Annotated in this window: 55 protein-coding genes and 2 pseudogenes (2 of these 57 running past the window's edge); 17 read left to right on the top strand and 40 right to left on the bottom strand. The window is 60.0% G+C overall.

The window, feature by feature from the left end:
- Positions 1-358: the end of an SDR family oxidoreductase gene (locus IVB46_RS42405; protein WP_247345822.1), read on the top strand. The gene continues 395 nt to the left of window position 1, outside the view; 358 of the gene's 753 nt are visible here — the last part of the coding sequence; its start codon lies beyond the left edge, outside the window; its stop codon occupies positions 356-358.
- Positions 359-458: 100 nt separating this feature from the next.
- Here the strand turns inward: IVB46_RS42405 and IVB46_RS42400 are convergent, their stop codons facing one another.
- The 15 genes and pseudogenes from IVB46_RS42400 to IVB46_RS42325 all read right to left on the bottom strand — a co-directional run bounded on the left by IVB46_RS42400 (position 459) and on the right by IVB46_RS42325 (position 14221).
- The gene (locus IVB46_RS42400) at positions 459-1595 is read right to left on the bottom strand and encodes a CaiB/BaiF CoA-transferase family protein (protein WP_247345819.1); all 1137 of its coding nucleotides are present in this window, start codon (positions 1593-1595) and stop codon (positions 459-461) included.
- A gap of 34 nt (positions 1596-1629) precedes the next feature.
- Positions 1630-2778 (bottom strand): thiolase, encoded by a 1149-nt coding sequence (locus IVB46_RS42395; protein ID WP_247345815.1) that lies wholly within the window; start codon positions 2776-2778, stop codon positions 1630-1632.
- A complete protein-coding gene (locus IVB46_RS42390; protein WP_247345811.1) occupies positions 2775-3191 on the bottom strand; it encodes a Zn-ribbon domain-containing OB-fold protein in 417 nt (138 codons plus the stop codon). Before IVB46_RS42390 ends, IVB46_RS42395 begins: the two co-directional genes overlap by 4 nt.
- 9 nt (positions 3192-3200) lie before the next feature.
- Positions 3201-4106: a MaoC/PaaZ C-terminal domain-containing protein gene (locus IVB46_RS42385; RefSeq protein WP_247345808.1), complete on the bottom strand. Its 906-nt coding sequence runs from the start codon at positions 4104-4106 to the stop codon at positions 3201-3203.
- 9 nt (positions 4107-4115) lie between these two features.
- A complete protein-coding gene (locus IVB46_RS42380) occupies positions 4116-5036 on the bottom strand; it encodes an SDR family NAD(P)-dependent oxidoreductase (RefSeq protein WP_247345805.1) in 921 nt (306 codons plus the stop codon).
- A gap of 94 nt (positions 5037-5130) precedes the next feature.
- On the bottom strand, positions 5131-5838 hold the full coding sequence (locus tag IVB46_RS42375; protein ID WP_247345802.1) for a TetR/AcrR family transcriptional regulator: 708 nt from the start codon (positions 5836-5838) through the stop codon (positions 5131-5133).
- 246 nt (positions 5839-6084) lie between these two features.
- Positions 6085-6543, bottom strand: a complete 459-nt coding sequence (locus IVB46_RS42370) for a DUF3237 domain-containing protein (protein ID WP_247345799.1) — start codon at positions 6541-6543, stop codon at positions 6085-6087.
- A gap of 181 nt (positions 6544-6724) precedes the next feature.
- Positions 6725-7915, bottom strand: a complete 1191-nt coding sequence (locus tag IVB46_RS42365; RefSeq protein ID WP_247345794.1) for an ABC transporter substrate-binding protein — start codon at positions 7913-7915, stop codon at positions 6725-6727.
- A 285-nt stretch (positions 7916-8200) separates the two neighbouring features.
- Complete coding sequence (locus IVB46_RS42360) at positions 8201-9205, bottom strand: branched-chain amino acid ABC transporter permease (RefSeq protein WP_247345789.1); 1005 nt, start codon at positions 9203-9205, stop codon at positions 8201-8203.
- Between the two features lie 2 nt (positions 9206-9207).
- Complete coding sequence (locus IVB46_RS42355; RefSeq protein ID WP_247345974.1) at positions 9208-10086, bottom strand: branched-chain amino acid ABC transporter permease; 879 nt, start codon at positions 10084-10086, stop codon at positions 9208-9210.
- Positions 10087-10098: 12 nt separating this feature from the next.
- The gene (locus IVB46_RS42350) at positions 10099-10812 is read right to left on the bottom strand and encodes an ABC transporter ATP-binding protein (RefSeq protein WP_129268280.1); all 714 of its coding nucleotides are present in this window, start codon (positions 10810-10812) and stop codon (positions 10099-10101) included.
- Complete coding sequence (locus tag IVB46_RS42345) at positions 10809-11597, bottom strand: ABC transporter ATP-binding protein (RefSeq protein ID WP_247345786.1); 789 nt, start codon at positions 11595-11597, stop codon at positions 10809-10811. Before IVB46_RS42345 ends, IVB46_RS42350 begins: the two co-directional genes overlap by 4 nt.
- Positions 11598-11817: 220 nt before the next feature.
- The gene (locus IVB46_RS42340) at positions 11818-12483 is read right to left on the bottom strand and encodes a nitroreductase (protein WP_247345971.1); all 666 of its coding nucleotides are present in this window, start codon (positions 12481-12483) and stop codon (positions 11818-11820) included.
- Positions 12484-12882: 399 nt separating this feature from the next.
- Positions 12883-13041, bottom strand: a pseudogene (locus IVB46_RS45175) (flavin reductase family protein); the annotation flags it as partial.
- A gap of 295 nt (positions 13042-13336) precedes the next feature.
- Entirely contained in the window at positions 13337-14221 is an 885-nt protein-coding gene (locus IVB46_RS42325) for an SDR family oxidoreductase (protein WP_247345783.1), read from the bottom strand.
- Positions 14222-14239: 18 nt separating this feature from the next.
- On the opposite strand from IVB46_RS42325, the gene IVB46_RS42320 reads away from it, so the two are divergent.
- Positions 14240-14953: a helix-turn-helix domain-containing protein gene (locus IVB46_RS42320; protein ID WP_247345780.1), complete on the top strand. Its 714-nt coding sequence runs from the start codon at positions 14240-14242 to the stop codon at positions 14951-14953.
- 76 nt (positions 14954-15029) lie between these two features.
- Here IVB46_RS42320 and IVB46_RS42315 read toward each other — a convergent pair whose 3' ends face one another.
- Positions 15030-16457, bottom strand: coding sequence for a PLP-dependent aminotransferase family protein (locus IVB46_RS42315; RefSeq protein ID WP_247345777.1), 1428 nt, complete (start codon positions 16455-16457; stop codon positions 15030-15032).
- Positions 16458-16544: 87 nt separating this feature from the next.
- Here IVB46_RS42315 and IVB46_RS42310 point away from each other — a divergent pair, with 87 nt between their 5' ends.
- Complete coding sequence (locus IVB46_RS42310) at positions 16545-17825, top strand: hydroxymethylglutaryl-CoA reductase, degradative (protein WP_247345774.1); 1281 nt, start codon at positions 16545-16547, stop codon at positions 17823-17825.
- 49 nt (positions 17826-17874) lie between these two features.
- Positions 17875-19092: an ABC transporter substrate-binding protein gene (locus tag IVB46_RS42305; protein ID WP_247345771.1), complete on the top strand. Its 1218-nt coding sequence runs from the start codon at positions 17875-17877 to the stop codon at positions 19090-19092.
- A gap of 477 nt (positions 19093-19569) precedes the next feature.
- Here the strand turns inward: IVB46_RS42305 and IVB46_RS42300 are convergent, their stop codons facing one another.
- Genes IVB46_RS42300 through IVB46_RS42255 form a run of 10 tightly spaced genes read right to left on the bottom strand, consistent with a single transcriptional unit; the run spans position 19570 to position 28421 of the window.
- Positions 19570-21102, bottom strand: a complete 1533-nt coding sequence (locus tag IVB46_RS42300; protein WP_247345768.1) for an altronate dehydratase family protein — start codon at positions 21100-21102, stop codon at positions 19570-19572.
- Complete coding sequence (gene ugpC / locus IVB46_RS42295) at positions 21102-22157, bottom strand: sn-glycerol-3-phosphate ABC transporter ATP-binding protein UgpC (RefSeq protein ID WP_247345765.1); 1056 nt, start codon at positions 22155-22157, stop codon at positions 21102-21104. Before ugpC ends, IVB46_RS42300 begins: the two co-directional genes overlap by 1 nt.
- Before the next feature lie 41 nt (positions 22158-22198).
- Positions 22199-23047 (bottom strand): fumarylacetoacetate hydrolase family protein, encoded by an 849-nt coding sequence (locus IVB46_RS42290; protein WP_247345762.1) that lies wholly within the window; start codon positions 23045-23047, stop codon positions 22199-22201.
- Positions 23048-23073: 26 nt separating this feature from the next.
- Entirely contained in the window at positions 23074-23745 is a 672-nt protein-coding gene (locus IVB46_RS42285; RefSeq protein WP_247345759.1) for a DUF4286 family protein, read from the bottom strand.
- A gap of 5 nt (positions 23746-23750) precedes the next feature.
- On the bottom strand, positions 23751-24515 hold the full coding sequence (locus IVB46_RS42280; RefSeq protein WP_247345756.1) for a hypothetical protein: 765 nt from the start codon (positions 24513-24515) through the stop codon (positions 23751-23753).
- Positions 24512-25519 (bottom strand): Gfo/Idh/MocA family oxidoreductase, encoded by a 1008-nt coding sequence (locus IVB46_RS42275; RefSeq protein WP_247345753.1) that lies wholly within the window; start codon positions 25517-25519, stop codon positions 24512-24514. The genes IVB46_RS42280 and IVB46_RS42275 overlap by 4 nt, the downstream gene beginning before the upstream one ends.
- On the bottom strand, positions 25519-26592 hold the full coding sequence (locus tag IVB46_RS42270) for a Gfo/Idh/MocA family oxidoreductase (protein WP_247345750.1): 1074 nt from the start codon (positions 26590-26592) through the stop codon (positions 25519-25521). Before IVB46_RS42270 ends, IVB46_RS42275 begins: the two co-directional genes overlap by 1 nt.
- Positions 26585-26794, bottom strand: coding sequence for an SDR family oxidoreductase (locus tag IVB46_RS42265; RefSeq protein WP_247345747.1), 210 nt, complete (start codon positions 26792-26794; stop codon positions 26585-26587). The genes IVB46_RS42270 and IVB46_RS42265 overlap by 8 nt, the downstream gene beginning before the upstream one ends.
- Positions 26795-26833: 39 nt before the next feature.
- Positions 26834-27610, bottom strand: coding sequence for an SDR family NAD(P)-dependent oxidoreductase (locus IVB46_RS42260; RefSeq protein WP_247345744.1), 777 nt, complete (start codon positions 27608-27610; stop codon positions 26834-26836).
- On the bottom strand, positions 27603-28421 hold the full coding sequence (locus IVB46_RS42255) for an IclR family transcriptional regulator (protein WP_247345741.1): 819 nt from the start codon (positions 28419-28421) through the stop codon (positions 27603-27605). Before IVB46_RS42255 ends, IVB46_RS42260 begins: the two co-directional genes overlap by 8 nt.
- A 159-nt stretch (positions 28422-28580) precedes the next feature.
- Between IVB46_RS42255 and IVB46_RS42250 the strand changes: the two genes are divergently transcribed.
- From IVB46_RS42250 to IVB46_RS42225, 6 genes are all read left to right on the top strand, one after another.
- Positions 28581-29474 (top strand): sugar ABC transporter permease, encoded by an 894-nt coding sequence (locus IVB46_RS42250; RefSeq protein ID WP_247345739.1) that lies wholly within the window; start codon positions 28581-28583, stop codon positions 29472-29474.
- A gap of 82 nt (positions 29475-29556) precedes the next feature.
- Complete coding sequence (locus IVB46_RS42245) at positions 29557-30315, top strand: carbohydrate ABC transporter permease (RefSeq protein WP_247345736.1); 759 nt, start codon at positions 29557-29559, stop codon at positions 30313-30315.
- Between the two features lie 30 nt (positions 30316-30345).
- Positions 30346-31656 carry a sugar ABC transporter substrate-binding protein gene (locus tag IVB46_RS42240; RefSeq protein WP_247457529.1) on the top strand — a complete coding sequence of 437 codons (1311 nt, stop codon included), beginning with the start codon at positions 30346-30348 and terminating at the stop codon, positions 31654-31656.
- A gap of 149 nt (positions 31657-31805) precedes the next feature.
- A complete protein-coding gene (locus IVB46_RS42235) occupies positions 31806-32525 on the top strand; it encodes an SGNH/GDSL hydrolase family protein (RefSeq protein WP_247345729.1) in 720 nt (239 codons plus the stop codon).
- Between the two features lie 255 nt (positions 32526-32780).
- Complete coding sequence (locus tag IVB46_RS42230) at positions 32781-33581, top strand: SDR family oxidoreductase (RefSeq protein WP_247345727.1); 801 nt, start codon at positions 32781-32783, stop codon at positions 33579-33581.
- Between the two features lie 126 nt (positions 33582-33707).
- Positions 33708-34529, top strand: a complete 822-nt coding sequence (locus IVB46_RS42225; RefSeq protein WP_247345724.1) for a sugar phosphate isomerase/epimerase family protein — start codon at positions 33708-33710, stop codon at positions 34527-34529.
- A gap of 965 nt (positions 34530-35494) precedes the next feature.
- On the opposite strand, the gene IVB46_RS42220 is transcribed toward IVB46_RS42225, so the two are convergent.
- The 6 genes from IVB46_RS42220 to IVB46_RS42195 form a co-directional block, all read right to left on the bottom strand.
- Positions 35495-35743: a hypothetical protein gene (locus tag IVB46_RS42220; RefSeq protein ID WP_247345721.1), complete on the bottom strand. Its 249-nt coding sequence runs from the start codon at positions 35741-35743 to the stop codon at positions 35495-35497.
- A 17-nt stretch (positions 35744-35760) separates the two neighbouring features.
- Positions 35761-38898 carry an efflux RND transporter permease subunit gene (locus IVB46_RS42215; RefSeq protein WP_247345718.1) on the bottom strand — a complete coding sequence of 1046 codons (3138 nt, stop codon included), beginning with the start codon at positions 38896-38898 and terminating at the stop codon, positions 35761-35763.
- 180 nt (positions 38899-39078) lie between these two features.
- A complete protein-coding gene (locus IVB46_RS42210) occupies positions 39079-40122 on the bottom strand; it encodes an efflux RND transporter periplasmic adaptor subunit (protein ID WP_247345968.1) in 1044 nt (347 codons plus the stop codon).
- A gap of 72 nt (positions 40123-40194) precedes the next feature.
- Positions 40195-41058 carry a class I SAM-dependent methyltransferase gene (locus IVB46_RS42205; RefSeq protein ID WP_247345714.1) on the bottom strand — a complete coding sequence of 288 codons (864 nt, stop codon included), beginning with the start codon at positions 41056-41058 and terminating at the stop codon, positions 40195-40197.
- 298 nt (positions 41059-41356) lie between these two features.
- Positions 41357-42253 (bottom strand): NAD(P)/FAD-dependent oxidoreductase, encoded by an 897-nt coding sequence (locus IVB46_RS42200; protein ID WP_247345709.1) that lies wholly within the window; start codon positions 42251-42253, stop codon positions 41357-41359.
- On the bottom strand, positions 42246-42491 hold the full coding sequence (locus tag IVB46_RS42195) for a hypothetical protein (protein ID WP_247345707.1): 246 nt from the start codon (positions 42489-42491) through the stop codon (positions 42246-42248). Before IVB46_RS42195 ends, IVB46_RS42200 begins: the two co-directional genes overlap by 8 nt.
- 47 nt (positions 42492-42538) lie before the next feature.
- Between IVB46_RS42195 and IVB46_RS42190 the strand changes: the two genes are divergently transcribed.
- A complete protein-coding gene (locus IVB46_RS42190; RefSeq protein ID WP_247345704.1) occupies positions 42539-43210 on the top strand; it encodes a TetR/AcrR family transcriptional regulator in 672 nt (223 codons plus the stop codon).
- 20 nt (positions 43211-43230) lie between these two features.
- Here the strand turns inward: IVB46_RS42190 and IVB46_RS42185 are convergent, their stop codons facing one another.
- From IVB46_RS42185 to IVB46_RS42150, 8 genes and pseudogenes are all read right to left on the bottom strand, one after another.
- Positions 43231-43470, bottom strand: coding sequence for a hypothetical protein (locus IVB46_RS42185; protein WP_247345702.1), 240 nt, complete (start codon positions 43468-43470; stop codon positions 43231-43233).
- Positions 43471-43786: 316 nt separating this feature from the next.
- Entirely contained in the window at positions 43787-44905 is a 1119-nt protein-coding gene (locus IVB46_RS42180) for an FAD-binding protein (protein ID WP_247345699.1), read from the bottom strand.
- Between the two features lie 37 nt (positions 44906-44942).
- Positions 44943-45599, bottom strand: a complete 657-nt coding sequence (locus IVB46_RS42175) for a cation:proton antiporter (RefSeq protein WP_247345697.1) — start codon at positions 45597-45599, stop codon at positions 44943-44945.
- A 14-nt stretch (positions 45600-45613) separates the two neighbouring features.
- Positions 45614-46213, bottom strand: a pseudogene (locus IVB46_RS42170) (alpha/beta hydrolase); the annotation flags it as partial.
- A 54-nt stretch (positions 46214-46267) separates the two neighbouring features.
- On the bottom strand, positions 46268-47113 hold the full coding sequence (locus IVB46_RS42165; protein ID WP_247345693.1) for an SDR family NAD(P)-dependent oxidoreductase: 846 nt from the start codon (positions 47111-47113) through the stop codon (positions 46268-46270).
- 31 nt (positions 47114-47144) lie between these two features.
- Positions 47145-48188 (bottom strand): LLM class flavin-dependent oxidoreductase, encoded by a 1044-nt coding sequence (locus IVB46_RS42160; RefSeq protein ID WP_247345690.1) that lies wholly within the window; start codon positions 48186-48188, stop codon positions 47145-47147.
- 18 nt (positions 48189-48206) lie between these two features.
- Complete coding sequence (locus tag IVB46_RS42155; RefSeq protein WP_247345686.1) at positions 48207-48935, bottom strand: nuclear transport factor 2 family protein; 729 nt, start codon at positions 48933-48935, stop codon at positions 48207-48209.
- A 250-nt stretch (positions 48936-49185) separates the two neighbouring features.
- Positions 49186-49839, bottom strand: coding sequence for a hydrolase (locus IVB46_RS42150; RefSeq protein ID WP_247345683.1), 654 nt, complete (start codon positions 49837-49839; stop codon positions 49186-49188).
- 148 nt (positions 49840-49987) lie between these two features.
- Between IVB46_RS42150 and IVB46_RS42145 the strand changes: the two genes are divergently transcribed.
- The 6 genes from IVB46_RS42145 to IVB46_RS44755 form a co-directional block, all read left to right on the top strand.
- Entirely contained in the window at positions 49988-50884 is an 897-nt protein-coding gene (locus IVB46_RS42145; protein ID WP_247345681.1) for a LysR family transcriptional regulator, read from the top strand.
- 1486 nt (positions 50885-52370) lie between these two features.
- On the top strand, positions 52371-53615 hold the full coding sequence (locus IVB46_RS42140; RefSeq protein ID WP_247345678.1) for a hypothetical protein: 1245 nt from the start codon (positions 52371-52373) through the stop codon (positions 53613-53615).
- Between the two features lie 425 nt (positions 53616-54040).
- The gene (locus tag IVB46_RS42135) at positions 54041-55039 is read left to right on the top strand and encodes a hypothetical protein (protein WP_247345675.1); all 999 of its coding nucleotides are present in this window, start codon (positions 54041-54043) and stop codon (positions 55037-55039) included.
- Positions 55040-55109: 70 nt separating this feature from the next.
- Positions 55110-55364 (top strand): AlpA family phage regulatory protein, encoded by a 255-nt coding sequence (locus IVB46_RS42130; protein WP_247345673.1) that lies wholly within the window; start codon positions 55110-55112, stop codon positions 55362-55364.
- 1 nt (position 55365) lies between these two features.
- The gene (locus tag IVB46_RS42125; RefSeq protein WP_247345669.1) at positions 55366-56793 is read left to right on the top strand and encodes an AAA family ATPase; all 1428 of its coding nucleotides are present in this window, start codon (positions 55366-55368) and stop codon (positions 56791-56793) included.
- 67 nt (positions 56794-56860) lie between these two features.
- Positions 56861-57671 carry the 5' portion of a replication initiation protein gene (locus IVB46_RS44755; protein ID WP_247345665.1) on the top strand. 92 nt of this gene lie beyond the right edge of the window, so only the first 811 of its 903 coding nucleotides appear in the window; the start codon lies at positions 56861-56863; the stop codon falls past the right edge of the window.

Raw genomic sequence — 57671 nt, 5'->3', positions numbered from 1 at the left:
GGTGCTGCGCGCCTCAGGCGATGCCGTCGTGGTCAACGTGTCCTCGATCTCCGGCTTCACGGCTTCGGGCAGCAACGTCGCCTACTGCGCTTCCAAGGCCGCCCTCGACAATATGACCGCGTCACTCGCGCGTGCACTCGGACCGGAAGTTCGGCTGCTGACCGTATCCCCGGGCGCCGTGGCCACTGATTTCGTGCCTGGCCGGGACCGCGCGGCACTCGAGGCCGGCGCCAAGGCGACGCCTCTGAAGCGCGTCATCGAACCCGACGATGTCGCTTCGGCGATTTTTGCCTGCATCGCTCACCTTAGGGCCAGCACGGGCTCGCGCATCGTCGTAGACGGCGGCAGACATCTATGAGCCCTGCCTGCACACTTTCGGCGGCTCCAGCGCCTACCCAAAGGCATTGCGTACAACTTGAGCGCAATTCGATTCCTACGTAACCGCATTGCTTAAGGGCTTATGAAGGCACTGCACGTTGGCGCGGCCGTCCCTTGGGGTCGATCTCCCATTCACGCAGCAGATCATCGACGCCCACACCTAGTTCCGGGACCGGACGCGGATCATTCGCTGGCGTGCGGCTAAAGCGAGGCGCCGCGGCAGGTTGCACAACGCCCTCGATGTCAACGAAAGTCCGGCGATGACGCAGGTGCGGATGTGTCGAGGCTTCCGACATCGACAGCACCGGCGCGGCGCAAACATCAAGAGGCTCGAGTTGCGCCTGCCATTCGTCGCGCGTTCGCGTACGAAATCGCTCCTTCAGCAGCTCCCGCATGCGCGGCCAGTTCTCCCGGTTCGCTCGTGAACCGGCCGAGCCTGGATCAATGCCAATCTGTCGCAGCAATTCGTCGTGAAAGCGCTGTTCGAGCGCTCCAATTGCCAACCATTTACCGTCTGCGCATTCATACACATCGTAAAAGTAGGCTCCAGAATCAAGCAAATTGGTTCCACGCTCGGACGTCAGGTTGCCCGCCGCCGCCATGCCATAGATGGCAGCCATCAGCGACGCAGTGCCGTCAATCATCGCCGCATCGACCACCTGCCCTAGACCTGAATGCTGACGCTCCACCAAGGCTGACAAGATTCCCAACGCCAGATACAGCGCGCCGCCAGCAAAGTCGCTTACCAGATTGAGCGGAACGGTCGGGGGCTGACCCTTGCGGCCTATCGCATTCAATGCGCCGCTCAATGCCAGGTATGTGATGTCATGCCCGGCTCGCATGGCCAGCGGACCGTCTTGTCCCCAACCAGTCATGCGGCCGTAAACCAGCTTCGGATTGACCGCCATGGCGGGCTCCGGTCCGATTCCGAGCCGCTCAGCGACTCCGGGACGGAAACCTTCAATCAGCACATCGGCTTTGCTCACTACGCTGAGCACGAAATCACGAGCATCGCTGTTCTTAAGATCGAGTTGCAGCGATGGGCGCCCGCGTAGAATTATGTTGCAGCCGCGAGGAAGATCATCGACAAGATCGGGGCTTCCATCCCGCTCGATGCGAAGTACGGATGCACCGAGGTCGGCTAACAACATCGTGCACATTGGCGCCGGGCCAATTCCAGCAATCTCAACAACGCGGATTCCGCTCAACGGTCCCATCTTCTCATGCTCCGCAACGATCCGCGAAACGCACTTAGGGAACGACGTTGCCGAGCACGATCGTGCTGCTTACGCTGAACATTCCGCCGACACCATGGGCCACCGAGATCTTTGCGTTTGGGACCTGAGCAGGCGCAATTCCTCGAACTTGGCGAACACTTTCCTGCAACGCGTACATGCCGTACATGCCCGAATGCATGTAGCTTAGTCCGCCCCCATTCGTGTTTACGGGCAGGGAGCCGCCGGGTGCCGTATGGCCCTCCGCAATCATGTCCGCCGCTTCACCGCGTCCGCAGAAGCCCAGATCCTCCAATCCATAGAGCGGCAGATGAGCGAAGGCGTCGTAAATCATCAGGTGATCGACGTCGTCGTGGCTAATACCGGCGTCTTTGAAGGCCGCCGCGCCCGATCTTCTGAAGGCCGCCGAGGACGTAAAGTCTTCCATCTGACTGATCATCGTCGTCTCGCTCGCTTCGCCCGCCCCCAACACGTAGACCGGGCTGCTGGAGAATTCGGTGGCGCGCTCCGGCGCAGTGATGATCAACGCCCCGCCTCCGTCAGTCTGCGGGCAGCACATCAGCAGCGTGAAAGGATAAGCAACCATGCGAGAGGCGAGCACGTCGTCGACGGTGATCGGGTCTTTGAAAGTGGCCTTCGGATTTAGCGCTGCCCACTTCCGCTGGATGACGGGCACCATGGCCAATTTCTCCAGGGATATCCCGTAGGTCTTAAGGTATCTCAGGACAGGTATGGTGAACATGGTGGGAGCGCCCACAACTCCGAACGGCGCCTCGAATTGACCGACCAGACTCATGGGTTGGGGGGGCCAAGGAAAGAAGGGGGCTGGTACCCTCGATTTTCCGCTCTCCCCGTGAGTGATGAGCACGGTGCTGCACAGGCCCTGACGGATCGCGGCGACGGCATGACGCACGTGCATCATGAACGAGCATCCACCGACGGCCGTACCGTCGATCCAGCTCGGCTTGATGCCAAGATAGTGCGCCAACAGGACAGGATCTTCGCCTGCCGTGGCCAGGCCATCGATTTTTCCGGCGGAGATTCCGGCGTCCGCGAGCGCATTAAGCGCTGCGTCAGCGTGAAGCTGCAACTGCGACATGTCCGGCACGACGCCGATCCTTGTGGTTTCCGCCGCTCCGACGATAGCCGCTTGCGCCTTGCTCAAGATGCTGCTCCTTGGGGTTCGAATAGCGGGAGCGTTATCTCGGTGGAGAGCTCCTTGAACGTCACGCGCAAGGGCATGTCCAACACGAGCGCCTCTGGCGTCTGCGGAACATTGACGATGTTCGTCATTAGCCGAGGCCCCTCTTCCAGTTCGACGACCGCAATCGAATAAGGCGCTTCAAAGCCCGGCGCGGCGCGATGGCTAATCACGTAGCTGTACAGGCGAGCGCGCCCGCTGCACTCCCTTGGAGCGACGTCGCGGCTACCGCATTCGCAGCAAAATGGTCGCGGCGGAAAATAGGTATGCTCGCATTGCCGGCACTGTTGAAGCACGAGACAACCCTCGCGGGTACCGTCCCAGAAGTGCTTTGTCTCGGGCGTCGCGACCGGAACGTAGCGTTTTCCCTTGTCCATAGATGTTCCCTAGTGACTGGCTGAGCCGCGTGAATCGGAGGCGGCATTCGTGGCCGCGTACTCGACAAACCCGTTATCGAGTACCACCCTGTTGCGCTCGATCACCTTGCAGCGGAAAAGGGCCGAGCCCTGATGCTCTTGCCAGATTTCCGTTTGGATGGTTTCTCCGGGCAACACGGGCGCCGTGAAGCGAACATCCATCCGTTGAAGACGCTGAGGTTCATAATCGCACAACACTTTCAGCACGGCATGCCCCGCAATGCCGTAGGCACATGAGCCGTGCAAGATCGGGCGCTCAAATCCGGCGCCCTTTGCGACACTTGGATCGGCATGCAACGGATTGCGATCTCCCGTCAGCCGGTACAGCAGCGCGCCCTGTGGCAAAGTCGACAGCGCACAGACGTGGTCGGGAGCGCGATCTGGAACGGCACGAGGGGACGGCGTCTTTCTAACATCATCAGAAAAGCCGCCGTTACCCCGTAGCACGAAACAGCCCCGCTCTGTGGCTAACGGATAATTGCTCTCTGCGTCCCGGATGGCACGCTCGAAGTAGAGCAGCGCTCCCTTGGCTGCCCCCTTGTCGACGATGTCCAAGATGCGCATACGGCTGATAATTCCGCCCACGGGCGAAAGAGGAGCATGAATCGCAAGGCTCGATTCGCCATGCAGCATTTTGGGCAGGTCGATGCCGATGGAGGGATCGGTCAGAAATCCCGTGTCCGTCATACCTAGGATGATGGGCATTGTCGGAAATGCCTGAAGGCCCTTCTCGTAGACGAACTTGAGTTGACGCGGATCGACCGGATCCGCACCGAGCCCCACGCTGAGCGCGTAAAACATAGTATCCTTGTCGTCGTAATAGCGAACGACGTCCCTGAAGGGCCAGCTCATAAGGCGATTGTAGTCGAGGACCATATCGAAGCCTCAGATTGGATCCCAGCTGAACACGTCCAAGTGCGACGTCAGCGGAAAGAAAGACGGTGAAAGTGCGGGCAACATGATGTCGGCAAGACTTTGCATGCCCCACCCGCCGTCCCGATGAACCGATCGAATAGGTCGGGGCTGACTCATCAGAAATATCTCGTTGCCGCGCACCTTAAAGACCTGACCGCTCACGGACTTGGCAGCGTCGCTCGCCAGAAAGGCACAGAGTGGAGCGATCTTTTCCGGCCCCATCTTCTTCTGGAACATGGCCGCCCGCTCTTCTTCCTCCTTGGACCGGATCGGGACACTCGCGAGCAGTCGGCTCCATGCCGAAGGAGCGATACAGTTTGATCTGACATTGTATTTGGCCATGTCGAACGCAATTCCGGTCGACATTCCCACGATGCCCATCTTTGCGGCGGCGTAGTTCGCCTGTCCGACCGCCCCGATCAATCCCGCAGGAGACGTGAAGTGGATGTACGATCCGGAAGCCTGCGCCTTGAAGTGCGGCGCGGCCGCTCTCGAAACGTAGAAGTAGCCGAAAAGATGGACCTGAATTACCGAGGCCCACTCCGCCTCCGTCATGTTGTAGAACATGCGGTCACGCAGCATTCCGGCATTGTTGACGACCGCGTCGATGCGTCCGTAGTTATCGAGCGCAGTCGCAATGATTTGCTTGGCCGAAGCTTCGGTAGCGATGCTGTCGGTGCTCGCCACGGCCGCTCCCCCGGCCCGTTTGATTTCGGCAACGACCTCCTCGGCGACGGAGGCGTCACTGCCGGAGCCGCTGGGTGCGCTCCCCAAATCGTTGACCACGACCCGAGCGCCTTCTTTTGCCGCGAAGAGCGCAATTTCTCGGCCTATGCCGCGCCCTCCGCCGGTCACCAGCAGAACTTTGTCAACGAGATCGATCTCGCTCATGCGGCGCCTCTCCCGAATTTCCTATGTATTCACATAATATTCCTATTAGATCAACCAGTACGGGTCGTCAACATCCACGCATGGGGTAAAGTGATTATTGCCGCAACAGGCCGCCGAGGAAAAAGTCGAGCAGAGCGTCCGGGATCGCGCCAGCAGCCTTCCGGTCCTTCATGTCCACTCCGTGCGCAAGCCTTATCAGCGGAGCCAGGCAGAAGATGAACGAGGACGAAAGAAGGATACCGTGAGTAACCAGGAAGGGAGGCAAGTCCTTCGCGACCCCCGTGGCTATCGCCGCCTTCACGATGTTCTCAAGCGCGTCTATTCTTTTTTGAAAATGCCTGCGCACAAGCCACTCCAGCCTCTCGCTATCTGCGATCGACTCCAGCACCAAAATGCTCGCAAGCTCGGTCCTCGACGCCGACATGGCGATGAACCTCCGCACAATGACACGGAGTTGATCTACGGGATTTAGATCACGCAGTTCCTGAAGATCTAATGGAAATCGCTTGTCAAGGTCGTGCATGAGATGAGTCATGGCATCCTTCCACAACTGATCTTTCGACCCGAAATGATAGTGTATGATGGCCTGAGAGAACCCTGCGGCGGCCGCGATATCTCCGGTCGACACGCCATCGAAGCCCTTTTTGGCAAACAGCTCGACTGCCGTCTGCAGCAAACTGTCGCGAGAGCTGAGGATTGCGGCATCGGGCTCCGCTCCACGCTTCCCTAGGGCCCGTTTTGGTTTCTTGTTGGGCCTGACAGCGGACGAATGCACCTTCTGTTTCTTGCTGCTAAATCCCACAACCGCTTCCTCTCGTGCCCCGAAGGCCCGTCGATGGTTGTAAAGCATTTTTGAGCGACGGTACAACGAGTTCGTGGCCACCGTAATCGCGAGAGAGGTTCTGAGCACCCCTGATTGAAAACAGATCGAAGCCTCGATTGAGAGCGTCGGCCAAAGCCTCCGATGAGAGGCGACCACCAAGTAGGTATGCGTTCGAGATGAAGGCGGGGTTGATGACCGCTGTTCACAGGCGGTGCTCTGAAAGCCTCACAGCACCTGGTGCACGTCAATCACCGCGCGGTCGCCGAGGCGGGCGACGGAGGCAATGAAGATGTGCTGCATCAGCCAGCGATACTTTTCATGACCGGTCTCAAATTTCGGCGCGGTACGGCAATATACCAGCTTGGGATCGACGGGCTCACCGCGGCTCAGCTTTTGCAACAATTCGGCGGGACCGAAGCGGAAGCCTCTATTTTCGACATAGACAACGGCACCGTCGTCCGTCTCAAAAGCATATCTGGCTTCGATCTCCATCAATCCGTTGGGCCGTATGATCTGGAAATCCGCGCCGGCAGCGCAGAACTTGCCGTTGATATCGCCCCTCACCTCGCCGCCCAATATTGGAACGATCCGTCGGACGCCTGTACCGATGTCGCCGGCCGAGGTTACCTCGCCGACATGTGCCGTGATGGTGAATACGTATTTTGTTTCGAGGGCTGGGGTCATGATCTACATCCATCGCATGTCGACTAAGATGCTAAGGGAAAAAGAGCCCGGTATTCACTTATACCGGGCTTAGTTGAAGGACTCGCCGGCGCGAGCCCTTGGTCCGGCCGGGAGGCGGCCGAAAGGTATAAAGTTGGCGCGGACGCCCGGCTCGGACCCGGAGCATCCGGCGCTCGGCGGTTCATTCGATCGGAACGAATCTTTTCCCATCGAATTGCGTGAGTATCTGGTTTGAGATGAGATGCCTTTGTGTAGCGGAGGTGTTTATCTTCACGCCCGGAAGCAGCAGACCGCCCAGGTCCACATTATGGAGCTTCATGGAGATAGAATTGATATTCTCCCGAGTGAGGTTGTTGCCAGCTTCGCGCAGGATATGAACGAGAAGTCGACCGTATAGGTAACCTTGCACATTGATCACCGAATACAGATTTGCGCCGGGACGATACTTCTTCATGAACTCCTTGTATTCGAGCGCAGCCGGTTCCGTCTCCCAGGTGGGGTCGGACGCGGATTGGATGTATTGATACGAGATAATGCCGGCTGCCTTTTCCATTCCGACCGGCTCGAATACATCGATGTTGGCCCACTTCCCATTCAAAAGGTGAAGTGGCTTCCATTTCAGGTTTGAGAGCGTGCGAATCGATTGGACTGCCGCCCTGCCCGCAGTGACGTTCAACAGGACATCAGCTTCTGTCGCAGCGAGTTGAGCGATCTGAGAATCGATCGTCGGCTCCGTAACCTCGTAAGCCGCCTCCTTCACGATCTGAATGGCGGGAGATGACGCAATCGCGTCCTTGAATCCTTTCGCGTAATCCTTGCCGAAGTCATCATTCTGAAACAGGATCGCGACTTTTGCAGTCTTGAACTTTTCGGCCACGTATTTACCGAGGGCGACCCCTTCCGCAAGATTGCTGGGAATGACGGAACTGCTCCAAGGGAAGGCTGGATCGTTGAACCGGGAACTACCAGTGCCCGCAAATAGCTGCGGGACCTTCTTGGAGTTGAGGTATTTTTGAGTAGCCGTGGCTGTCGGAGTTCCGAACGGGTTGAATATCGCAAGTACTTCGTCCTGCTCAACAAGCTTGCGCGTCTGTTCAATGGCTTTCGCGGGGCTGTAATTATCGTCCAGCGAGATGAAGGTCACTTTCCTTCCGTTTATGCCGCCGCGCTCATTGATCATGGCGATGTAGGCCGCTTCAGTAAGCCCCAGCTCGCCGACCGATGAGAGTGGACCGCTATACGGATAGGTCTGGCCGATCTTGATTTCGCTGTCCGAAGCGCCTGGGTCGTATTTGCTAGGCGACTGAGCAAGGGCTGCGTTCCCTAGCAGCCCGAACATGCAAGCGAAGCTAAGGCACCTCAATGCGTACATCTAAAGTCCTCCCCACTAATAGTTGATTGCTTAATTGCGATCTGCGTTTGGAGACGTGCCGCTCACCGCGATCTTTTCCTACTAACTCGCATACTTTTACTACTTAAACAACCAGCTTTTTATATACGCCAATAAGCGAGCGTCTCGGCGCGCTACCCCGATTTGGGCCAAACGCCGGGAGATGCGCCCGGATTGCAATCGGTTCGACCTCTCTCCTCGACGAGAACCATTGTCTCAAAAACGGGAATGATGGGCTAAGAAAAATAGCCGCGCCAGTTGGGCCTTTCAGGCTCTCCTCCGCTCCACGAGCCTTGAAACATCCCTTGCGCCATGCGGCACGAGGAAGATGACGAGGAACAGCAGCACACCGAACACGGCGCCCGACATGCCCTTCGAGATGCCCTCGGCGATGTTCGGCACGAAGATGATGAAGGCGGCGCCGACGATCGAGCCGGGCAGCCAGCCCACGCCGCCGACGACCATGCCGAGGAACAGCGAGATCGCCAGCGTGATGGTGTAGCCGTCAGGCGCCACAAACTGCACCGCGATGGCGCCAAGGCCGCCGGCGATGCCGGTGATGCCGGCGGAGACACCGAAGGCAAGCGTCTTGTACAGCGCGACGTCGACGCCCATGGCGGAGGCCGCGATCTCGTTGTCGCGGATAGCCATGAAGGCACGGCCCGAGCGGGAGCGCAGCAGATTCACCGAGGCGACGTAAATCCCGATCGTGATCGCCAGTGAGAAGTAATACAGCCATAGGTCCTGCGACATCGGCAGGCCGAATGGCGCATCCGGCTTGGTGACGACGAGGCCCTGCACGCCGCCGGTCCAGCCCTCGAAATAACCGAGCTTCAGCAGTTGGGGCAAGGCGGTGGCGAGTGCGAAGGTCGCGAGCGCGAGATAGACGCCGGAGAGCCGCAGCGCCGGCTGCCCGAACAGGAAGCCGAAGGCGAAGCAGACCACGCCTGCGATCGGCAAGGTCAGCGCGTAGTTGACGTTGAAGTGCTCCATCAGCACCGCGGTCGTATAGGCGCCGACGGCGTAAAACGCGCTCTGGCCGAGCGAGAACTGGCCCGAGCCGCCGGTCAGGATGTTCAGCGCCAGCACCGCGAGCCCGTAGATCAGGAGCATCGTCATCTGGAAGATGATGAAGTTCTTGACGAAGACAGGCATGATGATCAGTGCGGCAAGCACCACCAGCGAGGTGCCGGTACCGAGCGTCATGGCCCGCTTCGGAACGGCCTCGACCGCCTGGTGGCCCTCTGCAACGACTTCTTCTGCAGCGCTCATGATCAAACTCGCTTGACGATGTGCCGGCCGAACAGGCCAGCGGGTTTGACGACCAGGACGGAGATGATCAGCGCGAGCGCGATCGGAAGTTTCAGTTCGTTGCCGACGCCGGGGATGTAGGTGCCGGCCAGGTTCTCGAAGATGCCGACCAGGAAGCCGCCGACCACGGCGCCGAACGGGCTCGTCAACCCGCCGAGCACGGCCGCGGCGAAGCCGTAGATCAGCACGCCACCCATCATGTTGGGTTCGAGGAATACGACCGGAGCGATCAGCATGCCGGCGATCGAGCCGATCGCGGTCGCCATGCCCCAGCCGAGCGCGATCATCCAGCTCGTGTTGATGCCGACCAGCCGGGCCGATTCAGGCACCGAGGCGGCCGCGCGCATCGCGAGGCCGATCTTGGTGTACTGGAAGAAGAAGTAGAGGCCGAGCAGCAGCAGCACGGTGACACCGATCATGCCGGCCTGGTGGGTCGAGATCAGCTGGCTGCTCAGGAACGGCGCGGAGCCGAACGGGGTCGGATACTGCTTGATGGTGAAGTCCCAGATCAGGCCGGCCGAGGAGTTGATGATCGCGAACAGCGCGATGAAGCCGGCGACATTGGTCAGGATCGGCGCCTTCGCCAGCGGCTTGAACAGGATGCGCTCGATCGCGATGCCGCCGACGAAGGAGAGCGCCAGCGTGAGGATGAAGGCAGCCCAATAGGGGATGCCCCATTGCATCAGCTGCCAGGAGATGAAGGTCGAGAACATCGCCATCTCGCCTTGCGCGAAGTTGAGATGGTCGATCGCCTGGTAGATCATGACCACGGCGAGCGCCATGCAGGCGTAGATCGCGCCTGTGGCGATCCCGGCCAGCACCTGGTTGGTGAACAGCTCCATCATGCCGGCTCCTCAGTAACCCAGATAGGATTTGCGGATTTCTTCGTTGTTCGCGATGTCCTTGGCATTGCCCGACATCACGATGCGTCCGGTCTCGATCACATAGGCCTGGTCGGCTAGCTCGAGCGCAAGCTGGGCGTTCTGCTCGACCACCAGGATCGACACCTTGTCCTCGCGGTTGATCTTGCCGAGGATGCCGAACAGGTCACGCACGACGAGTGGCGCCAGGCCGAAGGACGGCTCGTCCAGCAGCATCAGCCGCGGCCGCAGCATCAGCGCGCGGGCGACCGCGAGCATCTGCTGCTCGCCGCCGGACAGCGTGCCGGCCTGCTGGGTGTGCCGCTGTTTCAGCACCGGGAAATGCGCGTACATCCGCTCGATGTCGGAAACAATGCCGGCGCTGTCCTTGCGGGTGATGGCGCCAAGCTGGAGGTTCTCCTCCACCGTCATGGTGGTGAAGGTGCCGCGGCCCTGCGGTACATGGGCGATGCCGAACCGCACGATGTTCTCGGTGGAGCGGTTGTTCAGCGGCTTGCCGTCGAACTCGATGCCGCCGGTGGAGCGCACCATGTTGCAGATCGCGCGCAGTGTCGTGGTCTTCCCGGCGCCGTTGGCCCCTAACAGCGTCGTCAGCGATCCCTCGTTGAGCGAGAAGGACAGGCCATGGAGCGCCTGGACCTGGCCGTAATAGGCCCGCAGGTCCTTGACGTTGAGCAGCGTCGTCATTGGTCCTTGCTCCCGAGATAGGCCTTGATGACGTCGGGATCCACCTGCACCTGGGCGGGCGTGCCTTCCGCGAGCTTCTTGCCGAAATTCAGCGCGACGACGTGGTCGGCGATCGACATCACGAGGCCCATGTGGTGCTCGACCAGCAGCACGGTCATGTGACGCTCGTCGCGGATGCGGCGAATGAGGTCGCCGAGCACATGGACTTCCTCGTGGTTGAGGCCGCCGGCGGGCTCGTCGAGCAACAGGATCTTCGGGTCGGCCGCGAGCGCACGCGCCAATTCGACGCGCTTCTGGGTGCCGAACGGCAGGCCGGACACGATGCTATGAGCGACGTTCTCGAGGTCGAGATAGGCGAGGATCTCGTGCACCTTCTTGTTGACGCTGCTCTCGCTGCGTCGAATCCAGGCCAGACGCAGCGAGTCGCTGATGATGTCGCTGGAGGTGCGGGCGTGCGTGCCGACGCGGACATTGTCCATCACCGACAAATTCGGAAACAGCGCCACGTTCTGGAAGGTGCGGCCGATGCCGATCTCGGCGATCCGGTGCGGCTGCCGCGTCAAGATGCTCGCCCCGTCCATCAGGATGTCGCCGGACGACGGCTGGTAAAGCCGGGAGAGGCAGTTGAAGAGCGTGGTCTTGCCGGCGCCGTTGGGCCCGATCAAGCCAAGGATCTGGCCCTTGTGCATGTCAAAGGACACACCGTTGAGCGCGACAATGCCGCCGAACACGACGCTGACGTCGCGAACCGCGAGCAGGGTATTCACGGTTGCGGATGCGCGCAATGTGGCTGACCCCATTGGATAGTAGACAGTATTTTTTATGCGCAGTCCGGCCGCTTACTCAGCGCGGGAGCTCGTGGTTGAGCTGGGAGACCGCCGAATCAGCGAAGTATCGACGTCGACATCCAGCTCGCAGCCGGGGCCTCCCAAGCCCTTTCGTTCGATCGGAATGAACCCTTTCCCGTCGAATCGCGTCACCGGCCACAGATGCCACCCCGGCGGATCAAAACCCGCGAAAAGTTGTGAATTCTTCCAACGGCACGCGATCGGTCGTGAACTTGTTGATAGGGTGAGCCAGATCCGCATAGCCCAGGGACATTCCGCAATAGACGACGAGGTTTGACGGCAATCCCAAATGCTCTGACACGGTTTTCGGCCAAGCGGACCATGCCTCCTGCGCGCACGTACCGAGGCCAGCCTCTTCCGCAAGCAGCATCAGGGTCTGAATGAACATTCCGAGGTGCACCCACTGCGGCTTGTCAAAACAACGATCGATTGCAAAGATCAGGCCCACGGGAGCACCGAAAAACTCGTAATTCCGTGCGAACTGCTGCAGCCGTCCTGTCTTGTCTTCGCGCGGCACCTCAATCGACGCGTAAAGATCTTCACCATTTTTCTTGCGACGAGTGTTGAACGTGTCTGGCAGTTGGTCAGGATAGACCTTGAACTCCCCACCCTCTCTTGCCCCTTTGAGGCTTTCGCGAGTTTTCCTCTTCAGTTCCTCCAAGTCGTGACCGGCCATCACGTAAACGTTCCATGGCTGCAGATTGCCGCCTGACGGGGACCTAGCCGCAGTTTCCAATATGCTTCGCAAGAGATCTGCGCTCACTGGCTTATCAATGAACGCCCTCGTCGATCTCCTCGCCCGCACGGCTTCGCTCACAGACATCATTCCGTCTTCCTCCCCGAATGCGCAGCGCCCGAGCGATGCAGGTCTGCTTCATAATTTTCCATGATGACGCCGCGGTCAGAGCCAGGCCCGCAATCGCGGTCCACCCTACTTCCTACTAGATTACATGCATTTCCTACTTAATCAACCAGTTTTTGTCATCACTTCTCCTCGTCGGTAAACTGTTCAGGTTGAATAGTGCTGCGCTGATCGAGGGCGCAATACTCATTAAGCGGCTCGCCGGCTGATGTCACTCACCCCACCTTGCGGCGTCGGCCGCGCTACGCGATCGCACTTGGTTGCGAAATGTGCTTCGCCTTGAACCAATGCAGTTGCCGGCGATGCAACAGTAACAGCAGCTAAGCCAAATCGTCTTTACCCAAAACCTCGAGTTTCTACCTAAGATCCGTGAAACGCTGGATGACTGCTTCCGGGCGGACGTTCCATTTCAAACACCCGGTCCTGCGTGACCTCTACGTAGTCTCCACCCCGCCCAGATCTCAATATTGGGTTTGCGAGCGCCGTCTGATAAACGCCATCCTTGATAAGGGATTTATCTCCGCCACTGCGGCCGAAGCCGCGATGATCATGCAGCAGGACGACAAAGCCCGCCTCTGCGAAAGCAACGGCGAACGGCTCCAGCCCATGGTGGATGGAGCCGCCGAAGCCGTGGGCCATCGTCTTTGCCGGATGAGGCCCCTTCCTATCGAGCGCGAACGGCCAACCGTGAAGGGAAATGCCGCCCTCCGCCGGAATGAAGACATCGAGCTTGCTAGTCATGGAGCACCACTCGTGTCATAGAACTTGCAACATCGTTTGGGGCCGTCCCCCAAACTGGCGCCTTCTCTTTGATCTACTTCTGAAACTTCGAGATGTTTTCGCTCAGCCAGCCCGCGACAGACCGCGGTGCGTGGCCCGTCAAATTTTCAACCGCTGACGTCGTTTCAGCCAGCGCCGAATCGTGGAAAAGACGATCCAGTCCGACCAGCAAGTCAGCCACAAATTCATTCAACCCCGAGGCGAGCAGTTTTTCGCGTTGCTCCGCGGCGCTCCGCTGCTGATATGTGACCGTCCGACCAAGGAGTTTCGAGATTTCTTCGGCGATCTCAGCCATGCTCACCGCGCGTGGCCCGGTCAAGTGATAGGCGCGCTGAGCAGTCGGGTGCGCATCGTCCAGAAGAGCAACGCGCGCGGCATCGGCGACATCGCGGGTGTCGATCAGGTTCACCACTCCGTCGCCCGCCGCGCCACCCCAGGAGTCATCGGCAACTTGAGCGCCGGCCCGCGCCAGGATGTCGACGAAGGTCGATGGCCGCAAAACCGTGTAGCCGACGTCGAGGGTCGCAAGATGCGCTTCGATTTGCATGTGCCAGTCCATCGGGTGCAACCGAGAGGGCGGCCCCATCGCCGACAATTTCACGATCTGGCCGACGCCTGCGGCGACGGCCGCGTCGATCAGTGCAATCTCGTTTGCAACCTGACGAGACGACGTGCCATGGGCCAGAAAAAGCCGATCGGCACCGCGCAAGGCGTCGTCGAGACTGGACGGCACATCGAAGTCTACCATCGCAAGAGAAACACCGGAGGGCACCCGTTGGGCGCTCGGATTTCGGGTCAACGCCACCAGATCGAGGGGTTCGGATACTAGGCTCGCGAGGAGCGCGGATCCAACGCGCCCTGTCGCGCCGGCGACGGCGATCCGGGGGCGGCTGTCGTTGAGCCGTGAGGACTTGAACATTGAGGATCTCCGTGTATCTTGGAACGATCAGTTCATGATAGTTGGAACGATCGTTCCACGAAGTCAAGCGGGAATTCGATGAGCGGAAAGCCCCAATTCGATGACGACACCGTGATCAACTCCGCGATGGAGATCTTCTGGCGCCACGGCTACGCAGCATCGTCGATCGATCAACTCACAGCGGCGATGGGTCTGTCGCGCTCGAGCATGTACAAGCGGTTTCGGGAAAAGGACGGCCTATTCCAGGAGGTTCTTTCGACCTACACCCAACGCGTCCTGAAGCGGATGAATGCGGTTCAAGCCGGTACGAAGCGCCAGCAGCTTCAAGCTCTCTTTCACGAATTTCTGCCCAGAGACGGCAAGACGGCGCGCCCCCCCGGCTGCATGCTCGCTCGGTCCTGCATGGAAATGACCGATCTGCCATCCGCGAGCCAAGTGATCGCGCGGGAGGGTGTCTCGGGCCAGCGCGCCATCCTCAGCAGAATCTTGCGCGATGCGATCGCCGGCGGAGAATTGGCCCCCACGTCCGACATCGCCGGTCTGTCATGGCACTTCCTTGGCGTGTTGCAGGCCATGATGAACTTGCCGCAGGCCGGCGCCACGTCCGGAGAGCTTCGCCGAGTTGTCGAACTTGCGATGCTGGCATGGCCATCGGCACCATCTGCTGCGGCGCCTCAACGGCCCAGCGAACGGAGATCATCCAGCGCAAGGCCTGGCGAGAAATTACGATGACAGTGCTGGACTGTCACCATATTTCCGAAGCGGGAAATGTCGTCTTGGCGCAGGATCTGCTGCGCTTTGACTTCTCCTATTGAGAATTCATCTTTGCAATAAAATCGGCGAAGCGCGGGTCGCCGACATAGGCGATGTTGACACGCATGCCGGGCCACGGCCGCGAATCGGGGATGAAGGTCGATCCGGGCGCCAGCAGGATGCTTTGCTCGGCAGCGCGGCGCGACAAATCCTTGTCGTCCGTGTCGCCCGGCAAGCTACACCACATGTAGAAGCCGCCCTGCGGCCGGCCAAAAACTGGCAGTCCGAGTTGCGCCAGAATGTCGAACGCCTCTCCGGCGGCGGTCTCGATGCGTCGGATCAGCCGCTTGAGATGGCCGCGATAACGCCCGCTGGTGATCAAATCGTAGATGATCTGCTCGACATAGCCCGAGGAATTGCCCCTCGTGATCATCTTCAGGTCGACCAATGCGCCGATCGTGTCAGCATTGGCAGCGACGAAGCCCGATCGTAGGCTGGCCGACAACGTCTTCGCGAACGTGCCGACATAGATCACGCGCTCGAGTTGGTCGAGCGCGGCAAGGCGCGTACTGCCCGGTGGCATCACGTCCGCAAAGGGATCGCTATCAACCACGCGGATGTTGTGCTCGGCGGCGATCCGCATCACACGATAGGCGATCGGCAGCGTGACCGAACAGCCAGTCGGATTGTGGGCCAGCGACTGGGTAAAGAACACTCGCGCGCCGGTGCGCGCTGCCTGGGCGGCGAGATCGTCCGGATCCGGACCGTCGGCGTTGCGGCGTACGCCGACAAGCTCTGCGCGCGCCAGCCGCAACTTCCCGAACAGCGGATAATAGCCGGGACTATCGACCAGCACCGGATCGCCCGGAGCGATGAAATGGCGGACAATGATGTCGAGCGCGTCGTTGGCGCCCTGCGTCAGCAGAACTTGCTTCGGCTCGGCGTTGATCGAGCGCTCGGCCAGCATGCCGGCAATGCGCTCGCGCAATGGCAACAGCCCGTAGGGGCTGCCATAGCTTTCGGGCAAGACGCGCTTGCCCGGCCGGCTGACCGGTCGCAGATAGCGCCCGACCTCGGAGCCCTCCATCCAGGCTGCGGGCGGCCGTCCGTCGCCGACGCGCACCTCGTAGCGTTTCTCGAGCTGCTCGCGCAGCAGCCAGACGTGATCGAACGTTTCGATTTTCGCCGCGCCCGGCTGCTCGGCGGTTTTTGGGCGATGCAATGAGACATAGAAGCCCGAGCCGGGCCGGCTCTCTACGCGGCCGGTCGCCACCAGCCGCTCATAGGCCTCGACGATGGTGTTCTTTGAGGCCGCGAATGTGTCGGACGCGGCGCGGATCGACGGCAGACGTTCGCCGGGACGCAGATGGTTGCGGTCGAGCCGCGCCACAATGGCCGCGACAATGGTTTCGACCCGCGATCGCGCGCCGTTCGATCGCGATTTTGGCCCAACTGTACCCATCGAACGGATGGTACGGGCCACGCCTAGATTATGCAAACCGTTCCTTGTCGGTACCGCTGTCTGGGTACAATTTCCGCCGGAAGGCCCGACGGGCCACAGGGAGGCGACATGACGGCTCGGCACGGCGCAAATCGCACATCGCGTATCAGCGGATTCCACCTCAAGTCCCCGCATGCACGCCTCGACCAGGTCGCTTCCTTTGCGGAGCTCGATCCGGCTTCCGTGGCGCATCTTGCGAACACGGGCAATCTTTCGCCTGAACTCGCCGACAGGATGATCGAGAACGTCATCGCCACAATGAACGTGCCGATCGGCATTGCCACCAACATGAAGATCGATGGCGAGGATGTCCTCGTCCCAATGGCGACCGAGGAATCCTCCGTGGTCGCCGCGGTCTGCAATGCCGGTCGCCAGACCTACGAGTCCGGCTTCACGACCTCGGTCTCGGGTACGCTGATGATCGCGCAAGTGCAGGCCGTCGATGTGCCCGATCCGCACGCGGCCCGCCTGCGTCTTCTCGAAAAGCGGGACGAGATCAAGGCCATTTGTGATGACTGCGATCCACTGCTGGTCAAGCTTGGCGGCGGCTGTCGCGACGTCGAGGTTCGCGTTCTCGATACGCTTGGCGGCGCCATGCTGATCACGCATCTGATCGTCGACACGCGCGACGCAATGGGCGCCAACGCCGTCAACACGATGGCGGAGAAGATTGCACCGCAGATCGCGGCCTGGAGCGGCGGTCGCGTGTTCCTGCGAATCCTGTCGAATCTGGCGGATCGACGGCTCGCCCGCGCGCATGCGGTTTGGAAGCTCGAGCAGATCGGCGGTGCTTCGGTGCGCGACGGCATGCTCAGCGCCTATCATTTTGCCGAGGCCGACCCGTATCGCGCCGCCACCCACAACAAGGGTATCATGAATGGCATCAGCGCCGTCGTGCTGGCGACCGGCAACGATACCCGCGCGGTCGAGGCCGGCGCTCATGCCTTCGCCGCGCGGAGCGGGCGTTACTCCAGTCTGACCCGCTACGAAATCAACAAGGATGGCGATCTCAGCGGGTCAATTGAATTGCCGCTGGCGGTCGGGCTGATTGGCGGCGCGACCAAGATCCATCCGACCGCGCAGGCCTGCCTGAAGATCCTCGGCGTCACGACAGCCGAGAGGCTGGCGCGAATCATCGTCGCCGTCGGACTCGCCCAGAACTTCTCCGCCCTGAAGGCGCTGGCGACCGTTGGGGTGCAATCCGGACACATGGCGCTTCACGCTCAGAACGTAGCAATCATGGCCGGCGCGATCGGCAACGAGATCGACGTGGTAGCGCGCGCGCTAGTCGAGAGCGGCACGGTCCGCATCGACGTGGCGCAGGCAGAGCTCGCGAAAATCCGGACCTGACCGCCGTCAAGCGCATATAAAGAAAGCAAAAAGCAACAGGGAGGACTTCATGTTCAAATCAAGCCGCGGGCTGCTCGCCGGTGCCGCGATATTGGCGCTGCTGTCGGGTCCGGCGACGGCCGAGATCGCCAACAACACGCTAAAGCTCGGCGTGCTGACCGATCTCAGTGGCCTGGCCGCCGACTCTGCCGGGCCCGGCTCGGTCGTCGCGGCAAAACTCGCGATCGAGGACTTCAAGGCCGAGAAGCCTGACCTGAAGATCGAACTGATGCAGGCCGACCATCAGAACAAGGCGGACATCGGCGCATCGCTGGCGCGCCGCTGGATTGATGTCGATAAGGTGGATGCCATCCTCGACGTGCCGTTCTCCTCCGTTGCGCTGGCAGTGCAAGAAGTGGTCCGCGGCACCAAAACGGCGTTCATCGCCTCGGGCCCCGGCACGTCACTTCTCACCGGCGGGAAATGTTCGCCTAATACCGTGCATTGGACCTACGACACCTGGGCCTTGGCGCACGGCACGGCGCTGGCTCTGCTACGCGCCAAGAAGGATACTTGGTTCTTCGTCACGGCCGACTACGCCTTCGGTCATGCGCTCGAAAGCGACGCATCCGAGGTGGTGAAGAGCCAAGGCGGCAGGATTCTGGGCTCCGTCCGCCATCCGACCGACGCATCCGACTTCTCGTCGTTCCTGCTGCAGGCGCAGGCCAGCAAGGCGAAGATCGTCGCCCTCGCGAACGCCGCTGGCGATACCGTCAATTCGGTCAAGCAGGCTTCCGAGTTCGGCCTGCAGGCCGGCGGACAGGAATTGGCGGCTCTCCTGATGCAAGTGACCGACGTCAATGCCATCGGTCTCTCGATCGCAAAAGGCCTGTATCTCACCGAAGGCTTTTATTGGGACGCCAATGACGGCACCCGGAAATTTGCTGATCGCTTTGCCGCGCAGATGAAGGGCAAGCGGCCGACGGCGATCCAGGCCGGCGTCTATGCCGGTACTCTGCATTATCTGCGAGCAGCCGCAGCTGCGGATTCTTCGGACGCGCAGGCCGTCGTCGCAAAGATGAAGGAGTTGCCGTCGAAGGATCCATTGTTTGGCGAAGGAAAGGTGCGCCAAGACGGCCGCCACGTCCATAACATGTACCTTTTCCAGGTGAAGACGCCGGCCGAATCTAAAGCGCCTTGGGACTTCTATAAACTGGTCGAGACAATTCCGGCGGCGGAAGCGTTCCGTCCGATCGAGCTGGGCGGCTGCCCAATGGTCAACAACTAAGGATGTACTGACAAATCTTCGATGTCCGATACGCTGTGAGTTTGCCGCCTTTGTGCAACCGCAGCAAATGTGAGGACGGCTCCGGGTTGGTAAGAATAATCTTCACGGTCGCAGCATTGGTCGGAGCAACCGTCCCGCCGCTTCGCGATGGACGCGCCGGGTCCCTTATCTTCATGGTTTTCGATGAAAATCAAAAGGCGCCCGACGCGCTGTATCCGAAAAGTCGTCGAGATACTCGACTACTGCGAAACGAAGCCAGTGATCGCATTGTTCAACGTCCCACTTGAGCGTCCGATACCTCGCCGAAAACTCGCATGCTCGGCCGAAAGGCCGAGCGTCCACATCGACGCATTCGCCGTGACGCAGCGACACAAGCCGGGAGACGCAGCCAACTAATACGGTTCAAGCAATTGACCGGCAAACGTTCCTCGACCCTCAGTCGATTTGGCTGTCACCAAGATTGTTCTTACGAAAGCGCTATAATGTCGCGCCGATCTGCCACGGCACGAATTCCGCGTCCCCATAGCCGTTGAGTTCCGACTTGCTTTGCTCGCCCGATGCAACGGCAAGCATCTTTTGGAAAATCTCGAGGCCCTTCTGTTCGATCGACACACCGTCGAGGACGTCACCGCAATTGATGTCCATGTCCTCGCGCATGCGTTCGAACATGGGCGTATTGCTAGCGAGCTTGATCGAGGGAGTCGGCTTGCAACCATAGGCGGACCCCCGGCCGGTTGTGAAAGCCAGCAGATTGGCGCCGCCTGCCACCTGCCCGGTCGCCGAGACCGGATAGTACCCCGGCGTATCCATGAAGACGAAGCCCTTCGCCGTGACCGGTTCCGCGTAGCGATAAACTGCCTGTAAGGTGGTAGTCCCACCCTTTGCCACTGCGCCCAGGCTCTTTTCCAGGATCGTGCTCAGTCCGCCAGCTTTGTTGCCGGGCGACGGATTGTTGTTCAATTGCGCGCCATTGCGCTTCGTATAGTTTTCCCACCAGCAGATCAGTTCTATCAGATCGTTGCCAATCTTTACGTTCGCTGCACGACGCGTTAGCAGGTGCTCCGCACCGTAGATTTCGGGCGTTTCCGAGAGAATGGCGGTGCCGCCATGGCCCACCAGCAGGTCAACCGCGGCGCCTAAAGCAGGGTTTGCCGTGATGCCCGAATAGCCGTCCGAGCCGCCACATTGCAGCGCCAGGATTAACTCCGACGCTGGACAGGGTTCGCGCCGTGCTGCATTGACGATCGGAAGCATGTCCCGGATAGCTGCAAGTCCCGATTCGACTGCAGCCCTCGTGCCTCCGGCATCCTGAATGGTGAAGGACCGGAACGTCTCGCTCTCGGCGATCCCGTAAGCTTGTTTCCACCGGCCGATCTGAAAGGCTTCGCAGCCGAGCCCGACCATCAGCACACCGCCCATATTGGGATTTGCGGCATAGCCCCATTGCGTCCGCTTGAGGACCTCGTAGCCTTCACCATGGTCGTCCATGGCACAGCCGGTGCCATGGACAAGGGGGATGATGCCGTCCACCTGCGGGTATTCCGCAAGAAGGTCCAAGCGCTCAGCTTCGCGCGCGATCAACCGTGCCACGGTCGCAGAGCAATTTACGCTCGTCAGGATACCCAGATAGTTGCGCGTGCCGAACTTACCGCTCGAACGACGATAACCTTGAAATTCGGCGAGTTCATCGGATACCGAAGCCTGGAGCGGCCTCGCCTCGCTGGCAATTGCATAATCGCGCTCGAAACTGTCAAACGCAATATTGTGCTCGTGAACCCACTCACCGGCTGGAATGTCCGTTTGTGCGACACCAATGATCTGGCCGAATTTTCGGATCGGCATGCCTTTTGAAATCGGAACCGTTGCCACCTTGTGCCCTCGTGGCACGCGCCCGCCGACCAAAATGCTGGAGACCCAATCGCCCGCCACCAGATTATCGACGGCCACCACAACGTTGTCATCGGCATGAAGCCGAATGATCCCTCGCGAAGACGTACGCGGCATAGCCATCAGTTGAGCCGCTGACCACTGGCCGAATCAAAAAGGTGGAGCGCTTGCGCGTCAAAGCCGATACCGATCTCCTCCCCGGGCTTCGCCGCAACACGCTCCCTGAACACACAGGTGAGCAACGTCCCTCCCAAGTCGACGACTACCTGCGTTTCGGAGCCAGTCGGCTCCACCACATGGACATTTGCCTTGAGCCCCGCATTCTCGATACGAACGTGCTCCGGCCGAATGCCGATTGTCACCTCGCGCCCGCTCGCGATCGCGGGCGTACCCGCAAGGCTCCATCCCACACCATGGCCATCGATCAGCTTTCCACCATCGATCCTACCCTTGACGAAGTTCATGGACGGGGAACCGATAAAGCCAGCGACGAAGAGGTTCTGCGGCCTGTCATAGAGTTCAAGCGGCGCGCCCATTTGCTCGACCACGCCATCATGCATCACGACGATCTTGTCAGCCATGGTCATAGCCTCGATCTGATCATGGGTGACGTAGACGGTGGTAGTCTTGAGCCGCTGATGCAGCTCCTTTATCTCTGTGCGCATTTGTACGCGCAATTTAGCGTCGAGATTTGACAATGGCTCATCAAACAAGAACACCTGCGGATCGCGCACAATCGCGCGGCCCATGGCGACGCGTTGCCGCTGACCACCGGAAAGCTGACGCGGGTAGCGATCAAGCAGTTTTGTCAGACCGAGGATTTCGGCCGCCGGTTGGACACGCGCATGGATCTCGCTTTTCGAGGCGCGGCGAAGCTTTAACGAGAATCCCATGTTCTCCTCGACCGTCATATGCGGATAAAGCGCGTAATTCTGGAAAACCATCGCAATGTCGCGCTCTTTTGGCGGCATGTCGTTGACAATCTTGTTCCCAATACGGATTTGACCGGTGGTGATGCCCTCCAGCCCTGCGATCATGCGCAACAGCGTCGACTTGCCACAACCTGACGGGCCAACGAGAATCACAAATTCACCGTCCTTGATGTCGATATCGACGCCATGAATAACCTTCACGGTACCGAACGCCTTCGCGATGTCCTTGATTTCAACCGACGCCATGGAGTTCTCCCTTTTCCGCGCTCTTTCGCGTCAAACAGCAGTTACGACGCCCGTGCAGCGACACGCTGCGTCTGCTTGCCGAGACCGGACACGCCAAGCGTAACGACGTCTCCGGCCTTCAGAAACATCGGTGGTTTCATGCCGAGCCCGACACCGGGCGGCGTGCCCGTCGTAATGACATCGCCCGCTTCTAGCGCCATGAAGCGGGAAATGTAGGAGACCAGCAGCTCTACGCCGAATATCATGGTCCTGGTGTTCCCGGTTTGCCGGCGCACGCCGTTAACGTCGAGGAACAGGTCAAGATTCTGAACGTCCGCGATTTCTTCCTTGGTCACGAGCCACGGTCCCAAAGGGCCGAAGCCGGGCGCAGACTTGCCCTTCATCCATTGCCCACCGCGCTCGACCTGGTGGGCACGCTCCGAAACGTCGTGGCAGACGCAATAACCGGCAACATGATTAAAGGCTTGATCCTCGGGAATCTCGTAACCGCCCTCGCCGATCACGATCGCAAGCTCAACTTCCCAATCGGTCTTCGCCGAGCCCTTTGGCAGCATGAAGCCGTCATCCGGCCCGCTGATAGAAGAGACCGCCTTGTTGAACAGGATTGGCTCGCCCGGAATCGGCGAATTCGTCTCATGCGCATGGTCAATGTAATTCAGGCCGACAGCGATGAAATGACCAACGCGCCCCACCGGCGGGCCGATGCGCGGCGCCCCCGGAACGATATCGAGTTGCGACACCTGCAGGCTTGCGATTCGCGACAAACCTTCACGCGAAAGATGCTCACCCGACAGATCCGCAACGATGCCGGAAAGATCGCGGATACATCCAGCATCGTCCAGCAGGCCCGGCTTTTCGGCCCCCGGCGGACCATAGCGCAACAGTTTCATTATTCGTCCTTTGCTCGAATTAGCCGTCAGCCGGCCGCCCAGGCCGTCTTCAGCCGGGTATATTCATGAAGATAAAGACCAGCGCTTGCTGCGCGCAGGACGGGATGATCATTCAGCGAGGCACGTGCGCCCGCCAACGCTTCGACCGAACACGCTTCGACGAGGATGACCCAGCGGGCGGGTTGCTCGATATCCTTGCGATCCTTGCTCTCGGCAGTCTTGGTGCCGGAGGCTTCGTCATCCCCCTTGAGAAGGTGCGCACCCGTAACCTCTGGAAGCGCCGCGATCTTCATCACGATTGATGCCAGTGTCTCTCGCTCGCCTTCCTCAACAGGAACGTCGAATCGCAAGGTGAGAAGCACGCCGCCCGAGCCGACTCCGAAGCTCGCGATCACACGTGCCAGCGAGCGGGACGTTGTCTTGAAATGAGCAGTGGCGCGCTTCGTCCATGACGTCGGCGCGTTCAGCCGATTGAAATAGTCCACACTTTGCGTGACTTCGAAGGTTTGCGTTTCGTACAACGTGAAGAATTCGGGATGCGTCTTCTCGTCGGCGGCGCGATAACGCCGTCCCCGCAGGAAGCCGGGTATGCCCACCCTCTCGGGCATGTGCTCGGACAGATGCCACGCGTAGAAATCCGCGCGGCCCTCATCCGAGATTCCATTCCAGATCGCGATCGCTCCCTCACCGGCCAGCATGTGCATCATTCCTGGTTTACGTGTTGAACTGCTACGGCAAACATTGCGACGGGCGCGAAGCCTTCAAAGCGGGCTTCGACGCGTTGTCCGGCGTTGGCGTGATGAACACCGGCGAAGGCGCCGGTCATAACAATCTGACCCGGCTCCCAAGAGCGCCCACGCCGCGCGAGATGGTTAGCGAGGAGGACAATTGCTTGCAGCGGATTTCCAATCGGATTTCCGCCGCGCGATTCGAGAATTGATTCATTGCCCATGCTAAGAGAAATCCCGATTTTCCCAAGATCGAGCCCGCGCCAATCGTCGCGCGACGCTCCGAGAACTATGCCGCCATTTCCGAGATTGTCGGCAACAAGCAACGGGCGCGGAGACTGAAATCCCTGCTCGGTCCTGCACGACAGCAGTTCGAATGCCGCCATGGCCTCACCGAGTGCCGGCAAGACATCGTCGATGGCGTATTCCTTTCGCGAAACGACAGGCAGCCGATGCTTCACTCTGAACGCCAACTCGCACTCAAAGCCGTGTGACATCCGGCCTTCCAGCGGTACTTTGGCCCCTGATCGAAACACGCCATCGTCGAGGATTGGCGCGGAAATCACCTCGCCCTCGGGTGTCCGGGCGACCTTCCATCCGGCAATCGGCCTGCAGAGCAGAGCCTGAACGAGATCCTGAACGGCATAGCCCTGCTCGGGGCTGGGCACTTCCGCAAACCCGGCAGTCAGCCGCCGACCGCAACCTCGTGCCGTAACGAGCGCTTCAGCCAACTCTTTCATGGCAGAGCACTCAATTGCACGGGCATGCCCTGGCGCGATGCCGACAGGTAGGCTGCCTCCACGACCCTCAGAGCACGCGACGCGTCGCGGAGCCCGGCGACAGGCACCGATCCCGCTCGGGCTTCCTCGAGAACGCGGCGAACAAAAACCGGATAATAGACATCGGTTTCGAGCCGCGCGGGAATTGTTCGCGCTTCAATTTGTCCATCGGCGAGCGTCGAGCGGACAAGGATCTTCTCGTCGCTGGATGCGTAATAGGCATCCGGCGACCTGATCGAGAAGGTAAATTCCCGCTGAATTGTCTTGTCGCTCGGGAAGATGTAGCCGCATTCGATGGTGCAGATGCGGTTCTGCTTCGTCACCATTCGCACGCTGATGACGTCTTCGATGGAATGGCCGTTGATTTCCGACGATGACACCGCGGAAACCGACTCAATATCGTCCTGCGCGAGAACAGAAAACAAATCGATGAAATGAACCCCAAGATTGATCAGCGGGCCGCCGCCGGCCAGTTCCCGCTGCAGCATCCACGGTGTTTCCGCGGCTTCATAGCGCGAGGGTGGGCCGGCCATGAAGCGGAAGCTGGCGAAATCCGGGCGGGTATTCGTGTGTCCGACGATGTCCAGGGTATCGCTCAGGCGGAAGATCAGGGGTACGGCGACATAGAGCTTTTTTGCTTCCGCGCTAGCTACAAGACGATCGACGTCGATCGCTCGGACACCACAGGGCTTCTCGATCGCAAACGCGATGCCGCGCGCAATCAGTTTTCCTGCCAGTTTCGGCATATCGATATGGCGACCAAACACGAATGCAAAATCGACCGTCTGCGCATCCAGAAGGCCGTCCAGATCGCGATAAGCCTCGCAGCCGAGTCGCTTCGCCAAAGCTGCGCCGGTTTTTTGGGCGCTGTCCGTGACGCCGACCACGCGCAAGCCCGGGGCCTCGAGTGCATCGAGATACAGCGGCACGTGCCAATGCGTCGATTCGACGATCGCAATCCTCATTATGCTGCCTCTCGAATTTCGGAGGGATTGATCGGCTGGCCTGTTGCGGCCGACTTCAGGATTGCAGCGGTTACCTGCAGACTGCGACGTGCATCCTCTGCGTCGACCAGCGGCTCTTCATATCCGTCGATGACCCGGCAGAAATGTCGCAATTGGCAACGATAGGCATCCTGGGGCATCACTACGCGCCCTTCCCGACTGATCGGCTGCGTCCAACCAGCCTCTCCGTCGACGCGATATCGCCATAGATGCAGGTCTGGAAACTCGAGCGAACCATCACTGCCAAGAAAGTGGTAAGAGTTTTCCCGGCTCACCAGGATCGCAGGGTTCTCGCCGCTATTCGCATCCCAGGACCAGGGCGATGGGCTGGCGTCACAACCAGTGATCGTGCCGAGCGCTCCGCTTTCAAAGTGCAGCAGGACCGCAACGGTATCCTCGACTTCGTGCCCACGCGCTGACCGACTGGCAGCCGCCATAACGTTCACAATCTCCCCGCACATGAAACGCAGCAGATCAACGTCATGAACAAGATTGGTCAGGACGGGCCCAGCACCAGCAGTCCGCCGCCACCGCGGCTCAAAATAGCTTCGGGGCTTCAAGACAGCCCACAACACGTTCACCGCCAGTAACCGGCCAAGTTCGCTTCTCATAATCTCGCGCGCTTGCTGAACGACCGGGTTATGTCGCCGATGATGCCCAACCAAAATCTTTGCGCCTGTTGAATTGGCTGTTGCAATCAACTCCGTCACTTCGGCCGGGTGCTCGGCAATCGGCTTCTCGATCAACACGGCGATTCCACGTCGAATTGCAGTCAGCGCCACCTTGCAATGCAGCGGCGTCGGAACCGCGACGATAATCCCGTCGACGCGTTGAGCATCTAGCATGTTTTCCAGAGACCGATAGTGAGCTACGCCAGACTCGTGGGCGAGGGCCGCGGCCTCTTTTGCCGAATCAGCAATGCCAATGAGAACCGTTGCGGGCTCTTCGATGCAGTACTGCACGTGGCGGCGGCCGATCGCGCCCGCTCCTACGACACCGATGCGCACGGCCGTCTCGGTTGCGCGATCAACCACCGGCGGCCTCCATCGGCGACGCATCCGCCTTGCGGGGCGCGACGCCCGGGATCCGGTCGAGCACCGAAAGCGTGAGACCGCCGTCGACCATGACATTTTCGCCAGTGACGTAGCGATTCTCTCGGTCGATCAGGAACGCAACTGGGGAATCCGGCACGCCGGCAATCTGGCGGCAGATCGCGCCGCCGATACCCTCGCTCACTCCTGTCACAAGTGCACGCACTATCGATTATCCTTCTGGCTAATCGAGATAGGAGCCGCCATTGACGTTGATGGTTTCGCCGATGACGTAGCTCGATGCATCGGACAACAGAAACAAAACAACCGAAGCAATCTCATCCGGTCGAGCAAAGCGACCCAGCGGAATTCGCGAAATGGTCGTCGTTTGATGCGACTGACTCATCTCTCGCGTCAGCTCCGTGTCGACGATCCCGGGCGCAATGGCATTGACACGCACATCGCAAGGAGCAGCCCAGGCCGCAAGGGACTTTGTCAGCCCGATCAAGCCGGCTTTTGCCGCGGTGTAGTGCGCGTTTCCGATGAAATCGCCTCGCTTTCCAGCGACCGAGGAAACATTAACGACGCGGCCAAAGCGGCGTTTCAGCATGTCCGGCATCACGGCATGGCAGCAGTTGTATGCACCTGTGAGGTGGACATTGAGCATGCGATCCCAGCGCTCACGGGAGATTTCCGGAAACGACACGAAATCGCCGATGCCGGCGTTGTTCACCAATAGATCGATCGCACCAAGCTCGCTTCCGATCTTCCTGACCGCGGCCGTTACCGCCGCGGTATCGCCGACATCGCATGAGATGGCGGTCGCGTCGGCTCCGGTGGAGCGAAGGCTCGCGGCGAGTTTATCGGCGGCCTGCTCGTCGCGGTCGGCGACTACAACATGCGCGCCGGCCGCAGAAAGCACCCGCGAAATGCCCTCGCCGATACCTTTGGCGCCTCCCGTGACAACGGCGATTCGACCGTTGATGCTCGGATCGATCTGAATGGCGCGCGATTCAGGCATTCGAGGTCCTCTTGAGCGCACGGCTGGAAACAAAATCCATCACGCGACGCGCTGGCCAAAGGTCTGCGATCTCGCTGACCGTCGCTGCGAGATCCAGCGCCACATCTTTCATGCGCTCCGGCGTGAAGCGCGAGGCTGGACCGGCGATGCTGACGGTGCCAACCGCAATCCCATCACGGCCGAGAATTGCCTGCGCCATGGCGCAAGTACCGGGCTCGCCTTCTTCTATCGCCATGCCATAACCACGGGCGCGGGTTGCGGCGAGCTCATTGATCAGGGTCGCCTCATCGCGAACAAGGGGTTTGCCGAAACGTACTGGGACCACATATCCCCGCCTCTTGACGAGGCTGGCTGCGGCTTCATCGTTCATCGTGGACAGCCACGCCTTGCCGGTCGCGGTGGCATGCAACACGACAGCCTGTCCGAGATCGGCGTCATATCTCAGGCCGGACAGGGCACCTTGCGATTTGGCAATCCAGTACAGCGTATCGCCTTCGGCGAGCGCGAGACGGACGAGCTCGCCCGTCCGAATGGCCAGCCTGTCCAATGACGGTTGGCAGATGTCAGAGGTGCCGGCCCCCGAAAGCACGCGAAAACCAACTGCAGCAAGCTTGACGGTCAGCCGATAGCGCTGACTGGCATCGTCCTGCACCGCAAAGCGGCGATTGACCAAGGACGAAAGCAGCCGATGCGCAGCACTTTTAGGCATATCGAGGCGACGCGCGATCTCGCTCAGCGGCAAACCACTCGGCTCGTCCGCAAGGAGCTCGATGATGTCCATCACCCGATCGACGAACTCACCCAGAGCCATTCTCATATCCTACAGAACGCCGTTCTATTCGCAAAATGTCATCTTGATGTCAAGTGCCTGTTTTTGGGGAGAAAACCTTCTTATGTCCGCGGAACTCGATTCTATTGACACGACGATTGGAAGGAAATAGAACGTCGTTCCAACAAATAGCGAGGAAACATGGGACCATCGACCAAGGCTGATACAAGGTCGATCGGCCGTGATTGGGCCACGCCGATCATTTGGTTCGGCCCTGCGCTGGTCCTGCTACTGGCTGTAACTCTCTATCCGACAGCCTTGGTGTTGTGGCTCAGTCTCAGCCGCACGCGTTTCTACGACGTCACCGGCTGGGCTGGCCTGGGCAACTACACTGCCGTGCTGACCTCCAGCGCATTTTGGGATCTCACCTTCAACTCCCTCGTCTATGTGACGGGGTCGCTCGCCATCGTGTTGCCGGTCGGGCTGCTCTGCGCCCTTGCGTTGCAAACGATGAAGCGCGGCGCCTCGTCTTTTCGGGCAGTGCTGCTGCTGCCTTGGACGCTATCCATGGCGGTCGTCGGCTGCTTTTGGCTATGGCTGCTGAATCCATCTTACGGCCCGATTAGCTACGCGATGAAATCCGTTGGACTGACGCCCGGCTTGATGCTTGGCGATCCAGGCATCGCACTATTGTTGCTGATCGTGGTGACGGCTTGGTGGTCGTTTCCTTACGTCATGGTGATGATGAGCGCCGCCCTGCAAAGCATTCCGGGCGAACTCTATGAGGCCCTCGATATCGATGGCGGTGGATTCTGGTCGCGCCTGCGTCACGTGGTCTGGCCTCATGTCAATGCTACGCTCGGCAGCACCGCGCTGGCCCTGAGCATCCTGTATCTCACGCTCGTTACGCTCATTCTCGTTCTGACGGGGGGCGGGCCGCTCGGCGCGACGGGCACGTGGAGCTTCGAGGTTTTCGTCACCGCCTTCAGGTCGGTCGACGTCTCTCCATCGGCGGTGATCTCGATCATCGTCCTCATCGTCAATCTACTGCTCGGCCTCGTCTATACGCGGCTGACAGGCCGCGTTTCAGGATAGGTTCACTATGCGCAAAACACCGGCCGAACGCCTGCTCTCGCCCTTGACGATCGGCGTTCTGGTCGCGGTCGTTGTCGGTCCCATGGCATGGGCGCTGGTGACGTCGCTCAAGACCGAAGCGAACGTCATCACATTCCCTCCCTCCTTGCTGCCGTCACCTGCGACGCTTGCCAGCTATGTGGCCGTCTTCCGGCAGCAGAATTTTGTGATCGAGCTTTTCAACTCCGTCTTCTACGCCATCGCGTCGATCGCGCTGACGCTGGCCGTTTCAGTGCCAGCCGGCTATGCCGCATCAAGGCTGACGTTCCCGGCCAAGCGCGCGGTCATGCTTCTCATATTGGCAACCTCGATGATTCCCGGCGTCGCGCTGCTGATACCGACATATTTCGTCCTCGACGCAATCGGGCTTCTAAACAATCCTATCGCAATCATCGTTCTCCAGGCCGCGCGACTTGTGCCCCAGACGATCTGGTTCATGCAGAACTTTGTGGACGCGGTGCCGATCGAGCTCGACGAAGCTACCGAGGTCGACGGCGCCACGCGCTGGCAGACTTTTGCGCAGGTCATATTGCCGCTGATCAAGCCAGGCATCGCGGCGACCGCAGTGCTCGGCATCATCACAACATGGAATGACTACATCACGGTTGCTGCTTTCGCGCCCGACGTCGCCCGCCGTACACTTCAGGTTGCGCTGGTGAACCAGGTCTTCGACAGCATTGGCGTCACCTGGTCGTATGTCATGGCGTTCGCAATCATCTCGTCGATCCCGATGGTTGCACTCTTTATCGTCGCGCAGCGCTGGTTCATCGCCGGTCTGACAGCCGGCGCTGTCAAAGGTTAGTTTCACAATTAGTGCAATTGGGAGGAGAACATGTCTGACAAAAAACATTTGAAGCTGTCTCGCCGTTCGGTCGTCGCCGGCCTTGCCACCGCAGGGGCCGCAACGACGCTTGGGCTTCGGCAATCATCTGCGCAATCCGCCACCGAAGTCAGCTACAATAGCTTCCTCGATCCCGCCAATGCGAACGATCCGCGCTCGGCCGCGCAGAGTCGTATGATCGAAGCTTTTGAGAAGGCCAACCCGAGCATTAAGATCAAAGTCGTCGTGGATCCGGCCGGCGCCAATGGCATTCGCGCCGCGCGCACCAAATCGGGTTCACCCGACGTCATCCGCGTCTCGAACTTCCAGCTGGCAGAGTTTGCCGCGACTGGTTCCATCCTGCCGCTCGATGAGCTCGTCGTCCGCGACAAGATCGATGCCAACGACTGGCTGATTCCACTAGAGCAGACCAAGGTCAACGGCAGACTGTTAGGACTGCAGCAGGATTACCGGATTCCGATCCTGATCTATCGCAAGAGCCGCTTCGCCGATGCTCAGGTGACGACACCGCCGCGTACCTATGACGAGGTCGGTGCTCTCGGCGCCCGGCTCACCAAGAACAACACCATTGGCTACGCCATCCCGATCGGCCTCACCGGGGGCATCGGAGGTGCCCAGGCCTTCGTCGAATTCATATTGAGTTCGATCGTCGCCGGCAATACAGGCCCATTTTTTGCGCCCGACGGCCGCAACATCGACTTCTCAGATGAACGTCTATTGCTTGCCGCCACGACGGTTCGCGACCTTTTCGGCAAGTACAAGGCGTCAACGCCCGTCACGCTACAGTTCGGCTACAACGAATTGCAGGACGGGTTGCGCGCCGGCACCGTAGCATCGGCCTCGTTCGGCCTCTATCGCTACAAGGGCCTGGAGCGCCAGGTTGCCGACAACGATCTGGCATGGGCGGCAGCGCCGTCGATGAGCCCGGCCGACAAGCACGCCGTTTACGGTTTCCAGCTCAGCATCAATGCAAATTCGCCGCGCAAGGACGCCGCCTGGGAATTCGTCAAATACATGACCAGCCCGGCCGCGCAAATGATTGCCGCGCGCGGCGGTGAAGTCGTTGCCCGGGCAAGCGCCTACGATGATGCCTACTTCGTGTCGCCCGAGGCTGCCGATCAGCAGGGCTGGAAGCAACTCGTGCAGCAGCGCGGACGTGTCGTCACCTATTCCGTGATTCAATCAACTTTCAACCAGATTGCCGGAGAGGCCTTCCAGCGCATGATCCTGCGCAGCGGCACTCCGGAAAGCGTGGTTACGGAAATCAAGACCCGTTACGCCGAAGCTCTCGCCAAGGCCTGATACGCCGCAGTGCGTCGCGTCCCCGATTGGGACGCGACGACGCGCGCCCGAACGGCATATTCCTACCGCTCAGCGCCTTGTAAACCGACCACCTGACGTCGCTGTCAAACATGGGCTACCGGCGTCATTGCAAGCAATGGGAAGGGTATATGGAAAAGACGCCAGACGCATATCCACCGGATTGTCGTCTTTTTCGAATTATGGCATTTGGTGACTCAAACACCTTCGGCACATCGTCGGTTGCTGTCCCGCCAAGCTTTCGCCTGGCCCCTGAAGATCGCTGGCCACGGGTGATGCAATCTTGTCTCATTTCCACAGAAGTAATCGAGGAAGGCCTGCCCGGCCGCACGACCGATTTGGAGGATCTTGGAGAACCCGTCCAAGGCGGCGTGACCTATAGCGGCCTGCAGCATCTTCCAACAGCGCTAGCTTCTCATCAGCCCTTGGATCTGGTTATCCTCATGCTTGGCACCAACGATGCCAAGACGCGCTTCGAACGCGACGCCCACGATATCGCCGCGGGCATGAGACGCTTGGTATCCACCGTTAAGTCATTCCAATCAATTGTGGGCTACACGGCGCCAAGCGTACTCGTCATCAGTCCTCCGGCCATTGCGTCCTCGGTCGTCAACGGCCGCCTCGGAGAGATGTTTGCGTGCGGATCACAGCTCACCGCAGCACTGCCCGATCTCTACCGAGCGATTGCCACAGAGATCAGCGCGGACTTCCTCGACGCCAACGACATCATAAGTACCGACGGTATCGATGGCGTTCACTGGACGGTGCATACACACCGGACGTTCGGAACGGCCGTCGCGACCTGGATAGCCGGCAAATATCAACTCTTAATGCAAGAGCCATTACCGTGAGATACCGTCTCTTAGGTCGCACCGGCGTTCGCGTCAGCGAATACATGCTTGGCACAATGAGCTACGGCTCCGACGGAAACACCGGATCGGCCGAGTTCGCTCCGTGGCCGCTGGGCGTCACTATCTGAGCGGCAGGACGAGGATGTCGAGAGAGATCGCTACGAGGCGATTTTGGCACTGCACCTAACGTCAGACGCCTAGGGAGCGAGTGGGCTTCGCGGCGACGAGAGCTAATTTCAACAGGAGAAGCAATCGATGAGAGTCTTGGTGAGTGGGGGAAGCCGCGGGATCGGAGCGGCGGCCTGCCTGCGGATAGCCGAAGCCGCATTGTCGAGGGGCGAGCGTCCGAATATCGCCGTCTGTGGTCGAGAGGAATCTGATCCACAGGAACAAGTTGCCCGTTCGGTGCGCGAGATGGGGGGCGAGGCTATTGCTTTGTCCGGAGACCTCAGCGACGACGACGTGGCCGCCAAGCTTGTAGATGGGGCCGTGGCGGCGTTCGGAGGCCTCGACGCTCTTGTTTGCAATGCCGGCGTAGCGAGCCCAGGGAAAATCTGTGATCTGTCGGTTGCCGAATGGGACAAGATGTTCGCCATCAACCTTCGGGGCGCTTGGCTGCTCGCCAAAAGTTCCTACCCGCATCTGAAAGAGAGTCGTGGCGCAGCCTGCTTCACGTCTTCGATGTCGGGGCAAGTGCCGCACGAGGGGTCGGGCGCGTATAGCCCGACCAAAGCCGCACTCACGATGCTTGCACAAACGCTCGCCCTGGAGTGGGCGCCAGACGGAATACGCGTCAACGTCGTTTCTCCAGGCATGACACATACTCCAATGTCCGCGAAGATGTACGCAGATCCCGTGATCAAGAAGGCGAGAGAAGCACTGATTCCTCTTTCCAGGATCGCCGATCCGAAAGATATCGCCAATGCAATTGAGTTCATGATCAGCCCGCTGTCGAGTTACGTTACAGGTCAAGACCTATGTGTCGACGGTGGTTTTACCAAGTCGATTCTTAGCCACATACCTGGACGCCCGAGTTCAAAGCCGCAGGGGGCTTGACAGAGGTTGTTGTGGGTTCAGTCACCTTGAGAGGCTGCGATTAACTGATGTCGCCACCCGTTTATAGATCGGACGTGCCTCGCTCCGCCTTGCAACGCTAATGGATGTCTAGGGAGTTCTCGTCAAATGATCATCGATACGTTTTCATACATCTGGTCTTCGACCGCGATCGATGCGATGTGTGACCTCAGCCGCCACGGTTTCAGTGTCTTTGAGGTGCCGATCAGTTCGCCGCATTGCTGGCCAGATGAGATGACGCCGGCCATGCGTTCTGATGGAAAGAAGCGTTTGCAGGATTGCGGTGCAAGCGTGAGGTCGCTCAACGCCGGTGGATACGACATCAATCTGGCGAGTCCTGCCGCAAATATGAGGCGTAAGAGCACAGATCACATTAAGGATGTGATCGACCTAGCCTTCGATTGGGGTGCTTTCGACGTGGTGATTTCACCGGGCACACGGCGTCCGATGATTTCTCCATCACTGCCGAAGACACTTGGTTGGCTGTATGAGAGCTTAGAAATTCTATTGCCACGGGCTGAGCAGGCTGGAGTCCGACTTCTCCTCGAAAACACGCCGTATTGCTTCAGGCCTACATTCGATGAACTAGTCGGGGTCGTAAAAGAAGTTAACAGTGAAAAATTGAAGATTGTTTATGATGTTGCGAACGCAGCGTATATTAAAGAAGACCCCGTTGCATGCCTGTTGTCCGGATATTCAGCGATTGGGCTCGTGCATATCTCTGATACGGGCCTCGAGGAATGGGGCCATGATCCGATCGGCACTGGGGCCGTCAATTTCGAAGATCTAGGAAGAGCAGTCGAAGCGACATGCAAAGTCCAGAACGTCGTTCTTGAAATCATTCGTGAGAAGGAGCCTCTGGAAGCAATCAACATGGGAATTGCGGAGCTTCAGAAGAGGGGCTGGAATCTGAAGTCCTTGAGTCGGTAGCAATCAAGGAGAGGTTGCGGCGCGACCGCAGTGACTAGACCGTCGACGTCCACAGCGTCGGTGGACAAAGACTCGCAGGCATCGAACTCCAAAGCTATCAAGCCGAACCATGTTAGTTAGTGCGACAACTCCGGGACTGTCATTCTTCCACCGATGTGGTTTCGGCGCGGCGATCTTCGCGCTCCGACGAAAAGTCTCATGAGGTTTCTGTTGTTAAGCTGGCCATCGGCGTACATTCGGCGCCACCTAGCGGACGAAATCGTAGTTTGGCATACAATGTCGTGCAATGGTGGAGAGACTGGAAGTCAAACCCACGATTCACGACATAGTGCTGAATTCCAATACCAGCCGGCCACCGTCAGGTTCGCAGGGCGCAGCGGCGCAGTGAGAGAACCAGCCATACTCAGCGTCAACCGACCGCTCACAGCGACCTGGTTGCAGGTTCGCCCCGCGGCGGCACACCAAAGCACTCCATAAGAAGTGATTCCTGCCCTGCTCCGCCGCTTCACTTCACTATCAGCGAACGTTCGCGCCCTGGACATCAACCAATGACGACCGCCCACGCTAGACTTCAATAGATTTTTCTTGATCTACCGGTGCACACGTCGTGCACACGCGCCCTTCTAAGTGATTGATAAACCTGAGCTCTCGGTCCAATCCATCATGGGCCAGTTTGAGCCAACTCCAGCGATCGATATCCGATTGGAGCCAATCAGAGAAAGGTTCGTCTCAAAGATGATGTAGAAGACCGTCTTTCACCCCTGCCCTATGAGACCACCGCACGTTCAAATCGTGGAGCCGCCTCCCCGCTCCGAACCTCTAGCGGCTTGGGCTGCGTGCCAAGCGAAATCCGTCGGTTTGCGTGTTGACTAGTTTGATCGACCAGCAGTGGGGCGGAGAGAGTGTCAGTCAATCCCCATTGAAAGAAAAGGCGTTTTCAACTTTCTCAGATCAGAACCCACGGCCTAAGCTACGCTGGAAAATAGTATTCTGTCTCCGATAAAAATCTCTTTTCGCCTCATCGACAGCAATACCTTAGGCGCAGCTTCGCGGCGTAGCGCGAGCGGCTCGGGATCGGGATCGGGCTGTCGACGACGATGTGGACCAAGCAGAAGTCCAGTCCTGCCCATGCCGATGACGTTCTGCGTCGCACCGCCAACGGACAAGGAACGATCCCGGGTGTCGCCTTCGATATGTTCCGCAATCAGTGTCATCTGTCTGGACTCGTCAATCAGCGTTGCTTCTCAGCAAGCGGAATTGCGTAGGGGTCATCGCTCCCATGCTGCTGAGCGGCAGGCTGCTCGGGAGTGCCGGCGTCATCCAGGCTCTTCCGGAACCATAGGGCGTAGAGGCCGGGCAAGTACAAGAGCGTCAGGAACGTCGCAACGAACAATCCGCCCATGATGGTGATCGCCATCGGGCCCCAGAAGGCCGAGCGCGACAGCGGGATCATGGCGAGGATGGCGGCGAGTGCAGTCAGCACCACCGGACGGGCGCGGCGGACGGTTGCCTCAACGATCGCCTCGCGTCTGATGAGGCCGTGCGAAACATCGGTCTCAATCTGATCGACCAGGATGACCGTGTTGCGCATGATCATGCCGGCGAGCGCGATCAGGCCGAGCAGTGCCACGAAACCGAACGGGGCGTTGGCGACGTTGAGCCCGAGGGAAGCGCCCACGATGCCGAGCGGCGCGGTGAGGAACACCAGGATCAGCCGCGAGAAGCTCTGGAGCTGGATCATCAGCAGCGTCAGCATCACCATGACCATCAGCGGGAAGAGAACGAAGATCGAGGCGTTGCCCTTGGCGGATTCCTCGAACGCGCCGCCCGGCTCGATGCGGTAGGCCGGCTCGAGGTGGTCAATGATCGGCTGGAGCTTCGGCGTGATCTGGCCGGTGACATCGGGCGCCTGCACGTCGTCGGCGACGTCCGAGCGCACGGTGATGGCCATGTCGCGGTTGCGTCGCCACATAATCGGATCCTCGTGGGAGTACTCGATCCTGGCGATCTGCTGCAGCGGCACGGCCACGCCGTTGCGCGAGGTGATGGTGAGATCGCCGACTGCGCCGAGGTCGAGCCGTTCGGAGGAGACGGCGCGCGCGACCACGCCGACCTTCTCGATACCGTCGCGCACGGTCGTGACCTGTGAGCCCGAGATCAGCATCGACAGCGCCTGCGACACGTCCTGCGGGGTCAGGCCCATGGCGCGGGCGCGGTCCTGGTCGACGACGAGCTTCAGGTAAGGCGACTGCTCGTTCCAGTCGAGCTGGACGTCCTTGACGCTCTTGTTCTGCCGCATGACGTCGCGAACCTGGTAGGCGATCTCGCGCACCTTGTTGGCGTCGGGGCCGATCACGCGGAACTGCACGGGGAAACCGACGGGGGGACCGAAATTGAAGCGGTCGACGCGCACGCGGGCCTCGTTGAGCGCGCCATCGGCAACGGCGTTTTCAAGCCTGGCCTTGATGCGCTCGCGCGCCTCGACGCCCTTTGCGACGATGACGACCTCGGCAAAGGCCTCGTTCGGAAGCTGCGGGTTGAGGCCGAGCCAGAAGCGCGGCGAGCCCTGGCCGATATAGGCCGTATAGGTCTCGATGTCCTTGTCGTCCTTGAGCATGGTCTCGGCCTTCGTCACCGCCTTTTCCGTGACGTTGAAGGCGGTGCCCTCGGGCAGGCGAAGCTGGAGGAACAACTCAGGGCGCTCGGACAGCGGGAAGAACTGCTGCTGGACGTGGCCGAAGCCGACGATCGAGGCGATGAAGACGCCGACGGTCGCAACCACCACGGTGATGCGGTGGTTGACGCACCACTGCACGATGGCGCGCAGGCCCCGATACATGCGGGTCTCGTAGACCGCGTGCGGATCGTGGTTGGCGTGCACCTTGATGTTCGGCAGCAGCATGACGCCGATATAGGGCGTGAAGATCACGGCCACGAACCAGGAGGCAACCAGCGCGATCGCCACGATCCAGAAGATGCTGCCGGCATATTCGCCGACCGCGGAATTGGCAAAGCCGATGGGGAGGAAGCCAGCGGCCGTGACCAGCGTTCCCGTGAGCATCGGAAACGCAGTTGATTCCCAGGCAAAGGACGCCGCACGCATGCGGTCCCAGCCCTGCTCCATCTTCACCACCATCATCTCGACCGCGATGATGGCATCATCCACCAGCAGGCCGAGCGCGATGATCAGCGCACCGAGCGTGATGCGGTGCAGGTCGAGCGACATGGTGTTCATGACGACGAAGACGATGCCGAGCACCAGGGGCACCGACAGCGCGACCACGATGCCGGTGCGCCAGCCGAGCGCCAGGAACGACACGAACAGCACGATGACGAGGGCTTCCATGAAGGAGTGCACGAACTCGCCGACGGCGTGCTCGACCACCTTGGGCTGGTCGGCGATCAGCTTGACGTCGACGCCCTGCGGCACCGCCTTCATGAATTCAGACGTCGCCTTCTCGACCTCCTTGCCGAGATCGAGGATGTTGGCGCCCTTGGCGGTGACGAGGCCGATGCCGATCGCGGCCTTGCCTTCCTGGCGGACGACGAAGCTCGGCGGATCGACATAGCCGTGAGTGATGGTGGCGATATCGCCAAGGCGGAACACGCGGCCGTTGCTCTCGACCGGGGTCTCGGCCACCGCCTTGGCGCCGTCGAGCGCGCCGGTGACGCGCAGCGGCACGCGCTGCGAGGAGGTCTCGACGGTGCCGGCCGGCGTCACATTGTTCTGCTTGGCGAGAGAATCGAACAGCGCCTGCGGCGTGATGCCGAGGGTGGCGAGCTTCGCATGCGAAAACTCGACGTAAATGCGCTCGTCTTGGTTGCCGTAGACGTCGACCTTGGTCACTCCCGGCACCTTCAGCAGACGCTGGCGAAAACCTTCGGCGATCTTCTTGAGCTGGGCGTAATCGGCGCCGTCGCCGGTCATCATGTAGAGGATGGAGTCGACGTCGGAGAACTCGTCATTGACGACTGGCCCGAGGATGCCCGACGGCAGCTGGCCCTGTACGTCGATCACCTTCTTGCGCAGCAGATAGAAGAGATGGGGCACGTCCTTCGGCGGCGTATCGTCGCGGAAGGTCACCTGGAGCGCGGCGAAGCCGGGCTTGGAATAGGTCTGCACCTTCTCGAAATAGGGCAGCTCCTGGAGCTTCTTCTCGATGGGATCGGCGACTTGGGCCTGCATCTCCTGCGCGGTCGCGCCCGGCCACAGGACGGAGACGTTGACCACCTTGACCGTGAAGAACGGATCCTCGGCGCGGCCGAGCTTCTCATAGGAGAAGTAGCCGGCGACGCCGAGCATGAGCATCAGGAACAGGACCAGCGTCGGATGGCTGACGGCCCAGGCCGAAAGGTTGAAGCGCTTCATCGCACTCTCCGGAAAATCGATCCAATTGCCAAAACGACAGCCGCTCTGTTCAAACCGTCGTCGCGAGGCAGCGAAGCAATCCAGGGGGCTGGGCAGGTTCTGGATCGCTTCGCCGCTTCAGCCTTTGCGTAGGGACAAAGGCCGAAACTCACCTCACAGGACGTAACTCGTAAGAGACACTCAGAAGGACAGTGACGACACCACCCGCACCGTCTGGCTGGGATCGAGCTTCTGCACACCGAGGGCGACGATCTTGGCGCCTTCGTCGACGCCGCCGGTGATGATGACGTCATTGCTGTCGTAGGACTTCACCGCGACCGGCTTCAGCGAGACCGCGCCATTGTCGTCGACGACGTAGAAGGACGGCTTGCCGCCTTCGTTGAACAGTGCCGACAGCGGCAGCCGCGCGACGCGCTCGGTGGCGGCGTCCGACAGCGTCAACGTCGCGGTCATGCCGAGCGCGACCTTGTCGTCCGCCTCGGGCAACGAGAATTTTGCGAGATAGGTGCGCGTGGCCGGATCAGCCGTCGGCGCGATCTCACGCAGCTTCGCGACATACTTCTTATCCGGCTCGGACCAAAGAGTGACGCTGGCGACGCCCGACTTGGCGCGTCCGACCAGCGTCTCAGGGATCGCGACGACCGCCTCCTTTTCAGCAAAGCGGGCGACACGGATCGAAGCCTGGCCTGCGGCGACCACCTGGCCGGGCTCGATCAGCGTTGCGGTGACGACGCTACGGGCATCGGCAACCAGCGTCGCGTAGGAAAGGGAATTCTTGCTCAGCTCGAGCGCGCGCTCGGCGCGGTTCAGGCGGGCGCGGGCTTCGTCCGCGGCGGCGCGGCTTGAATCCATCTGCGCATCCGTGGTCCAGCCCTTGGCCTTCAGATCCTTGGCGCGCTGTTCGGCGGCGGCGGCCTGGACCAGCACGCCGGTTGCGGCCGTCTGCTCGGCGGCGGCCTGCTCGGCCTGGAGCTTCAAATCGACCTCGTCGAGGGTCGCGAGCGGCTGGCCGATCTCGACGGTCTGGCCAACTTCCACCAGACGCTTGGCGACCTTGCCGGCAACGCGAAAGCCCAGGTCACTCTCGATCCGGGGCCGGATCGTGCCGACGAAGCTGCGCTCCGGCGTCTCGGCATCATAATGCGCCGTTGCGACCAGAACCGGCCGCGGCGGCTCGGCTTTTTGAACCACTGTATCGTTGCAACCGACGAGGCTAGCCGCCATCAGGGCCAGCGACCCGCCCGCCAAGAGCCTAGAATAGCTGGACAAAACCGGCGTCTCCTCTGCTAATCGCTGTCAGCTTGCGGGATTGCGCGCCGTGACGATCCACGTCGCGCTGTCGATTATCACCGACCACTCGCCGGCGCGGCCCGCGAAGGCGGCACGAACCGCAGCCGAGGCGCGGGCGCGGATGTCGTCAGGCTGATCAGCGAGCGCGCGCGACAGCGGGCCGACCTCCAACGTCATCTTCACCGCGTCGTCGATCGCCGCGTCCCGCGTCGCGCCCTCGCCAAGCGGGACGGAAGCATCGAAGGGCGCGATAGCGATATCGGTGAAGCCGGCCGCCGTCAGGATCCGAGCCACCCGCCCCCGGTCGCCGAACGAGAATGGACCGGGCGCTTCGGGATCGGGCGGCGCCGTCGGCGGGACGATGCCCTTGATCGCGCCCATCGGCAGGCGCATCCAATCGTTCTCGGCCACGCCGCGCCAGCAGACGAAAGCGACCCGCCCGCCCGGCTTGAGCGCGCGGCGCATATGGGCGAACGCCTTTGTCGGATCGTCGAAGAACATCACCCCGAAACGCGAGAACAGGATGTCGAACGCCCCCTCGGGCAGCTCGGCGCTGCTGGCGTCGGCCACCCGGAACAGGACCTGCGTATCCTGTGGCGCAAGCGCGCGCGCGCGACCGATCAGCGGTTCGGATATGTCCACGCCCAGGACTTGGCCCCCCGCGCCGACGCGGGCGGCCAGAGCCAGACTCGACGCGCCCGCGCCGCAGCCGACGTCCAGCACGCGTTCGCCCGTCGCGGGCGCGGCGGCTTCGATCGCGGCCTGGCCGAACACCGCCAGCCTGGCGTCGAGCCGGGCCTGGTGCGCGACCCAGCGCTCCCCGCTTTGGCCATTCCAGTCGGTGACCTGATCCGCATTTCGCTCTGCCATGCCATATCCTTGTTCTGATTTGTTCTTAGCGAAGCTGTCGGATGCCAAAGCGCGCATCGTCTCCAGCGATTCCGCCTCCACCAGCGATAAGACGCCAGACCAGCGTGTGATCGTCTCATGCGTCGAGATCGGTGCCGCCTAAAGCGCGATGCGATTAGGATGAATCGGCATCGCGCTTGAGGTCTTTGTTTGAGCATGATCTTTTCGGAAAACCGCTGCGCACTTTTCCGGATCATGCTTTAGCGCCGGACTTCGAAGGACAACCGCGCGCGGCAGCGGGAGAAGGGAATTTGTGCTCTCAAACCAGCATCGACTGCTGGGCGAAGATACCCGCCATCGCGCCGTGCGATGATGCCAGGGTGACCGATGGCGGCGTAAGGGGGTTGGCGAGGTCGCCGGCGGCGTAGATGCCGGGCATGCTGGTTTCGCGGCGCTCGTCGACCTTGAGGATGATGCCGAGGGGCGTATCGACCGTGGCGAGGCCTAGTGATTCATGCAGGCTTGCGGACGGCTTGTTGCGCGGATGCGCGAACAGGATGTCGACCGCGACATTGGGGCCGGTATCGAGCTTGACGGTGGCGTTATGGCCCCCGTGATGGGCGATCTCGATGATCCGGCCATCGACGACAGGTGTGTTGCGGCGCGTCAGATCGGCCCGGATATCGGGCGGAATGTCATGACCATTGGCGAAGACCGTCAACCTGTCGGTCCAATCGTGGAACAGCCTGACCTGATTGTGCGACTGCCGGCCGGACCAGACGAGACCCCAATGCTGGCCGGCGACTTCAAAGCCGTCGCAATAGGGGCAGGGCACGATGGAGGTGCCCCAGCCTTCGGCAAAGCCCGGAACATCAGGCATCTGGTCGGCGACGCCATAGCTCAGGATCAGGCGACGCGCCCCAAGGCTTTCGCCATCGCCGGTAAGGACAGAGAAATTGTCGATGGCGCCGGAGACGCTGTCGGCCCGCGCACTGACCAGCTTGATCGTCGGATAGCGCGCCAGCTGCAGCCGCGCCTCTGCCAGGATTTCCAACGGTGGCTTGTGATCGTGGCCGAGCAGACCATGCGAGTGGCCGGCGAAGCGATTGCGCGGCAGGCCGGTATCGAGAACGGTGACCTTGCGGCGGGCGCGGCCGAGCTGCAGCGCGGCGGCGAGACCGGCAAAACTTCCGCCAATGATGATGACGTCATTCATGGTGATGGGCTCCGTGTTGTGGATGGAGGGGGGTGGCTTGGGCTTGGCGAGCAATATCCTCCAGCGATACGAAATCGAGACGGGCAGCGAGCAGGGCTTCGGTATCGGCGAGAAATTCGCCCATCGCTGTGTTGACCGGTCGGACAATGCCGCATTCGATATCGCCGGGCGGCCCGGGGAAACTTGATTTGGAGGACAGGTTGTCTACCCATTGGCTTGCACATTTCAGATACTTCATGGTATCGTAATGCAAGAATTAGGATACTGTCAAGGACTGGAATTGTCGTGACCGAAAATAGCCAGCGCCGGCGCGGCCGGCCCGCCAACGAGGCGCTTGGCCAAACGATAATCGACGCCGCGAGCGAACTCTTTGTGGAATTGGGTTTTCAAGCGACGACATTGGACAAGGTCGCCCAGCGGGCGAAGATATCCAAGCTCAGCATCTATCGGCACTTCGAGAACAAGGAGGCGCTGTTCAGCGCGGCCATCGCGGCCGGCTGCCATCAGTTTGCACAGGCCCTTTTTGAAGGCGTCGACGGTTCAGCCGAAGATCAGCTCATGGCGGTGGGATCATCCCTGCTTCGCACGCTGTTGAGGCCGGACGTCCGAAATGTCGAAGCCATGATCATGGCCGACAACACGAATCAAAAGTCGTTAAGCAAGCTCCATTACGAAGCCCGCCCCGCCCATGTCATCGCCCAAATCGAGGCCCTGTTGCGCCAGTTGCACGCAAAGGCGCTTCTGAACGTGCCCGATCCTCTCCGGTCCGCCCGCTTGTTTGCCGCGCTTTTCAAAGGATCCGATCTCCTGATGATCGCACGCTTCGATCAGGCGAGAGCAGAGGACGAAATCGAATCCTATTGCCGGTCGGCGGTCGCCATGTTCATCGCCGCGCACGGTAGCAACGACCACGGGGGCGGACATTTGCCTGCCCCAAGGTCAAAAAACAAAATTTGAATCGTGCGTGACCGATGTTGTCAAAATAACCGAGGCCGGTTTGAAGGCGGACTGGATTCGGGGAATGCGCTGCCGAGGGTTCGCCGCTTCCGCTTGAGCGGCAAGAAGCCGGCGAAAGAGCCGGCCGTGAAGAAGCGGTCCGACGCGACGTGCGGCGCGCATTTCGGAAAGGTGAACATCGCGGTGATGGAGAGAACCTGACGTTGCGATGCGCGCTCGAAGTCCAGCGCAAGGCGCACCGTTTGAGCGAGGACGGCCATGTATTCCCTCTCGCGAAATCTGTCCTCCGAACCTACGGTCAAACCCACGGCTTGCGCAAACCACGAGCAAAAATGTGGATGTGGCCACATCCGCTTTGTCGCGCGACCTATTGTTTTTGCTGTCGCTTCGGACGACCGGATACTGAGGGACAATTGCCATGGCGGAGGAACCCTCCCCCTAACCCACGGCGAAAAAACTCCAGCTTTCGCGGAGAATTAGCGCAACATCGGAGGGTTCTTCGGTGATTTCGCGGTGGATTCGAACGATCGGATACTGGAAAGAACTGTAGCGTAGAAATGGCGGAGAGAGCGTCAGTCAATCCTCGTTGAAAGATAGAGTATTTTCGACTTTTCCAAACCAAAACCCACCGTTTGAGCTACGGCCGAAAAATCGAGTTCCGCCCTCGACAAAAGCCTGTTCCGCCCAACGGCCCGTCATCGACGACACCGCGATCAAGCGACTCGCTAGACGGCCGTGTAACCACCATCGGCATTGATACAGGCGCCGGTGATGATCGACTGCGCGTTCGTTGTACGCGCGTACCGTCTCCTCGAGACCATCGGCGTCAATACCGGTCGCCACTGCAAGTTCGCGCAGTGTTGCTCCGCGCTTCAGATAGCCATTGCGCACAAATATGCCGATCGGAACCGGTGCCGGCTTGGCGTAGCCGAGACCGTACTTCCGGATCGTGCGGTGATCGCAGATCAGCCAGGCCGCAGTCTCCCCGCCCCCGGCTGAATCGGCGATCATTGCAGCACCGACATCATGGTAGGAATTCGACTCGTTGGTGAAGCGGCGGCCACTTCGATTGACCGCGATAACGCCGGGCTTGTAACGATCGACGAGATGCGGGAATACGCCCGTGCGTTCTCCTAACGGAACGCGCGACACCGGCATCCAGGCCGCCGCGTTGGCGAAGCGGATATCGCAGGCACCGCCCACCAGCTCTGCCATGCGAATACCGTCACCGGTGTTGGCCGCAGGCGTCGGCGACAGATGTTCGCCGCCTCGCGCAAGGTGAGGATAGGCAATGGCAATGCGCGCCATATCATGCGGGAAGCCGCCGCTCGCCAGAACCACCGCACGGCGCGCCATGATCCGGTATTCGCCCTTGGCATCGCTGACGACCGCACCGGTAACAGCGCCGCTCTTCTCGATCAGCCGCTGTGCCGGAGTTTCCGTGAGCAGTGGAATCCGCAGATCCAGCGCCGTCCTGGCGAGACGCGCCGCAAGCGCATTGTCGCTCGTGATCTTGATGCCGCGGCGATACAGAGCAAGGTCCTTCAAATGGTTGGCAAGTCGCTTCGCGACATAGACAGCCGACGTCAAAGACTGCGTGACACGGAAGAAGTGCTTCAGCTCGTCATTGGACGAGTTGAACATCATTCCGATGAACGTGATGGTCTCGAGCGAATACGTAAGAAGGTTTTTCATTGTGTGCTCGGATAATTCTCCCGATAGCGGACTTAAGTCATACGAACCGCTTTACTGTGATTTCCTCCAGATCGAGTTCCTGCTCGATTGCGTGGAGCACACTGTCGTGGATTTGGTCGTCTCGATGCATCCGCAGCAATTCTTTGCGACCGGCGGAAATTGCTGCCAAGACGGCCGTGAAGTGATCCGCGCGGTGCGACGTCAATACTTCGGGCTCCTCCGAGAATCGCGCCGACGCCCTTACCCGGTAGGAATATTGCTCCATCAAACGAGGATGACGGTGGCTTCCGTCTGGTTCGAGTGACTCTTTTTCGACCGCCGCCAACTGAGCGGCAGCAATGCGAGCACGGGCATCGGCCTCAGAGAGTTTCGAATTGTGCAATGAGCCGATCCTGGCTCCTGAGAGCAGTCGTACGAGCGGAGCTAGGGTAGAGCCTTGCAGAAGAACCGTCGCGAGGATGACCGCGAACGTCACCGCCAGGATGAGGTCTCGACCGGGAAACGCCTCGGGAAGTGAAAGGGCCGCGGCGAGACTGACCACTCCCCGAATCCCCGCCCAACTCATGATGAAGGGCACGGATAGCGGAGGATAGGGATCCCGCGCACGGAGCATGGGGATCAACGCGCGAGGAATGTAAGTCGTCGGGAAGATCCATGCGAACCTCGCGACGATCACGGCCGCGACGATCGCCATGGTCGAAGGCAGGAGATGCAGTCGTAGTGGGCCTTGGCGCCGCCCATCATCGCCTGCCGCCACCAATTGCGGATCAGCCCCTCGCTTACGTCGGCGCCCTCACGCTTGAAGCCGTAAAATGGTCCGGCAGGGACATCGAGGTAGAATTGCGCACGGTTGCGAGCGAGCGCCTCGCGAAATCCGTCGAACACCTCCATCGGCAGGCCGCCAGGATAGCGCGGTGTCGCCAGCATAATCGGCGGCACCGCGCCGATCAGCACCGCCTTTGATACTCGGCCGGGCTCGCTGCGGGCGACATAGCGGATTACCTTCCCGCCGCCGGTCGAGTGTCCAACGTGGATCGCGTCTTTCAGATTAAGTTCTCGGACCAAGGCAGCGACGTCGGCCGCGTAGGTGTCCATCTCATTCCCGGTATCGGTCTGGTCGGAGCGACCGTGGCCGCGTCGATCATGCGCAATGACGCGATCGCCCTTGCTTAGGAAGAAAAGCATCTGAATGTCCCAATCGTCTGCGCTCAATGGCCAGCCGTGATGGAACATGATGGGCTTGGCCTCTCTCGGACCCCAATCCTTGTAAAAGATCCGGGTACCATCCTGCGTTGCTAGTATCGCCATTTTCACCGTTTTCCTTTTGTGATTGAGATGAAGATCAGCTCAGGCCGGCAAGCGTCAGGCGGAGTGCATCCCCCCCGGCGTAGGGCTTTCGTGGGTGGCTCGGAGCATCTCCTCGGCGTCGGCGCCGACTACCGCGCGGCTCGGCGCGGGATGCTGCTCGGCGATTTCGATCACCTCTGTAGCGGTAGCGGCCGATTCGAAGCTGGCCGCCTGGATACTGCTCAGCCCCTTCGCGAAGGTGCCTAACGTCTTGCCGTAGAGTTTGCGTTGACCTGGCGTCATCCCGTTTGCGATCCGCGTCAAGGCCGACGTCTTCGCTGAACCACCGGTCTTCATGTTGCCGGCGGTCACCACCACGACCTCAATACCGAAGGATTTCAGTTCGGCGCGATAGACAGCCGAAAATACCTCGATCGCCGCATGCGAAGCTGCCGACGGCCCGCTGAACGCTAACGGCAAGCTCGCCATCCATGTGTTGACCTGTATGATACGGCCGCGCGCGTTGCGTAAGGCCGGCAAGAATGCGTTGATCACCGAAAGGGCACCGAATACGTTGACTTCAAACTCTTGACGGATGGCGTCGAGCAGAAGGATCTCGATCGGACCTTGAGTGAGGATGTCGGCATTGTTAATCAGGAGGTTGAGCCCGGCAGCGCCAAGTGCTTCAGTCACACCGGAGGCCCAAGCCTCCACGCCCATCGCCTTTGTGACGTCGCAGACGGTCAGGCTGACACGTCCGCCGGAAGCGTCCCTGAGATCTAGGGCCTCCGCCGCGGACATCGCAGTGCCGAAGACGATATAGCCCTTGGCGGCGAGCCCGAGCGCGATGACGCGGCCAAGGCCGGCGCCGGCGCCCGTGACTACGACCGAACGGCCGAATCGTGGAGAAGTGGATACCATCAGGTGTTTCCTTCCAGAGACGAAACACTCCTCACGGATTTGCGCGCGCCGCCGCCCGGACAATCGGCGCAACTTCAGTGCCTAGGAGTTCGATCGAGCGCTTCATCGCGGCGGTTTCGAGCGAAGCGGTGCTCATTTGAAACGTGATGCGCGAGACGCCACCGAGCGCCTCGCTGGCGTGGAGCATCTTGGCTGCGACCGTTCCGGGACTACCAATCAGAAACGCGCCCTCCGGACCGGCCATTTCTTCGAACTGCCGGCGTGTCGGCGCCGACCAGCCGCGTTCACGACCGATCCTCGTCGTCAAATGCGCCCAGCCGGGGAAGAAGGCATCGCCGGCTGCCGCGTCGGTTTCGCCGACAAAGCCCATTGCATGGACGCCTACCGCGAGCTTTTCGGAATCATGCCCGGCGCGCTCGCCAGCTTCGCGATAGAGATCGACGAGAGGACGGAATCGTTCGAAGCTGCCGCCTATGATCGCGACCATCAACGGAAGGCCAAGCTCGCCGGCTCGCGCGAAGGATTGCGGCGTGCCGCCAACGCCGATCCAGAGCGGAAGTTGCGACTGATGCGGGCGTGGGAAAATGCTTTGGCCATGGAGCGGGGGCCGGAAGCGCCCATTCCAGGTGATGTTGGTCGATTCGCGGAGCTTAAGAAGTAGATCGAGTTTCTCGGCGAAGAGTTCGTCATACGCCATGGTGTCGAGGCCGAACAGCGGGAAGGCCTCACCGAACGAACCGCGACCGACGACGATCTCCGCACGGCCGCCGGCGATCAAATCGAGTGTCGCGAACTCCTGAAACACGCGCACCGGGTCGGCCGCGCTCAAGACGGTCACGGCGCTCGTCAAGCGGATCTGACTGGTGCGGGCTGCCGCCGCGGCCAAGATAACCGCGGGAGCGGAATCCAGGAACTCTGCGCGATGGTGCTCGCCGACACCGAATACATCGAGTCCAGCCCGGTCGGCGACCTCGACCTCCGCGATGAGGTCTGCCATGCGATCGGTGCCGGATGGAAGCTTGCCCGTCGCCGGATCGGGAAGCATGGCCGCGAAGCTGTCGATACCGATTTCCATGGGAAGCCTTTCGAGCAGTTAAGCTTGGCGAGATCCCTCGTCAGGATCGAACATCGAAGCGCCCCCGGTCGTCGCGGTTGCCGGCACATCGTTCTGCAGAACGTCCCAATGCTCGGCAAGCTTGCCGCCTTCGATCCGGAAGAGATCGACTACGACCTGCGGCACGTCTGCCCAACCTCGGATTCGACCGTGGATCGCGACGAAATTGCCTTCGGCGACCATCAGGCCAGGTTCGTAGTATACGTCGCGCGACAGACTAGCGACGAGCGCCTTCAAGGCGTCTCGGCCTTGTGGGATGCCGGGATTGTGCTGGATGTAGGCTGGAGCATAGAGCCGCTCGACAGACGCTGCGTCTCGACGCTGGAATAGAGATGTCATCGCATCGAGGACCAGCGCCTTGTTTCGCTGAGGCCGATCGTCGGCGACGCGGTCGGTCGGCCGGGTGACAACCAAAGGCCCTGTCATTCGCATGAATTGACCACTCGGCAACGTAGCAAATGAAAGGACTTGACGGCGGTCGAAGTCCTGGATGTTGGTGACCGTGGCTCCATCCCTCTCCTGCCAACTGACGGCAAAGATGCTGTTGCCGATGGGCACGACCTGAATATCGACGGTTTCGGTCCGGGCCAAAGGCCCCTCTTTGATTTCGAACGTCAATTGCGTCGCGGACAGCAACGTCAGGCTGACTTTGAAATTCGGATAGGACACATCCATTTGCAGTCCAACCGGGTAGTGTTCGGCCACCATTTTGAGCCTTCCTTGCGGGTCGATTGAAACACAACATTCGGCCGATCGCGGCCGCGACGTCCTCCGCGGATGAACAGTGACAGGCGGTTGGAAACGGATCAGTTTCGTTGCCCGATGCGAGCGAGGTCGCTGTACGCTCACCCCCTGAAAGCGGTTCGGTTCCCAGCTTTCCGGAAAGAGGGGATGACGAGACTAGCCCAGCGAACACCCTTCGCAATGCATCGTCCGGACGCCCGTCACCCCCTTCAATTCACTTCGCGGCGCTTGGTACCGGAGTATTGAGCAATTGCTGTTCCCACATATAAGCGATACCGCTGCCGGCGAAGTGCTGGATGAGAATCTCGGTCAGCTCCTCGACATGCTCGGTGCGCGCCCAATCGCGTTGCCATTCGCCAGCGAGCGCCATCACGGTCATCACGTTCGCGCCGGCCGCGATCATTCGCTGGACTGCAACTTCGTGAGACTCCTTCGAAATCCCGCCCGACGCGTCGGTGATCACGGTCACGTCCCAGCCTTCGCCGGCGGCCTGGATGACAGGCATTGCGACGCAGACCTCGGTCCACAGGCCCGCGATAATCAGCTGCTTGCGGCCGGTCGCCTTGACGGCGTTCACCACATTCTCGTCCTGCCAGGTGTTCACCCAGGTGCGATCGATGACTTCCTGGCCCGGAAATACGTCGGTGATCTGCTTAAAGAGAAGTCCACCGCGCGCCGCGATCACACTGGTGAGAATGGTCGGAACATTGAAAGCTTTTGCGAGCTTCGCCAGCGCGGTCGTGTTGTTGACCACAGCTTGCGGATCGTGGCTGTTCAAGTTCGTGAGCTGATAGGGCTGGTGATCGATCAGAACGAGTACCGAGTCCTCGGGACGAAGAAGCGACGCAAGGCCGTTGCGAAAGGTCATGAATATCCTCTGCTGCCGTTAGATGAGGCTGATTTGTGGGAGACACCCGCCGACTGCGACGATGTCTGCGTGGACACTGCCATTCCCATTTGCGATACGGTAGCGCTCGCCCTCGCCACACTGTGTCGCAAAAACAGGAACGCTAAAATTGGACATTGAAGAACTGCGAACATTCGTAGAGGTCGCTGACGCCGGCGGCGTATCATCTGCTGCGCGCCGGCTCGGGGTCTCCAAGTCGATCGTTAGTCGGCAGCTCGCTCGGCTTGAAGCAGAGCTCGGCGTCCAGCTGCTTGCACGAACCACTCGCGGCGCCGTACTCACAGAGGCGGGTTCCACATTCCGAGATCACGCCGCCAGAGTCTGCGCCGAGATCGATGTTGCCAAGGAAACGATCCTACCCGCAGGTGATCTCCGCGGCCGCTTGCGGATTGCTGCACCACTTACCTTTGGCCCGACTCATCTTGCACCGGTGTTCGCCGAAATGGCGCGACGTTACCCTCAGCTTGGCATCCACACCTGCTACACTGATCGCTTCGTAGATCTCATCGCAGAGGGTTATGATTGTGCGGTACGGCTTGGCCATCTTCCGGACTCTAACCTGATCGCAAGGCGCGTCGGACCGATCTATGGGAAGTTAGTTGCGAGTCCGGAGTATATCAAAGCGCACGGATCGCCTGAGACACCGGATGAACTCCTGACGCATCAGGCTCTCATGCAGGGCACTGAAACCTGGCAGTTCATGGATGGTGAACGAACCGTCACGGTTCGACCGCAGGGGCGCTTCAAAGCCGACAACGGCACAGCTCTGGTCACTGCCGCGATAGCAGGACTCGGCATCGCTTATCTCCCCGAGGGCCTGATCCATGAGCATCTGGCCTCTGGCACGCTTGTTCCGGTCATGACCCGGCGCCCGATACGTCCGGCGGGTGTATTTGTCGTCCGGCCACCAGGCCAGCATCCCGCTCGCAAGATAAGAATCCTCACCGAAATGCTGATCGAGTGTTTCGGAAAAGCTCCGGACGTTGTCGGCACTGCAGCTGTCTGAGTAGAGCACTGAGCCGAGGTGGGTAGGTGATATGCGCGACCTAGATCCCTCGAGCGTTCGCGAACGGATAGATCAACACTCCCGACGCCATTTCCTGCGGAGCCACGACGACTTACCGTGAGCCGACTCTGAACTGGTCGACACTATTCCAACGACACTCTGGAACTGCACCTGCAACACGCAGGGATGCGTCTACTCGCGCGCGACCCGAAGGTGATGCTGCCCCACAACTGTCGAGAACACCGCGCGTCGCGTGAACTCAGAGAGCGCGACGTCGTCCAGACTTCCCGTGCCCTCAATAGCCTAGGCCACGATCTGCATCTGCGAATAGGCCAATGGCGCCAATTCGGCTTCTGCCCGCTGAACCTTCCCGCGCTGTTGTTGGCGGCTTGACTGCGCAAAGCACGGCGACCGGCCTCCAGGAGGGTGTTTGACAGCAAGCCTGTCGCCGACCGCATCCGCGAGCAGCGGCAGGAAGCCAATCGCGGGGGAATGATCCAAGAGATCACGGCCTGATAGGCGCTCAACCGCGCTGTTTAAGATCGTAGAAGATCGTAGCTTGGCGTACAAAATCGTGCAAATGGCGGAGAGAGCGGGAGTCAAACCCACGATTCACGGCATGGTGCTGAATTCCAATACCAGCCGGCCACCGTCAGGCTCGGAATGCGCTGCGAGCTAAGAAAGAGCCAGCCCATATTCAGGTCAACCGACCACTCACAACGACTGGTTGCAGGTTCGAACCCTGGCGGCCCCACCAAAGCACCCATTAAGTGGTGATCCCTGCCCTGCTCCGCCGCTTCACTCTCAGGACCGTTCGCGCTTCCCCGGACATCAACCAATGACGACCCCGACGCTAGCCTTCAATAGATTTTTCTTGATCTCCCGATGCACACGTCGTGCACACACAGCCTTCTAAGCGACTGAAAAACCTGAACTCTCGCTCCAGTCCATCATCGGCAAGCCTGGTCTAGCTCCAGCGAGCGTGGGCTAATCCAATGTGTGTCTGAAAACGAACATCCGCTGGTTACAGAGTCGGTCGTTACAGGAAGGCCTTTGCAATTTGGTATGGCGGTTCAATCGAGGTGATCGCAGTGCGACGTGAAATTGGTCATCAAAAGATGATCGACATCCTCAACTTCGACGATGCTAGCGCTTCTCAATCCTCCGGTCTTACAACTGCCTCATCATGGTCCACGTTTTCTTCGCTTTCAGTTGAGCAGCATTGAACGCCGTGATTGAATCAATTCGCGCAGAGCTTTCGCGGCCTCTCGCTTACTTATTCAGCCTCGCGGTCGCTGATCTAAATGTCGAAAACCAGGTTCACGGAGGCCGACGTTAGACGCGCCGTCAGGGGCGTCATTGATGGCGGTGGCACGGTCGCGAGCGTAGAGATTTGGCCTGACGGGCGTATTTCGGTTACAGTCAAAGTGGACAAACACCGTTCGATAGACCCGGAAGATGATCCGGAGGTGTCGCGGAGGCTTCTGTGAAAATTGGACGAACTGCCCTGCCCTTGCCGCGCTACACAAGGCGCAAACGCCTCAAGAAGGGTGGCCTCGGATATTTTTTCGACGTGCCGACTTGGGCACGCAGGAGAGGTTGCCCGGTAAAGAATGAACCTCTCGGCACCGATTACGACTTGGCAGTGCAGCGCACCGAAAAGATACTGCTTCCCGCGTTCGATAGCTGGCTGAGCGGCGGCGAAGATTCTAATCCGGTCGGCATCGGTGTGGTGATCGGAACGCTGGACTGGATGTTTCACGAGTACCGCCGGACGTGGAAACAAAAAACCGCGAAGCGCTTGCAGCCGTTGAGCCCCGGACAATGCCGCGTGCATGAAACCGGCATCAAGATGATCTGCGAATATCTGTTGCAGGACGGCAGGCGTCTAGGCACGCGACGGGTGTCGAGCATCGATACCGCGTTTGCGGACAATCTGTTTGAGAAGCTGCTCTACAAAAATGTCGACGGCGAGCAAATAGAGCGCCGCACCACCGTAAACCACGCCATGAAAACCGCCCGCGGCGCGTGGAACACGATCTCAAGGGCGCACCCCCACATGTTTCCGCCGAGAAACCCGTTCGAGAAGATGGGCCTGCAATCGACATCGCGCGAAACGCCGCATGCGAATTTTGCCGAGTTGGCGGCGTTCCGCGCCACAGCCATCGAGATGGGCTATCCGTCGTTGGCCACGGGAGTTCTGATCGGCTGGGAATGGCTTCAGCGCAAGGCTCACATCTTCATCCGGTTCCTGGCCGAGCACTACCGGCCGGACAGCCGTCCAAACCATGTCTATGTCATCAACTACAAGACCAGCACGGGCTCGTGGGAACCGTTGTTCGATAAGAAGGATAAGCCGCTCTACCCCCTGCTGATGGCTGAGCTGGATGCCATGAAGGCGCTGCGTCCCACGGGCGGTCTCATGCTTCGTCGTGACGGCAGTGGCCTGCCGTGGGGTGGCAAGGGTGAGATGCTGACGCAGGTCGAGCGCATTTCGAAGAAGATCATCATGGCGGCGGGCCTGCGGCCTGAGCTGACGTTCACTTCGTTCGGCCGGCATGGCGGGACCACCGAAGCGAGCACGTCCGGCTTAACGGAAACGCAGTTGATGAAGAAGGGCCAATGGTCATCAACGAAAGCGATGGCGCACTACCTGCACCATGACGATGAGGCCAAACAGGACGCGCAGATCAAGCGCATTAAACGGCGCAAGCAGGCGGCCAAAAAGTGAACGTTTGTCGGAATGAATCAGCCGGGCTTGTCGGAATGAAAAGTCTTTGACGGACCAAGTCATTGAAAACATTGGAGCGGGTGAAGGGAATCGAACCCTCGTATTCAGCTTGGAAGGCTGTTTTATCCCTTGTATCTTCAACTGCATAGCCAAATTTGGCTCCAATTTGGCTCCTGAAGCCAACGGGAGATCGCGAGACGGCGCGCGACACCTTTGTTTTCGGCAGACTACTGGTGAAGCATCGCTCTGGTTCTCAGCTTGTCTCTTACCGTCTCCTTAGGTGAGCCCAGGCGACAAGCCGTTGCTGCCCAGGCGAGCTTCAGTTACAGCCATTTTCCCTCACCGCACACGCCCCGGGCCTGCAGCCAAGGCCCGAAAAATGATATGATTCCTCGACCCGCGGCGTAGCCAGGACAAAACTAGCATTGAAAAACCCGACAACCAGCTCAGCAATTTCGACGCCACGGCGCGGCAAGCGGTCGGCAACGCGGCAGAATCGCAAAGCGTCCGAAATGCCGCCGGACGAATTCTTTAAAGAGGTCGTTGCTCTATTCGACGACTTGTCGAAGCTCAGCACCATTTCCTTTCAATGGGCAACGACCGAGCAAAAGATGGCGACCATATCGGACCTAAAAGAGCGGCTAGATTTTGTATTAAGCGCTGGAATCACCGCGCCCGTCCCCGCTCAAATGCTTGAGGAGATTGAGAAGCGGCGGCTGAAGGCCGAGCATGCTCTCTCAGAGGAGCAGTCTGGCTACCTGCCCGCGTTAAGGCCTCTTGAAGAAAAATTCTCGCAATTTCCCGCGCGCTTGGCCACAATCCATGTGAGGGCAGTTGAATTCAGCACTGCGCGTTCGGGGCTTTTGCAGAGAGAAAAGGACGCATTTGACAACGCCGCCAAGACCGCGGCCCAACTTGCAGAAGACATAAAGTCCCTGAAGGAGCCGGAGCGCGCCCAGATCGTCGAAGTCCTGCGAGGCGCTCTCGGGCCTGAGCTTTCGGCAAAATTTTCCGCGGCAAGCAAACCCGTCCGCCCCATCTCGTCCGTCAAACTCCCTACGAAGCCATTGGAGAAATGGGAGGGTGACAAGCGACGCGGACGGCCCTCCAAGACCGACGAACGGGAAACCGTAACTGAGTTTGTCCGCCGTGTGTATGGCAGCCTCTTTGAGCACGGGTTTACACGTGAAGTTCTACGCGTGATCGATCCGGCCTTGGCCGAAGCCTTGCGGACATATGAGCGAAGGCACCCGGAGTTCTTGCTCTCGGATTTTCCTTCAGTCCCGATGGGGACCAGGACTAATGAACTAATTGATGAGCTGACGTCTATCCTGTCGGAAGACGAGCTTCGCCGCGTCGGCATGACCCTCAATAGCCGCTACCACCGAAAACAACCGGCAACTACCCGGCGGTTAAAAAAATGACCGGATTGTTATTGACGTTGGTCTTTATTTCCATATTATGGCGACATGTGAACTCTTCTGGAGTGTCGCCATGTCCGAACAATTGCCAGTCCGACTGCTGACTTCCGCGGATCTCTACAAGCTTGGAATTACCTACGCCCGCCAAACGCTCCCCCGGCTAGAGAAGGCCGGCCAGTTCCCGCGCCGCGTGAAGCTGACTCCGAATGGCAGTGTCAGATGGGTTGAAAGCGAGATCCACGCTTGGCTGCGCGAGCGCATAAACAAATCGCGCAGCAACGGGTCCACCCCGCCGGCAAGCGCCGCGCAGCAGCACCGGGGGGCATGAGATGTCGCTGGCAGAAGAACTTGTTCCCACCGGCATTCATATCGAGCGGCCGAAGGGACCAGGCCTCGCCAGTCTCGCCGGCATGGACGGGGCCCGCGCCTTTGGCGAAGGCCTTGCGCTCGACCTGAAGGACTATGAGGCGCGCAAAATCCAGTGGTCCGAGGTCGATCCGGGATGCGTGTTCTACGGGCCTCCCGGCACCGGCAAAACGACACTCGCCCGCGCCATCGGCGCAGAGTGCGGCGTGGCGTTCATCGCAACGTCCTTTGCCGACTGGACGAGCGGAAGCGGCGGAGGCCCAGACACCATTGCGCGCATGAAGGAGACGTTCGGAGCGGCGCGGAAGAATGCGCCCTGCATTCTCTTCATCGATGAAATCGACGCCCTCCCCAAGCGCGGCGCAGGCGATCACAACGCCTCATACTTCCAAACCATCGTGAACGGCTTGCTGGAGTTGATCGGCAGCCCCAAAAACAAGGGCGTGGTTGTTATCGCAGCGTGCAACGACCCGTCGAATCTAGACCCCGCACTTATCCGCTCAGGCCGGCTTGACCAGATGATTGAAATTCCCCTGCCCGCGCCGGAGGCATTGGCGGGCATCTTCAAGTTTCATCTGGGGGTGGACGCGCTTAACGTCAGAGACCTCGATCGTATCGCCCTTCATTGCATTGGAAAGAGCGGAGCGGACATTGCGAAAATCGTACGGACGGCCCGGCGCATTGCACGCCAGCAACGCGAGCCCCTGACCGAAACCCACCTGCTTGAGGCAATCACAAAAGCCGCCTCCAAATTAACGCCGGAGCAGTTGCGCGTCGTGGCCGTGCATGAAGCAGGACATGCGGCAATCGCGTTCAGACAGGGAAACCATGGACGGATCATCGTCTCGCTGACTGCGGGCGGAACATACGCATCGATCGATGGTGATGGATCATTGATGACCCGCGACAGCGTCAAGACGCAGCTGGTGAAACTCCTTGCCGGCCGGGCGGCCGAAGAAGCGTTGCTTGGCTGCGTCAGCGGCGGTGCCGGTGGTTCTGAGACATCCGATCTGGCCCTTGCGAGCAAGCTCGCACTGGACGCAATTGCCAGGCGGGGCTTAAGCGCGCGCGGTCACCTCATGTGGTACGAATCGTCCTCAAGCCGCGTCGTGCTGGAATCCTGTTGCGGTGAAGAGGTCGATATCTGGCTGTGCGAAGCCAGCGACGCAGCCCTCGGCCAGATCAGGAATGACGCTGTCTTTGTCGCAATGATCGCCCGCATGCTGTTGAAGTGCGGCACACTGACGGAGAGCGATCTCGCCTCCATCGACCATGCTATGAAAAACATCCCCGCCGATAGGTCGAAAAGTGAGATTTTGGGCACGCTCGGATTCGCACCGCGGGATTCCTCGCCTTCGGGGCAATCGAACGGTGAGGAATTGGGCGCGTGAGCGCGGTCGCGAACGAGCAGTGAGTTTATCTATTGACTGACTCACTTCTGATCTGCACGCTTTTGATGTGAATTCGACGACCGTTACGACCCTTGATGATGAAGTAGAGAAGCCCGCGCCAGTCAGAACCGGAGCTCCCCTTCTCGCAACCGATATCAAGGTCACTGGCCAACCGCTCGATCCAGGCCATGTCGGCCGCATCATCAAGCCGCGTGAACTGGTCGATATCATTGAACTGACGCCGCTGAACCGCAGCGAAACGATTCTATACAATCAGCTGCTTGCCCACGCCTGGAATAACATCCGCACCACGCCGGTCCATAAGGTTCTTAAGGCGAGCCTTCGCGGCAGTCACGAAAGCAATGATCGGCTGCATGACGCGTTTGACAAGCTGATGGGCGCATGGGCCAAAATCCGCGCGCGTGACCAGGCAACCGGCGCCATGGCAACGTTCCGCGTCCACCTGCTTGGCAGCAACAAGGAGGAGGACCAGGACGACGGGTATTTCTATTACACCTTCCCGCCCGACCTTCTGGCCGTCATATCGCAGAGCAAGGCGTGGGCGACTATCAAGTCGCACATCATGTATGCCTTGCGGTCGAAATACTCGATCCGGCTTTACGAGATGGTCGAACGCCGCATCGGGCTCAACAAGCAACACGAAGAGTTCACGGTTGACGAGTTCCGGTCCATGCTTGGCGTGCCGGAAGGAAAGCTCGATCGCTACGCGGATTTCAACAAGTATTGCCTGAAGCCGGCCTTGGAAGAGGTCAATCACCTCACCGACTTCGTCGTGCAGATCGCCGCGATCAAACGCGGCCGCGCGGTGGAGAAGCTGCACATGACCTGGTTCAAGAAATCTCCCGCCGAACTCCGGC

The sequence above is a fragment of the Bradyrhizobium sp. 61 genome (genome assembly GCF_023073075.1).
Classification (GTDB): domain Bacteria; phylum Pseudomonadota; class Alphaproteobacteria; order Rhizobiales; family Xanthobacteraceae; genus Bradyrhizobium; species Bradyrhizobium barranii.
This window is presented reverse-complemented; position numbering and strand designations above follow the sequence as displayed.

Bases quoted from the DNA above. Each gene is read 5' to 3' on its own strand.
- IVB46_RS42355 (WP_247345974.1), bottom strand. From the start codon at position 10,086: ATGGAGCTGTTCACCAACCAGGTGCTGGCCGGGATCGCCACAGGCGCG.
- IVB46_RS42390 (WP_247345811.1), bottom strand. From the start codon at position 3,191: ATGGACAAGGGAAAACGCTACGTTCCGGTCGCGACGCCCGAGACAAAG.
- ugpC (WP_247345765.1), bottom strand. From the start codon at position 22,157: ATGGCGTCGGTTGAAATCAAGGACATCGCGAAGGCGTTCGGTACCGTG.
- IVB46_RS42205 (WP_247345714.1), bottom strand. From the start codon at position 41,058: ATGGCAGAGCGAAATGCGGATCAGGTCACCGACTGGAATGGCCAAAGC.
- IVB46_RS42260 (WP_247345744.1), bottom strand. From the start codon at position 27,610: ATGCCTGAATCGCGCGCCATTCAGATCGATCCGAGCATCAACGGTCGA.
- IVB46_RS42325 (WP_247345783.1), bottom strand. From the start codon at position 14,221: ATGTTCAAGTCCTCACGGCTCAACGACAGCCGCCCCCGGATCGCCGTC.
- IVB46_RS42165 (WP_247345693.1), bottom strand. From the start codon at position 47,113: ATGGTATCCACTTCTCCACGATTCGGCCGTTCGGTCGTAGTCACGGGC.
- IVB46_RS42285 (WP_247345759.1), bottom strand. From the start codon at position 23,745: ATGCTGGCCGGTGAGGGAGCGATCGCGATCTGGAATGGAATCTCGGAT.
- IVB46_RS42245 (WP_247345736.1), top strand. From the start codon at position 29,557: ATGGCATGGGCGCTGGTGACGTCGCTCAAGACCGAAGCGAACGTCATC.
- IVB46_RS42305 (WP_247345771.1), top strand. From the start codon at position 17,875: ATGTTCAAATCAAGCCGCGGGCTGCTCGCCGGTGCCGCGATATTGGCG.
- IVB46_RS42195 (WP_247345707.1), bottom strand. From the start codon at position 42,491: ATGAAGTATCTGAAATGTGCAAGCCAATGGGTAGACAACCTGTCCTCC.
- IVB46_RS42225 (WP_247345724.1), top strand. From the start codon at position 33,708: ATGATCATCGATACGTTTTCATACATCTGGTCTTCGACCGCGATCGAT.
- IVB46_RS42360 (WP_247345789.1), bottom strand. From the start codon at position 9,205: ATGAGCGCTGCAGAAGAAGTCGTTGCAGAGGGCCACCAGGCGGTCGAG.
- IVB46_RS42385 (WP_247345808.1), bottom strand. From the start codon at position 4,106: ATGGTCCTCGACTACAATCGCCTTATGAGCTGGCCCTTCAGGGACGTC.
- IVB46_RS42300 (WP_247345768.1), bottom strand. From the start codon at position 21,102: ATGGCTATGCCGCGTACGTCTTCGCGAGGGATCATTCGGCTTCATGCC.
- IVB46_RS42150 (WP_247345683.1), bottom strand. From the start codon at position 49,839: ATGACCTTTCGCAACGGCCTTGCGTCGCTTCTTCGTCCCGAGGACTCG.
- IVB46_RS42340 (WP_247345971.1), bottom strand. From the start codon at position 12,483: ATGTCTGTGAGCGAAGCCGTGCGGGCGAGGAGATCGACGAGGGCGTTC.
- IVB46_RS42210 (WP_247345968.1), bottom strand. From the start codon at position 40,122: ATGGCGGCTAGCCTCGTCGGTTGCAACGATACAGTGGTTCAAAAAGCC.
- IVB46_RS42175 (WP_247345697.1), bottom strand. From the start codon at position 45,599: ATGGCGATCGTCGCGGCCGTGATCGTCGCGAGGTTCGCATGGATCTTC.
- IVB46_RS42380 (WP_247345805.1), bottom strand. From the start codon at position 5,036: ATGAGCGAGATCGATCTCGTTGACAAAGTTCTGCTGGTGACCGGCGGA.
- IVB46_RS42250 (WP_247345739.1), top strand. From the start codon at position 28,581: ATGGGACCATCGACCAAGGCTGATACAAGGTCGATCGGCCGTGATTGG.
- IVB46_RS42255 (WP_247345741.1), bottom strand. From the start codon at position 28,421: ATGGCTCTGGGTGAGTTCGTCGATCGGGTGATGGACATCATCGAGCTC.
- IVB46_RS42155 (WP_247345686.1), bottom strand. From the start codon at position 48,935: ATGGTGGCCGAACACTACCCGGTTGGACTGCAAATGGATGTGTCCTAT.
- IVB46_RS42200 (WP_247345709.1), bottom strand. From the start codon at position 42,253: ATGAATGACGTCATCATCATTGGCGGAAGTTTTGCCGGTCTCGCCGCC.
- IVB46_RS42220 (WP_247345721.1), bottom strand. From the start codon at position 35,743: ATGACACTGATTGCGGAACATATCGAAGGCGACACCCGGGATCGTTCC.
- IVB46_RS42130 (WP_247345673.1), top strand. From the start codon at position 55,110: ATGTCCGAACAATTGCCAGTCCGACTGCTGACTTCCGCGGATCTCTAC.
- IVB46_RS42290 (WP_247345762.1), bottom strand. From the start codon at position 23,047: ATGAAACTGTTGCGCTATGGTCCGCCGGGGGCCGAAAAGCCGGGCCTG.
- IVB46_RS42275 (WP_247345753.1), bottom strand. From the start codon at position 25,519: ATGAGGATTGCGATCGTCGAATCGACGCATTGGCACGTGCCGCTGTAT.
- IVB46_RS42350 (WP_129268280.1), bottom strand. From the start codon at position 10,812: ATGACGACGCTGCTCAACGTCAAGGACCTGCGGGCCTATTACGGCCAG.
- IVB46_RS42310 (WP_247345774.1), top strand. From the start codon at position 16,545: ATGACGGCTCGGCACGGCGCAAATCGCACATCGCGTATCAGCGGATTC.
- IVB46_RS42370 (WP_247345799.1), bottom strand. From the start codon at position 6,543: ATGACCCCAGCCCTCGAAACAAAATACGTATTCACCATCACGGCACAT.
- IVB46_RS42180 (WP_247345699.1), bottom strand. From the start codon at position 44,905: ATGAAAAACCTTCTTACGTATTCGCTCGAGACCATCACGTTCATCGGA.
- IVB46_RS42215 (WP_247345718.1), bottom strand. From the start codon at position 38,898: ATGAAGCGCTTCAACCTTTCGGCCTGGGCCGTCAGCCATCCGACGCTG.
- IVB46_RS42235 (WP_247345729.1), top strand. From the start codon at position 31,806: ATGGAAAAGACGCCAGACGCATATCCACCGGATTGTCGTCTTTTTCGA.
- IVB46_RS42400 (WP_247345819.1), bottom strand. From the start codon at position 1,595: ATGGGACCGTTGAGCGGAATCCGCGTTGTTGAGATTGCTGGAATTGGC.
- IVB46_RS42365 (WP_247345794.1), bottom strand. From the start codon at position 7,915: ATGTACGCATTGAGGTGCCTTAGCTTCGCTTGCATGTTCGGGCTGCTA.
- IVB46_RS42280 (WP_247345756.1), bottom strand. From the start codon at position 24,515: ATGAAAGAGTTGGCTGAAGCGCTCGTTACGGCACGAGGTTGCGGTCGG.
- IVB46_RS42160 (WP_247345690.1), bottom strand. From the start codon at position 48,188: ATGGAAATCGGTATCGACAGCTTCGCGGCCATGCTTCCCGATCCGGCG.
- IVB46_RS42230 (WP_247345727.1), top strand. From the start codon at position 32,781: ATGAGAGTCTTGGTGAGTGGGGGAAGCCGCGGGATCGGAGCGGCGGCC.
- IVB46_RS42240 (WP_247457529.1), top strand. From the start codon at position 30,346: ATGTCTGACAAAAAACATTTGAAGCTGTCTCGCCGTTCGGTCGTCGCC.
- IVB46_RS42185 (WP_247345702.1), bottom strand. From the start codon at position 43,470: ATGGCCGTCCTCGCTCAAACGGTGCGCCTTGCGCTGGACTTCGAGCGC.
- IVB46_RS42125 (WP_247345669.1), top strand. From the start codon at position 55,366: ATGTCGCTGGCAGAAGAACTTGTTCCCACCGGCATTCATATCGAGCGG.